Below are 57671 nucleotides of genomic sequence, written 5' to 3'. Positions count from 1 at the left end.
GGCTGCCGCGCGAAGGCCTGGCGCAGGCGCTGGTGGAAGCGCGCAACCGCACCCTGGCCTGGCTGGCCGCTTTTGGCCAGACCCGGCGTGGCTGGGAGGTGCCTCGCCAGGATTTTGCCGACCCGCCGTTGTGGACGCTCGGGCATGTGGCCTGGCACGCCGAATGGTGGTGCCTGCGCGACGTGCGCACGCTCGAGCGCGATGGCGCCTGGCTGCAGGTGGCCAGTGTGCCGTCGCTGCTGCCCGGCGCCGACGAGTGGTTCGATCCCGATCGCATCGATCCCGATGCCCGCTGGGAGGTCACGCTGCCCGACGTGGCCGTGGTCAAGCGCTACGCCGCCGACGTGCTCGATGCCGTCCTGCGCCGGCTGGCGGCGCAACCCGACGATGGCGATGCCACGCTCTATGCCTGGCGCCGCGCGCTGTTTCACGAGGACCGCCAGGGCGAGGCCATCGCCGCTCTGCTGCAGGCGCTGGGCGTTGCCCCGGTGGAGCCTGCGGTCGTCCTGCCGTCGGTATCGGTGCCGCACGGCGGTACCTTGCAGTTTCCCGGCGGGCGTTTCATCCAGGGCTGGAACACGCCGGATGGTTTCGCGCTGCCCGACGAGTTGCCGCCGCAGCCTACCTATGTGCCAGCTTTCGAGATGGATGCCGCGCCGGTCAGCAATGCGCAGTTCCTCGATTTCGTAGAGGACGGCGGCTACGAGCGCGCGTCGTGGTGGTCGGCGGCGGGGCGCCAGTGGCTGATGATGCAGGATCGCTCGGCGCCACGTTACTGGGCCCGCCATTCTGAGTCGCGGGCCTGGATGGCCTTGCGCTTCGGCAGTCTGCGCACGTTGAACCCTGACGAGGCGGTACGTCACGTCAGCCTGTTCGAGGCGCAAGCCTGGTGCGCCTGGGCAGGCCGGCGCCTGCCCACGGAAACGGAATGGGAGCTGGCGGCGGTCCAGGATCGGGGCGGCCTGCGCTGGGGCATGGTGCGCGAGTGGACGGCGACGCCGTACGAGCCCTACGCGGGATTCGAGGCGGACCCCACCGATATGGAATACGTGTACTGCTTTGCCAGCCACCAGGCGGTACGGAGCACGTCTTTCGCCAGCCCGGCGCGCCAGCGTCATGCGCGCGCGCGCATGGCGCTGCTGCCCGAGGACGATTTCGCGTTCGTCGGTTTTCGCAGTTGTTCGATGTAGCGGGGCGCTGGTTGCCCGTGGCGAGCGCCGTTGGTTGAGGCGGCCAAAGCCAAAGAAAAAGGCACCCGAAGGTGCCTTTTTCTTTGGCTTTGCGAGAGATCACCGCCTAAGCGGTGAACCTGTTCAGCCTGCCGAATTAACGCTCGAAACGCGAGCGGCCGCCGGTGTTGCCGTTGCCGTTGCGCTGACCGCCGCCGAAGCTGCGGGGGGCGCCATCACGGTTGCCATCGCGGTTGCCGAAGCTGCGGCCTTCGCCGCCACGGTAGCCACCGTTGCCGCCATTGCCGGCTGCACCGCCGCCAAAGCCGCCACGATTGCCGTCGCCGAAGCTGCGGGGAGCCGCGCCGTCACGATTGCCGAAGCCACGATTGTCGCCGCCACGGTAGCCGCCGCCTTCGTTGTTGAAGCTGCGCTGGCCGCCGGCTGCGCCCTGGCCGCCCTGGCCACGATAGCCGGTGCTGTTGCCATTGGGGTTGCCCAGGCCGCTACGGTCGCCGAAGCCACGGTTGCCGTCACGGTCGCCGAACGGGCGATCGCCTGCGGGACGCGGGGCGCCGTCACGGCTGCCGAAGCCGCGGCTTTCGCCGCCGCCGAACTTGCGGTCGCCAAAGCTGCGGTTTTCACCACCGCGATAGCCGCCGCCATTGCTGTTGCCACGGTAGCCACCGCGGTCACCACCCGGCTTGCCGGCGAAGCCCGAACGCGGCTTCGGCGAGCGACGCGGCTCCAGGCCTTCGATCACCGATGCGTCGACACGGTTGTTGGTGAAGCGCTCGATGCGCTTCCACTGGAACATGTCGCCGTGGTTCACCAGGTTGATGGCGACGCCCGAGCGGCCAGCACGGCCGGTACGGCCGATACGGTGGACGTAGTCTTCCGCTTGCTTGGGCAGGTCGAAGTTGACCACGTGGGTGATGTCGGGCACATCGATGCCGCGTGCGGCCACGTCGGTTGCCACCAGGATGCGCAGGTTGCCGCGGCGCAGCGAGGTCAGCGTGCGGTTACGCGCGCCCTGGGTCATGTCGCCGTGCAGCGCGCCGGCTGCGAAGCCGGTGTCCGACAGGCGCTCGGCCAGCGAATCGGCATCACGCTTGGTCGCGGTGAAGACGATGGCTTGCTTGAGCGTGGTGTCGCGCAGCAGGTGGTCCAGCAGCTTTTCCTTGTGCGACATGTCGTCGGTGAAGTGCAGGCGCTGTTCGATATTGCTTTGGTCGGCGCGGGTCGCGGCGATTTCGATGCGTTGCGGATCGCGCAGCTGACGCGAAGCCAGCTGGGCGATGCGGCCGTCCAGCGTGGCCGAGAACATCAGCGTCTGGCGGGTGGCCGGGGTAGCGGCAACGATGGCGTCGATGTCGTCGGCGAAGCCCATGTCGAGCATGCGGTCGGCCTCGTCGAACACCAGCATGTCCAGCTGCGACAGGTCGATACGGCCGGCTTCAACGTGGTCCAGCAGGCGGCCCGGGGTAGCGACCAGGATGTCAGGCATCTTGGACAGCGCGGCGAGCTGCTTCGGGTAAGGCATGCCGCCCAGGATGCTGGCGCAGACGATGCGGCGCAGGTGGCGGCCGTACTTGGCGGTGGCTTCGGTAACCTGCAGGGCCAGTTCGCGGGTCGGGGTCAGCACCAGCAGCGCGGGTTGCGCCGGCGACGGACGGGGGCGCTTGCCCTTCATGCGCTTGACCGGATCGTCCGAACGCGGGCGATTCGGCGAAGCCTTCTCGCTGATGCGCTGGATCGCCGGCAGGATAAAGGCGCCGGTCTTGCCCGAGCCGGTCTGGCTCGACACCAGCAGGTCGCGGCCAGCCAGGAAGGCGGGGATCGCTTGTGCCTGCACCGGGGTCGGGGTGGTGTAGTTCAGTTCAACCAGGGCGCGAAGAATGGCTTCTTCGAGGCCGAGCTTGGCGAAGCCGTTTTCGGCATCGATGGCAACAGCGGCAGGCGCCGCCACGGCGGCTTCCGGGCTGAGGATGGCGTCGAGCTTGTCGAGCGGGCTCGGTTCCTGGATAGCGGGGGTGGCGATGGCTGCGGCTTCGATCGATGCGTCGGCGGCGGAGGCAAAATCTTGCTCCGCACGAATGTCGTGCTGGGTCATGTCGTAATTTTCTTTAAATGCATGGCACCCCATGCCGAACTAGCGAACAGGGGCGGGCGCAGTGCAAAGTCTTAAAAAGGCTTCGGCGCCAATCGGTGAGGCCGTTACGACAGACACAGCTGGCAGTACGGCGGCAGGCAGGGTGACACCGGGCACAAGGCCGGGCGGCAGTCCCTGGCAGGCAAACAGCTCTATAGAGCTATTCAACAGGATCGGAGACGAGGCGACGTCGGTGAGAAATGCGTTCTGTCGGGTATCACCACTTGGCCTTGATGCAGCAAACAGCGCGGCAACATAAAGCAGGCCAGTCGGCGGGACCGGGGAGCAGAGCTTGAGAGCGGGGGCGGTATCGCCTGCCGGAAGAACCCGGCTGGCGTGTTGCACAACTCACAGTGCGAACTCACGGCGCGAATTATAGCAGAAACAAAAGTAAGTTTGTTGCACTGCGATAGGAATTCCTTTCTGAGGCCGATATGCGGCTGAAGCACGAGATTTTGCGTGCTATCGCGCACTTTTCGAGGCATTTACCCCTGCCGCATTCAAAGTTGCATCCGTAGGCTGCCTGCCTATACTGAAGCCGTCGGGCACACGGTTGCCCGGCAAGGTGGCGGACCTGGAATACCCGCTGACCTTCCTCGGCGCTTTGCTTTAAGTGCTGCTAGCCGCTGATATCGCGGCAGTCGGCGTCAGTGCCAGCTTTCCTTCGACTCTCCGGGTGGTCCGGAGGGACGTCCGCGTCATGGGCGGAATCATGGGAAACGCTGCTTGCAACGACTGTTGCCGCGATAGCGCCGGCGTTGACCTGGAAGGTCCGGACCGTCCGCAACCAGCCCGCCAGTTTCCTGGCGGGCTTCTCGTTTGTGGGGCTGGCGGTTCTGCTAACCGCGCCTCGCCTCGCCACGCCGCTGCGTTTCCTTCGCGCGACAAAAGTCATCCATGGATACCTTTGCTAACAGCCAGAAGTTCCGGGTCAGGCTATTCTCGCTCCTGAACAACACAGGCAAGCGAGAGAACAATATGCGAAAGATTCTGTTGTGCGCGGCAGCAGTAGCGGGCTTTGCGGGTGGATTGGGCGTGGCGCCGGCGGCGCTGGCCCAGGTGTCAATCAATGTGGCGATTGGTGTTCCGCCGCCCGCCCCCGTCTATGAAGCCGTCCCGGTTGCGCGTCCCGGCTACGTCTGGGCCCCCGGCTACTGGGATTGGGACGATCGCGGCCACAAGCACAAATGGAAAAAGGGCAAATGGGAGCGCGAGCGCGCCGGCTACGTCTACGAGGCGCCGCGCTGGGTGCAGGCCAGCGGTGGCTGGGTGTTGATGCCCGAGCGCTGGGACGGACGCGGCGACGGTGGGTATGGCAAGAAAGACAAGGGCTATCACTGTCCCCCGGGGCACGCCAAGAAAGGCGAGTGCTGAATAGGGAGTGGCGCGTTTCTTGGGCGGTGAGGATTTTGATATACTCCGGCCTGCTCCGGGATCCGCGCCGCCAAGGCGCACTCACCGATCCGGGAGTGTCTATCGTCTCGCCGTAGTTCAATGGATAGAACACGCGCCTCCTAAGCGTGAAATGCAGGTTCGATTCCTGCCGGCGGGACCACCCCACAGGTCTCAGCGGTCCATCAAAGCTCCCCCGGTTGAAATGCAGAGGCTTGCCGCCGCGCGGCGCATGCGTCTCAATGCGTCCCCATCTTCGAAAACAGCTGAATCACCGCCACTCCCGCAATAATCAGCCCGATCCCCACCCAGGCCGCCAGATCCGGCACTTGCCGGTACAGCAAGCTGGCAATCAGCGTCACGAGCACGATCCCCGCGCCGCACCAGATCGCGTAGGCGATGCCCACGGGCACGGTCTTCATGACCTGCATCAGCAGGAAGAAGGCGCTGACATAGCCGGCCACGACCAGCACGCTTGGCCATAGGCGCGTGAAATTCTCGGCGGCCTTGAGGCTGCTGGTGGCAATGACTTCGGCCGCGATGGCGAGGGCCAGTAGTACATAGGCATTCATGGATGGGTTCTTCACGTTGGCTGTCGCTGGGGCCACATTTTCCCATAGCTGCCCGGCGGGCCTTTCCGGGTGTACAGTGCAAAGCATGCTCGAGGCCGCTTTGCGGGCTGGTGATCCCTCCTTTCGGGTGGTTGTTCCTTGCGGGGATGCCATCTTCAATCGAGGTAGAAGCGCGCCGTCCAGGCGCCGGCAGTCCGGAGTCGTGTCGTGGGGTGGTCGCGGTAGCCCCGACCAGCTGGCAGTCGTGATAAAGCCAGCGGCGGGTGAGTCAGGTTTGCAGGGGAGCGTCATGAAAGGCGAGGATGAGGTTCAGACCGTGTGGCCGCAGGTGGATGGCCAGACGACGGGTCAGGGGCTCTGGCAGAACACGATTGCCGCAGCGGATGTGGCACTGGAAGAGGCGTCGCGCATACAGCGAGGCGTGCAGCACAACCTGAAGCTCCAGCAGGAAGTGAGGGCGCTGCGCGAGGAGTTGTGCAAGGCGCACGGCGAGCTGGATCGCTACCGTGGCATGCATGCGCGCGTGGTGGTCGGCATGCGGCAGCTGGAGGAGGGTAACGCTGGCGAGATTAGCCGCCTGCGCGCCGAGAGCGAGATGCTGATGGTGCGCCACCGGGTCTACAAGCTGCTCTCCGAGCACTATGCGCTCACCGCGCTGCGCTTTGATCCCGCCACGTTTGCCGAGCACCGCGACCGGGTGCTGCAGCACATCCTGTTCCAGCGGCGCAAGGGCACACCGGTCTCCGGGATCGGCGCCGCGGACATTGCTTTCCTGCTGCTGTAAGCGCTCGCGCTTACCCAGCCTTGGCGGCAGTACGCGGTCGCAAGACGATCAGCGCCAGCATGCCGCCCACCACACCCCAGAAGGCCGACCCCACGCCGGCCAGCGTCATGCCTGAGGCGGTGATCATGAATGTCAGCAGGGCGGATTCGCGCTCGGCCGGCGTTTGCATGGCCGTGGTCAGGCCGCTGGCGATGGAGCCGAGCAAGGCAAACGCGGCCACCGCAACGACCAGCGCTTTGGGGAACGCCGCGAACAGCGCGGCGATGCTGGCTGCCAGCGCGCCCGCAACCAGATAGCCGATGCCACAAACCACCGCTGCTGTATAGCGCCGGTTGCGGTCGGGATCCGCTTGCGCGCCGGTGCAGATGGCCGCGGTAATGGCCGCCAGGTTGATGCCGTGCGAGCCGAACGGGGCGAGCAGGGCGGAGGCGACACCAGTGACGGTGATCAGCGGCGAGGCCTGTACGTGATAGCCGTCGGCGCGCAGCACCGCCAGCCCGGGAATATTCTGTGACGCCAGCGCCACGATGAACAACGGTACCGCGATGCTGACGAAGGCTCGCAGCGAGAACGCCGGCGTGGTCCACACCGGCTTGGCCAGCGCGAAATGGAACGATTCGAAATGCAGCTGGCCAAGCGCGCCGGCCAGCGCCACGCCCGCCAGCAGCACGCCCGGCACCGCGTAGCGCGGCCAGAAGCGCTTGCCCAGCAGGTACAGCGCGAACATCACCAGCAGCAGGGTCTGATGCTGGGCTTGCACGAACACGTCGACGCTGATGCGGAACAGGATGCCGGCGAGCAGCGCTGAGGCAATGCTGGCCGGCAGCGCGCGCATCAGTTTGTCGAACCAGCCGGTCATGCCGGCGGCGGTCATCAGCACCGCCGCCATGACGAAGGCGCCGATGGCTTGCGCGTAGGGAACGCCGGGAAGGCTGGCGATCAGCAGGGCGGCGCCAGGGGTGGACCAGGCAACGACGATGGGCGCCCGCGTCAACAGGGACAGCCCGATGGTGGTCACGCCCATGCCGATGGACAACGCCCAGATCCACGAAGCGACTTGCGCGTCCGACAAGTGGGCGGCCTGGCCGGCCTGGATCATCAGCACCAGCGAACTGGTGTAGCCGGTCAGCATGGCGATCAGCCCGGCGACCAGGGCGGAGACAGAGAGATCGGTCAGCTTCAGGGGCGTGATGGACATGGGGCGGGACATGGTGCGGCACCCGACGCAAAGCGTGCGGAAAAAGCGGCTGGGCCGCCATCTTCGCACGAGTTGCGCCGTTGCGGACGCGCGCTCAGTCGGCGACCTTGTCGCTGGGGAACTTGAAGGAATCGCGCAGCAGGTAGCTCATCGGGATGTCGAGGTTGACCCCTTGCGGCGGGATCGGCGACTGGAACCATTTCTTGTAGAGCTTCTGGGTATCGAGCGAATAGATGGAGGCGACCAGGATCTTGTCCACCAGCCGCTTGAACTCGGCGTCCTGTTTCGACAGCATGATGGCGTAGGGCTCGATCGTCAGCAGCTCGTTGGTGACGGTGTAGCGGGCCGGGTCGCGCGCATTGGCGCGCAGGCCGTAGAGCAGCACGTCGTCCATCACGAAGGCGTCGGCCTTGCCTTGCTCGACCATGGCGAACGCCTCGGCGTGGTCCTTGGCTTCCACCACGTGGATCTGCATGGCGCCGGAGCCGTTGATCTGGCGCACTACCGCGAGCGACGTGGTGCCCACCGTGGAGACGACCGTCTTGCCGCGCAGGTCGCCCAGCTTGCGGATGCCGGAGTCGGTCTTGACCAGCATGCGGCTGCCGGCGATGTAGTGTGCAATGGTGAAAGCAACCTGCGCGCGCCGCTCGCGGTTGTTGGTGGTGGAGCCGCATTCGAGATCGGCCTTGCCGTCGACGATGGCGGCGATGCGGCTGGCCGGCGTGACAGGAACGAATTCCACTTTGAGGCCTGGGAGCCGGAGCGCGCCGCGCAGGGCGTCGGCCACCCGCAGGCACAGGTCGATGGCATAGCCGTAGGGCTTGCCGTCGGCCACGAAGGAGAACGGCACCGAGCTCTCGCGGTGGGCGATGCGCAGAACGCCGGTCTGTTCGATGCGCTGCAGCACTGGCGTGCTGCCGGACTGCGCGGCGGCGGGCATGGCGACAACGGCGAGTGAAAGCGAAAGCAGGGTCGATAGCACAAGCAGCAGCGGCAAGCGCTGCGCACGCGGATGGATCATGGAGTTCCCCGTACAAAGAAAAAGGCATCAAGCGGAATTGGCGTTGGGTCGCCTCTCACCGGTTCGGACCGGTTCTTGTATTGCTGCCGTTGTGCTGCGGCCTGCCGGCCGCCGGCCATTGTTCCATGGGGGAAAGCGGCCCGGCAATCGTCACGCCGGGGGGTGTTGCGCGGCGCGCAACAGGCGCGTGGCAGACGTGCAAGAGCCGCGCCGCAGGGGGCGTTGACGGGGCTTTCCCTTACGGACTTGTACGACTAGAGGCAGCCCGGGGCGCTTGCTATGCTCCTTTCCGTGCCTTGCGAGCAGGGCACCGAGGAGAGACTCTTGGGCCCGCGCGAGCGCGGGCCCTTCTTTTTTTGTGGCGGCCGCAGGCCAGGGGTTTGCGCCGCCTCCGGCGAGGGCGGGCGCCGGTGGTCTACAATGCCGGCTACCTGGCACCCCGCCGCCCGGTTGCTGTCCGACGCCGGCGCGCGGCCGCAGGTTCAAGCCGCTTGAACTGCCCCCTTGAACTGCCTCCTTTTCGCTGTCTCCTTTCGTATTGCTCCCATGGCCCTGTTTTCGATTTCCGACGCCCAGCTTGCCTTCGGGCATGTGGCCTTGCTCGACCATGCCGACTTCTCGCTGGAAGCCGGCGAGCGCGTCGGCCTGATTGGCCGCAACGGCACCGGCAAGTCGTCGCTGCTCAAGATCGTGGCCGGCCTGTCCGCGCCGGACGATGGCCTGATCGCGCGCCAGAGCGGCGTGACCTCGGCGTATGTGCCGCAAGAGCCGCAGTTCGAGGCGGGTGTGACCGTGTTCGACGCCGTGTCCCAGGGCCTGGGCAAGATCCACGACCTGCTGGTCGCCTACGAGGCAGCACTGGCGGGGCTGGACGACAACCACGACGAGGATTCGCTGGCCGAGCTGCACCGCCTGCAGTCGGAAGTCGACGCCGCCGGTGCCTGGGGTTTGCGCACGCGGGTCGAGACCACTCTGGCGCAACTCAGCCTGAGCGCCGATGTGCGCGTGGATGCGCTATCTGGCGGCATGCAAAAGCGCGTGGCGCTGGCGCAGGCCCTGGTGGCCGAGCCCGACATCCTGCTGCTGGACGAACCGACCAACCACCTGGACGTGGAAGCGATCCGCTGGCTGGAAGACCTGCTGCTGGCCTTCCGTGGCAGCGTGCTGCTGATCACCCACGATCGCGCCTTCCTGGACCGCGTGGCCACCCGCATCATCGAACTCGACCGTGGCCGGCTGATTTCCTTTCCTGGCAACTTCGCCGCCTATCAGGCGCGCAAGGCCGAGCTGCTGGCCGCCGAGCAGGTCGAGCAGGCCAAGTTCGACAAGCTGCTGGCGCAGGAAGAAGTCTGGATCCGCAAGGGCGTGGAAGCGCGCCGCACGCGTAGCGTGGCGCGTATCCAGCGCCTGGAGACGATGCGAACGGACCGCGCGGCGCGCCGCGACGTGCAGGGCAACGTCAAGCTGGAAGTGTCGCAAGGCGAGCGCTCCGGCAAGATCGTTTCCGAGTTGACGGATGTCAGCAAAGCCTTTGGCAACAAGATGGTGGTGCGCGACTTCACCGGCACCATCATGCGCGGCGACAAGGTCGGCCTGATCGGCGCCAACGGCGCGGGCAAGACCACGCTGCTGCGCCTGATCCTGGGCGAGCTGGCGCCGGATGCCGGTACGGTCAAGAACGGCAGCAACATGCAGGTGGCGTATTTCGACCAGATGCGCACGCAGCTGGACCTGGAGCGCTCGCTGGCCGATACCATCAGCCCTGGCAGTGACTGGGTCGAGATCAACGGCCAGCGCAAGCACGTCATGAGCTACCTCAGCGATTTCCTGTTCGCGCCGGAACGCGCGCGCTCGCCGGTCAAGTCGCTGTCCGGCGGCGAGCGCAACCGCCTGCTGCTGGCGCGCCTGTTCGCGCGCCCGGCCAATGTGCTGGTGCTGGACGAGCCGACCAACGACCTCGACATCGACACGCTGGAACTGCTTGAAGAACTGCTGCAGGACTACAGCGGCACTGTGTTCCTGGTGTCCCACGACCGGGCCTTCCTGGACAACGTGGTGACCTCCACCATCGCCGCCGAAGGCGACGGGCGCTGGCGCGAGTACGTGGGCGGCTACTCCGACTGGCAGGTCCAGTCGGCGCGCAGCGCGGCCATGCAGGACGCGCGCGGTGGCGAGGGCAAGGCCGCCGCGGAAAGCACGAAGCCGCGCGAAGCCCGCGCGGCCAACCGCCTGGTCAAGCTGTCGTACAAGGAACAGCGCGAGCTGGACACGCTGCCGGAGCGTATCGCTTCGCTGGAAAGCGAGCAAAAGGCTGTTGGCGCACAGCTGGCGGACGGCTCGCTGTATGTGAGCGACGCGGGCAAGGCCGCGCAGCTGGCGGCCCGCCACGATGAGATCGACCTGGAACTGCTGGAGGCGCTGGAGCGCTGGGAAGTGCTGGAAGCCAAGACCAAGGCCGAGGCGCCGTAAGGCCAGCACCGCTTGCCATGACGACGGCTGTCTCTCCCTCTCCCCTCAGGGGGAGAGGGCCGGGCAGTGGGGTGGCTTAGCTAGGAGCCACTAGAAGCGGAGCTACGGTTTTTTCCAGCACGCGGGGGGAGGAACAACGGGCGATTGTTAGTCCTCGCGTCCCTTCACCCGCACCAGGCGAGCACCATGTTCGTCAGATCCACCATGAAAGCCGGCCGCAGGTAGGCCATGAAGGCCAGCGCCAGCACCCCGGCCAGCGCCGCGAAGCCTGCTGCCCGAAGCGCAATGCCGGCGGGGCGTGCCGTGATCATGCCGCGGCCCCTTGCGGCCGCGCGATCGCATGCTCGCGGATCGGCAGGTTGACCAGGGCGGCCACTACGCCCAGCCCGATCGCGATCATCCAGACCGTGCTGTAGGTGCCGGTCCGGTCATACAGGAAGCCACCCAGCCACGCACCTAGGAAGCTGCCGATCTGGTGCGAGAAAAACACCACGCCCGACAGCATCGACAGGTACTGCACGCCAAACACCTGCGCGATGATGCCGTTGGTCAGCGGCACCGTGGACAGCCACAGGAAACCCATCATCGCGGCGAACACCCAGGTGCTGGTAGCCGTGAGCGGCAGCAGCAGGTAGCCGGCAATCACCACGGACCGGGTGATGTAGATCAGTGAAAGCAGGAAGCGCTTGGGCACGCGCTGCCCCAGCGCGCCCGCGCTATAGGTCCCGAACACATTGAACAGCCCGATCAGCGCCAGCGCCACGGTCGCGATCTTCGGGTCGGTCAGGCCCCGGTCCTTGAGATAGGGCGCCAGATGCACGCCGATGAACACCACCTGGAAGCCGCAGACGAAGTAGCCCAGCGTGAGCAACTGGAAGTTGCGGTTGCCGAACGCTTCGCGCACGGCCTGGCCGATGGTCTGCTGGAAGCCGGGCGCGTGCGTCGCGCCCGGCGGCTCGCGCAGGCTGAAGGCCAGCGGCAGCATCAGGCAAGCCAGCACCGCCAGGATGAACAACGCGTTCTGCCAGCCGGCAGTCGAGATCAGCGTCTGCTCCACCGGGATCATCAGGAACTGCCCGAACGAGCCCGCGGCCGCCGCGATGCCCATGGCCCACACGCGCTTCTCGGGGCTGGCCACGCGGCCAATCACGCCGTACACCACGCTGTAGGTGGTGCCGGACTGCGCAATGCCGATCAGGATGCCGGCGCCAGAGGCGAAGGCGGTGCCGGAGGTGGCCATGGCCATCACGACCAGGCCCGCCACGTATAGCGCAATGCCGACCAGCATGATGCGCAAGCCGCCGAACTTGTCGGCCAGCGCGCCCGTGAACGGCTGGGTCACGCCCCACATCAGGTTTTGCAGCGCCAGCGCGAAGGCAAAGGTCTCGCGGCTCCAGCCGTGGGTCTGCGTGATCGGCAGGTTGAACAGGCCGAAGCCGTGCCGGATGCCCATCGACAAGGTGACGAGCAGGCCACCGCAAATCAATACGGTTGTGAGGGAGAGTGGTTTTCTTGGTGTGTGTTGAATCGTGTTCTGCATGGCGTCCTGCATCCTGGCTCGGTGTGCGTAGTGCTGTTTTAGTTTTGTCGGCGCGGTCCGGAACCGCCTTGGCCACGCCGGTGCGAGCGAGTGTACCCCGCATCCCGGGAGGACGTCGGGCGTCACTCCGATGCCGCCCGCGACACCGGATGTGCCGAATCGCGCACGGCAATTGCTGGTGACGATTGGCATCAAGACGGCTACCCGCTTCCATTACAATGCAGGCTGCCCGGCCCCCCTGGCTGGCGTGCGGCAACCGCGCCCCCGCCAAGGCTGGCCGAGAATCCCACTAAGCAAGCGACTCCATGGCGAGCAAAATCAGTCAGTACAGCGAATCCTCCATCCGGGTCCTGAAGGGCCTGGAGCCGGTCAAGCAACGACCCGGCATGTACACCCGTACCGACAATCCCCTGCACATCGTGCAGGAGGTGATCGACAATGCCTCCGACGAGGCCCTGGGCGGCCACGGCTCCGAGATCATGGTCACCCTGCATCGCGACGGCAGCATCAGCGTCGAGGACGATGGCCGCGGCATCCCGGTCGGCATCCATCCCGAAGAGCAGGTCCCGGTGGTGGAAATCGTGTTCACGCGCCTGCACGCGGGCGGCAAGTTCGACAAGGGCAAGGGCGGTGCCTATGCCTTCTCGGGTGGCCTGCACGGTGTGGGCGTCTCCGTTACCAATGCGCTGTCGACCCGCCTCGACGTGACCGTATGGCGTGACGGCAACTGCTCCACGCTGACCTTCTCCGGCGGCGATGTCACCGTGCCGCTGGCCACGCGCAAGCTCGAGCGCGGCGAGAAGAAGGGCGGCACGCGGGTGCAGGTCTGGCCCGATGCGAAGTACTTCGATTCGGCCGCGATCCCGATGGCCGAGCTGCAGCGGCTGCTGCGCAGCAAGGCGGTGCTGTTGCCCGGCGTCAAGGTCACGCTGCTGCAAGAGAAAAACGGCGAGCGCCAGACTTGGCAGTACGAGCAGGGCCTCAAGGGCTACCTGGTGGAAGCGCTGGCGCAGGGCAGCGGCGCCGAGCTGGTGGTGCCGATGTTCGAAGGCGAGCACTTCGCCGACCCGGACGCCAACGCGGCGGAAGATGGCTTCGCCGAGGGCGAGGGCGCTTCCTGGGTGGTGGCGTGGACCGAAGATGGCGCGCCGGTGCGCGAGTCCTATGTCAACCTGATTCCCACGCCGGCTGGCGGCACGCACGAGTCCGGCCTGCGCGAAGGCCTGTTCCAGGCAGTCAAGAGCTTTATCGAGATGCACGCGCTGCAGCCCAAGGGCGTGAAGCTGATGAGCGAGGACGTGTTCGCCCGTGCCTCGTTCGTGCTGTCCGCCAAGGTGCTGGACCCGCAGTTCCAGGGCCAGATCAAGGAGCGCCTGAACAGCCGCGACGCGGTGAAGCTGGTGTCCACCTTCAGCCGTCCCGCGCTGGAGCTGTGGCTCAACCATCACGTCGAGTACGGCAAGAAGCTCGCCGAGCTGGTGATCCGCCAGGCGCAGGCGCGCACGCGCGCGGCGCAGAAGGTGGAAAAGAAGAAGGGTTCCGGCGTAGCCGTGCTGCCGGGCAAGCTGACCGACTGCGAATCCACCGACGTCACCCGCAATGAACTCTTCCTGGTCGAGGGCGACTCCGCCGGCGGCTCGGCCAAGATGGGGCGCGACAAGGAGTTCCAGGCCATCCTGCCGCTGCGCGGCAAGGTGCTCAACACCTGGGAGACCGAGCGCGACCGCCTGTTCGCCAATAACGAGGTGCACGACATCGCGGTGGCAATCGGCGTGGACCCGCACGGCCCCAACGATGAGCCCGACCTGTCCAACCTGCGCTACGGAAAGATCTGTATCTTGTCCGACGCTGACGTGGACGGTGCGCACATCCAGGTGCTATTACTGACCTTGTTCTTCAAGCATTTCCCCAGGCTGATCGACAACGGCAACGTGTGCGTGGCCCGCCCGCCGCTTTTCCGGGTGGATGCGCCGGCGCGCGGCAAGAAGCCGGCCCAGAAGCTCTATGCGCTGGACGACGGTGAGCTGGTGGCCATCCAGGACAAGCTGATGAAGGATGGCATCAAGGAAGGCGGCTGGCAGATCTCGCGCTTCAAGGGCCTAGGCGAGATGAATGCCGAGCAGCTGTGGGAAACCACCATGAATCCCGACACGCGCCGCCTGTTGCCGGTGGCGCTCGGCCATTTCGACCTGCCGCAGACCGTGGGCGTGATGAATATGCTGATGGGCAAGGGCGAGGCCGCGCAGCGGCGCACCTGGCTCGAGGAGCGCGGCAACGAGGTGATCGCCGATATCTAGGCGGCACGAATCGAACCGTTCGATACCCGCATGACGCAAGGAGTCCCGATGGCTAAGACCAGACCTGGCAGCAACCGCGCGCGGCAATGGATTGCCGCCGGCATGCTGCTGGCCGGCTTGGCCGGCCTGGGCTTCATGCCAGCGGCCCACGCTGCGCTGTACGGCTATATCGACGACGACGGCGTGGCGCATTTCTCGGACGAGAAGCTGGACGAGCGCTACACGCTGTTCATGAAGAATGGTGGCGAGCTCAAGAGCCCGCTGCCGTACCGCGCCGGAGCCGGTGCCGGCAGCCAGATCGACCTGGAGACGCACAAGCTTTACCGCTATGTCGTCAACCATCCCAATATCGCCACGGTCGAGCCCATGATCCGCCAGATCGCGGCGGCGCAGAATGTCGACCCGGCGCTGGTCAAGGCAGTGATGGCGGTAGAGTCCGGCTTCAACGCAGGCGCGGTCTCGCCCAAGGGCGCGATCGGGCTGATGCAGGTGATTCCCGACACCGGCGCGCGCTTTGGCGTGAGCGCCGATGCCCGGCGCACGGTCGAGCAGAAACTGGCTGACCCGCGCACCAATATCTCGGCCGGCGTGCGCTACCTGCGCTGGCTGATGGAGCTGTTCCCCAACGACCTCGAGCTGGTGCTGGCCGCGTACAACGCGGGCGAGGGCGCGGTGCAACGCTACAACAACAAGATTCCGCCTTTCCCCGAGACCCAGCAATATGTCAGCACGGTGCTGCAGTTCTATCGCTTCTACCGTCCGGGCGGCGCGCCCGCGGGGTTGGGCGGGGCGGGAGTCAATCGCGTCAAGATGGTGATCGGCGGCCGCCGCAACATGCCCTGATCCCATACCGAACCCTAAGACGAACCGCATAACGAACAACATGCAACCGGCGCACCGGCCAACGATGCGGTGCGCCGTCTTCTTGCCAATCCATGGAACAACAAGACATTCCGCTTGACCCAGGTTCGCCCGACAACGGAGCGGACTCGCTGACCCTGGCGCACTATGCCGAGCGCGCCTATCTCGACTACGCCATCAGCGTGGTCAAAGGCCGCGCGCTGCCGGAAGTGGCCGATGGCCAGAAGCCGGTGCAGCGCCGCATCCTGTACGCCATGCACGAGATGGGGCTGCGCTCCGACGCCAAGCCGGTCAAGTCGGCGCGCGTGGTGGGCGATGTGCTGGGTAAATTCCACCCGCACGGCGACCAGTCCGCCTATGACGCGCTGGTGCGCCTGGCGCAGGACTTCTCGCTGCGCTACCCGCTGATCGACGGCCAGGGCAACTTCGGCTCGCGCGACGGCGACGGCGCAGCGGCCATGCGCTACACCGAAGCCCGGCTCACGCCGATCGCGCGCCTGCTGCTCGACGAGATCGACCAGGGCACGGTGGACTTCATCCCCAACTACGACGGCTCGATGGAAGAGCCCAGGCTGATGCCGGCGCGCCTGCCCTTTGTGCTGCTCAACGGCGCATCGGGCATTGCCGTGGGCATGGCCACCGAGGTGCCGCCGCACAACCTGCGCGAAGTGGCGGCAGCCACGGTGGCGATGATCCGCAACCCCAACATCACGCTGGCCGAGCTGCTGGCGCTGATGCCGGGGCCGGACTATCCGGGCGGCGGCCAGATCATTTCGCCCGCGGCCGACATTGCGCAGATCTACGAGAACGGCCGCGGCAGCCTGAAGGTGCGCGCGCGCTGGATCATCGAGGAAATGGCGCGCGGCCAGTGGCAACTGGTGGTGACCGAGCTGCCGCCGAGCACCTCGTCGCAGAAGGTGCTCGAAGAGATCGAGGAAATCACCAACCCGAAGGTCCGCGCGGGCAAGAAGTCGCTGACGCCCGAGCAGTTGCAGCTCAAGCAAGGCATGCTGGCGGTGCTCGACGCGGTGCGCGATGAATCCGGCAAGAACGCGCCGGTGCGGCTGGTGTTCGAGCCCAAGAGCAAGAACATCGAGCAGCAGGAATTCATCCAGACGCTGCTGGCGCACACCAGCCTGGAGTCCGGCGCCTCGATCAACCTGGTGATGATCGGTACCGATGGCCGCCCACGCCAGAAGGGCCTGGCCGACATCCTGCGCGAGTGGATCGCCTTCCGCTTCGCCACCGTCACCCGCCGCACGCGCCATCGCCTGGGCAAGGTCGAAGATCGCATTCACATCCTCGAAGGCCGGATGCTGGTGCTGCTCAATATCGACGAGGTGATCCGCATCATCCGCGAGAGCGATGAGCCCAAGCCGGCGCTGATGCAGGCCTTCGGCCTGTCGGACCGCCAGGCCGAAGACATCCTGGAAATCCGCCTGCGCCAGCTGGCCAGGCTGGAAGCGCTGCGCATCGAGCAGGAGTTGAAGAGCCTGCGCGACGAGCAGGCCGAGCTGGATGTGCTGCTCAAGTCCGAGACCATGATGCGCCGGCGCATCATCAAGGAGATCGAGACCGACGCCAAGCAATACAGCCCGGAAGACAAGGATCCGCGCCGCACGCTGATCCAGGAAGAGCGCCGCGCCAACGCCGAGGTGCGCGTGGTCGACGAGCCCGTCACCGTGGTGGTCTCCCAGAAGGGCTGGGTGCGCACGCGCCAGGGCCACGGCCATGACGCGCAGCAGTTCACCTTCAAGGCGGGCGATGCGCTCTATGGCACCTTCGAGTGCCGCAGCGTGGACGTGATGCTGGTGTTCGGCACCAATGGCCGCGCCTACACGGTGCCGGTGGCCGGCTTGCCGGGCGGGCGCGGCGACGGCGTGCCCGTGACCACGCTGATCGAGCTGCAGCCCGGCAGCCAGATCGCCCACACCTTTGCCGGCAGCGTCGACCAGCGCTTGCTGATCGCCACGCGCGGCGGCAATGGCTTCCAGACCAAGGTCGGAGACATGGTCAGCCGGCAGAAGGGCGGCCGCGCCTACCTGACGCTGGACGAGGGCGACGCGCCGCTGTTGCCCGCGCCGATCGGCGAGGAGGCCACGCACGTGGCCTGCCTGTCGGCCAACGGCCGCATGCTGCTGGTTGCGCTCGACGAGATCAAGTCGCTCTCGGCCGGTGGCCGCGGCGTGATCCTGATGGAGCTGGAACCCAAGGAGACGCTGCAGCAGGCGATTGCCGTCGGCGCCCCGGGGCTGGTGGTGTCCGGTGCCGGGCGCGGCGGCAAGCCGAGTTCGCAGAAGCTCTACGGCCAGCTGCTGCTGCCTTACGTGGGCAAGCGCGCCCGCAAGGGCCGCGCCCTGGATCTCAAGCTCAAGGAGCCGAGCATCGAGCCGGTACGGATCGTGCCTCCGGCGAGCGGCAACTAAGCCGCGCCAACCCGAACTGGCCCTGCGCGACAATGCGCGGGGCTTTTTTCTTTCCCGGCATGCCGGACCGCCCCGGCGGCCATGCCTCTCCCGTGACAAGCGATGCCAGTTACTCCCTCTCCCGCCGGCGACGATCCGATGGTAGCGCTAGCACCCCCACCTACGCCGCGGCGCCTGTTTATCGAATTCGCCCGCATGGGGCTGTCCGGCTTCGGCGGTGTGCTGCCCTTCGTGCGGCGCGCCGTGGTCGACCGCAACCGCTGGCTGGGCGACCGCGATTTTGTCGAGCTGCTCAGCCTTGGGCAGGTGCTGCCCGGCCCCAACGTGATCAACCTCGCGCTGATGCTGGGCTTGCGCTTTGCCGGACTGCGCGGCGCGCTGGCGGCCTTTGCGGGGCTGGTGATGGTGCCGATGGTGGGCGTGCTGGCGCTGATGCTGCTGTACGAGCACTACCGCGACGTGGCGGCGGTGCAGCGCATGCTCACGGGCATGACGGCGGTGTCGGCCGGGCTGGTGCTGTCGACCGGCTTCAAGCTCGCACAGAGCCAGCCGCGCACCGTGCGCGGACTGATGATCGGCGGCGCGGCGTTTGTCGGCATCGGGCTGTTGCGCTGGCCGCTGGTGCCGGTGATGGCGGTGCTGGTGCCGATGGGGCTGGTGCTGGAGTGGCGCAGCGAGCAGCTTGCGCGGCGCGCGCAGGCGGCGGCTATCGAGGTGTCGTCCATGCCGCCCGCGCCGCCCGTGCCAGCGGTACCCGGGGAGCCACGGCAATGAGTTCACCGAACGTGCTTTCCAGCCTGCTCACGCATTTCCTGATGCTGTCGTTCCTCGCCATCGGCGGGGCCAGTACCACGATCCCCGACATGCATCGCTTCCTGGTGGAGTCGAACGCCTGGATGAGCGACGCGCAGTTCTCCGCCATGTACGCCATCTCGCAGGCCGCGCCCGGGCCGAACATCTTGTTCGTTGCCTTGTTCGGCTGGCAGGTGGCGGGCCTGGCCGGCGCCATTGTCGGCATGATCGGCATCTGCGGGCCGTCCAGCGTGATCGCGCTCGGCTTCGAGTATTTCGCCGGCCGCTCGCCGCAAGCGCGGTGGCCCGGCCTGATCCGGCGCGGCCTTGCCACGCTGACCATCGGGCTGCTGTTTTCCACTGGCTGGATCCTTGCCGCGAGCGTGGATCACCGCTGGACCGCCGTGGCGGTGACGGTGGTCACGATCGTGCTGATGCTCAAGACGAAGGTGCATCCGCTGGTGCTGGTGGCGTTGGGGGCTGGGGCGGGGGTGATGGGGTTGGTTTGAGCCTGATAGTGGATGGATGATGCTGTGTCGGCTGTTGGGGCCAAGAGCCTCCATGCTCGGTCTTTCGCTGCTTCTTTTTGCGGCGATGGTTTTTGCACCCAAGGGCCATACGACATCCCCCTGCGGGGTTGGTCGTTGTTTCTTTTAGCGGCGATGGTTTTTGCACCCAAAGGCCATACGACATCCCCCTGCGGGGGCTGCCGGTCACTCTTCTTTGCGTCGGCAAAGAAGACTAACGAGAAGAAAGCCGACCCTGCCGGGGGCAGAGCAATCAGGCTTGCGGGCGTCGGTGGTTGCGTCGTACGGCCCGGAGTGTTGGCTGGCCTTTGCCATACCGGCCTGGAGGACATCGAAAATGCATGACCTAATGGTCACGTTGTGGTGCCCCTGATCGCGTTGCTCGGTGAGCATTCCACCATCTGCCGTTACCGGCGCGCGCCATCACGACACATCGCCCATCAGTGGTTTCGTGGTGGGGCGGGCGCGGTGGTCAGGGCCTTGGGCATAGCAAGCCGGTGCCACCGCGCCCACGACGGAACCGGTGCGCCCGCAACTTCGTGGCCGGCCACTGCGCGAGCGACAGACGGCTTGAAGCAAGTGATGTCAGCTACCGGGGGCCTCACCACGAATCCCGGAAGCTGGCAGGTTCGTGGTCAGTCAAGCCGGTACCGGCAGAAGCCCGCCGACACTCTGGGCCGTACGACGAAACCACAGTCCCACATAAGCCTGATTGCTCTGCCCCCGGCAGGGTCGGCTTTCTTCTCGTTAGTCTTCTTTGCCGACGCAAAGAAGAGTGACCGGCAGCCCCCGCAGGGGGATGTCGTACGGCTGTTGGGTTCAATAACCATCGCCGTACAAAGAAACAGCGACCAACCCCGCAGGGGGATGTCGTATGGCCCTTGGGTGCAAAAACCATCGCCGCAAAAAGAAACCCCCCTACATCAAACCTCTAATCCACCCCCACAAACCCCCCAGTCTGATGCGCCCACAACCGCGCATAAAGCCCCCCACGCGCCAGCAACTCCGCATGCGTGCCGCTCTCGGCGATCCGCCCATCCTCCAGTACCACCAGCCGGTCCATGCGCGCGATGGTGGACAGGCGGTGCGCGATGGCGATCACGGTCTTGCCCTGCATCAGCGTCTCCAGGTTCTCCTGGATGGCGGCTTCCACTTCGGAGTCCAGCGCCGAGGTGGCTTCGTCCAGGATCAGGATCGGTGCGTTTTTCAGCAGCACTCGTGCCACGGCAATGCGCTGGCGCTGGCCGCCCGACAGCTTCACGCCACGCTCGCCCACCTGCGCATCCAGCCCCGTCGCCCCATGCGCATCGCGCAGGCGCGGAATGAACTCGCCGGCATGGGCGTCGTTGGCCGCGCTGAGCAGCTCGGCCTCGCTGGCGCCGGGGCGGCCATAGCGCAGGTTGTCGCGGATCGAGCGGTGCAGCAGCGACGTATCCTGCGTCACCATGCCGATCTGCGCACGCAGGCTTTCCTGCGTGACGCCGGCGATGTCCTGGCCGTCGATCAGGATGCGTCCTTGCTCCACGTCGTACAGCCGCAGGAGCAGGTTGACCAGCGTCGACTTGCCGGCACCGGAGGGGCCGACCAGGCCGATCTTCTCGCCCGGGCGCACCACCAGGTCGATGTTCTCGATCACGCCCGAGCCCTTGCCGTAGTGAAAGCCCACGCCGTCGAAGCGCACCTCTGCGCGCGTGACGCGCAGCGCTTGCGCGTTGTCGCGATCGCCGACCGTGCGCGGCACGGCGATGGTCTGCAGGCCATCCTGCACCTGGCCGATGTTCTCGAAGATGCCGCTGATCACCCACATGATCCAGCCCGACATGCTGACGATGCGGATCACCAGCCCGCTCGACAGCGCAATCGCGCCGACGCTGACATGGCCCTGGCTCCATAGCCACAGCGCCAGCCCGGTGGTGCCGGCGATCAGCAGGCCATTGAGCGAGGTCACGGTGAAATCCATGGCGCTGACCATGCGCCCGGACAGGCGTGCCTTGTCGGTCAGGTCGGCCATGGCTTCGCGCGCGTAGTCCTCTTCATGGCGCGTGTGGGCGAACAGCTTGAGCGTGGTGATGTTGGTATAGCCGTCGACGATGCGCCCCATCAGCCGCGAGCGCGCGCCGGTGGCGGCAACCGAGCGCGCCTTCACGCGTGGCGTGAAGTACAGCATGGCGGCCACGTAGCAGGCGATCCACGCCACGAGGGGAAGCATCAGGCGCCAGTCGGCTTGCGCGAACAGGTAGAGGGAGCTGGCCGCGTAGATCAACACATGCCAGATGGCATCCACGGCCTGCACCGCTGAATCGCGCAGCGAGAAGCCGGTCTGCATGATGCGCTGCGCGATGCGCCCGGCAAAGTCGTTCTGAAAAAACGACAGGCTCTGCTTGAGGACGTAGCGGTGGTTCTGCCAGCGCACCAGGTTGCCCAGGCTCGGGTTGATGACCTGGTGCACGAGGATGTCGTGCAGGCCGTTGAAGAACGGACGCAGCAGCAGCGCCACCACCGCCATCCACATGAGCTCGACGCGGTGGCGCGCGAAGAACTCGGCGGGCGGTGTTGCTTGCGCCAGGTCGACCAAGCGACCGAGAAAGCCGAACAGCGAGACTTCGATCAGCGCGCCAGCCAGCCCCACGCCCAGCAGCAGCGCGAAGACCGGCCACACCTCTCGCAGGAAGTAGGCATAAAAGCGCCAGATCTGGCTGGGTGGCTGGGTGTCGGGGAGGGCGCGGAACGGGTCAATCAGCCGTTCCAGGAAACGCATCAGCATGGGAGTCCAGGGGTGTTCCGCGGCGACCGCCTCGTTCGGGTCGCAGGCGTGCTTGCAAGGGCCGTATCGATGCCATGGGCATGCGGCGGATCAGGAGCATCATACCGCGCTTGCGCATCGCCGATGTCCGTACTCGCGGGAGGGGCGTCCGTGTCGCGGTGCTTGAGTGCGCGCTCGGAACGGCGCGCACTTTCCGTCGCCTTCATCATTTAAGTATTCATAAGCGCACTTTTTCGTCCATGCCTGCGGCTTATCCTCGGGAATACCCCAATTTATCCGAGCTTGTCTATACAACACTATACATACCTAGCATGGCTGAACAGACCGGTTCGAGCCGGCCTTATTGACCCAAGGAGTTCCCGTGAGCAACACCGACCGCTTTCGCGATGTAGAGATCCGCGCCCCGCGCGGCAACCAACTGAACGCCAAGAGCTGGCAGACCGAAGCGCCGCTGCGCATGTTGATGAACAACCTCGACCCGGAAGTGGCGGAGAACCCCAAGGAGCTGGTGGTGTACGGCGGCATCGGCCGCGCCGCGCGCAACTGGGCGTGCTACGACAAGATCGTCGAGACGCTCAAGACGCTGAACGACGATGAGACCCTGCTGGTGCAGTCCGGCAAGCCGGTTGGCGTGTTCAAGACCCATAGCAACGCGCCGCGCGTGCTGATCGCCAATTCCAACCTGGTGCCGCATTGGGCTACGTGGGAACACTTCAACGAGCTCGACGCCAAAGGCCTGGCCATGTACGGCCAGATGACAGCCGGCAGCTGGATCTATATCGGCAGCCAGGGCATCGTGCAGGGCACCTACGAGACCTTCGTGGAAGCCGGGCGCCAGCACTACAACGGCAACCTCAAGGGCCGCTGGGTGCTGACCGCCGGGCTGGGCGGCATGGGTGGCGCGCAACCGCTGGCCGCCACGCTGGCCGGCGCCTGCTCGCTGAACATCGAGTGCCAGCAGGCCAGCATCGATTTCCGCCTGCGCACCCGCTATGTCGACGAACAGGCCACCGACCTCGATGACGCGCTGGCGCGCATCGCCAGGTACACCGCCGAAGGCCGCGCCGTTTCCATCGCGCTGTGCGCCAACGCCGCCGAAGTGTTGCCCGAACTGGTGCGCCGCGGCGTGCGCCCGGACATGGTCACCGACCAGACCAGCGCGCACGATCCGCTCAACGGCTACCTCCCGGTGGGCTGGACCTGGGGCCAGTACCGCGACCGCGCGCAGACCGAGCCGGCTCGTGTGGTCAAGGCCGCCAAGCAGTCGATGGCGCTGCATGTGCAGGCCATGCTGGACTTCCAGAAGATGGGCGTGCCCACCTTCGACTACGGCAACAACATCCGCCAGATGGCCAAGGAAGAGGGCGTGGCGAATGCCTTCGATTTCCCCGGCTTCGTGCCGGCCTACATCCGCCCGCTGTTCTGCCGCGGTGTCGGCCCGTTCCGCTGGGCCGCGCTGTCGGGCGATCCGCAGGACATCTACAAGACCGACGCCAAGGTCAAGGAGCTGATCCCCGACGATGCGCACCTGCACCGCTGGCTGGACATGGCGCGCGAGCGCATCAGCTTCCAGGGCCTGCCGGCGCGTATCTGCTGGGTCGGCCTGGGCCTGCGTGCCAAGCTTGGCCTGGCGTTCAACGAGATGGTGCGCAGTGGCGAGTTGTCGGCACCGGTGGTGATCGGCCGCGACCACCTCGACTCCGGCTCGGTGGCCAGCCCCAACCGTGAAACCGAAAGCATGAAGGATGGCTCCGACGCCGTGTCCGACTGGCCGCTGCTGAACGCGCTGCTCAATACCGCCAGCGGCGCGACCTGGGTCTCGCTGCATCACGGCGGCGGCGTGGGCATGGGCTTCTCGCAGCATTCGGGCGTGGTGATCGTGTGCGACGGCACCGACGAAGCCGCCGCCCGCATCGCCCGCGTGCTGCACAACGATCCCGCGACCGGCGTGATGCGCCATGCGGATGCCGGCTACGACATCGCCATCGACTGTGCACGAGAGCAGGGCCTGAACCTGCCGATGCTCAACCACAAGAAGGAAGCCTGAACGTGAACGCGCTGAACCTCAAACCTGGTCAACTGACCCTGGCGCAGCTGCGCCAGGCCTATCTGCAGCCGCTGCGCGTGAGCCTGGACAGCGAGGCCGCCGAGGCCATCGCCGCCAGCGTGGCCTGCGTTGAGAACATCGTTGCCGAAGGCCGGACCGCCTACGGCATCAACACCGGCTTCGGCCTGCTGGCGCAGACCCGCATCGCCCGCGAGGACCTGGAGAACCTGCAGCGCTCGCTGGTGCTGTCGCATGCCGCCGGTGTGGGCGAACCGCTGGACGACGCCATGGTCCGGCTGATCATGCTGCTCAAGATCAATAGCCTGGCGCGCGGCTTTTCCGGCATCCGCCGCAAGGTGATCGACGCGCTGATCGCCCTGGTCAATGCCGAGGTCTATCCGCATATCCCGCTCAAGGGCTCGGTGGGCGCCTCTGGCGACCTGGCGCCGCTGGCGCATATGTCGCTGGTGCTGCTGGGCGAAAGCCGTGCCCGCTACCAGGGCGAATGGCTGCCGGCGCGCCAGGCGCTGGCACGTGCCGGCCTGGAGCCGCTGACCCTGGCCGCCAAGGAAGGCCTGGCCCTGCTCAACGGCACCCAGGTATCCACCGCATACGCGCTGCGCGGCCTGTTCGAGGCCGAGGATCTGTTTGCCGCGGCCACGGTCTGCGGCAGCCTCAGCGTCGAGGCCATGCTCGGCTCGCGCGCGCCTTTCGACGCGCGCATTCATGCGGTGCGCGGCCAGCGCGGCCAGATCGATGCGGCCGCCACCTATCGCGATCTGCTGACCGATACCAGCGAGCTGGCGCGTTCGCATGCGCAGTGCGACAAGGTGCAGGATCCCTACTCGCTGCGCTGCCAGCCGCAGGTGATGGGTGCCTGCCTGACGCAATTGCGGCAGGCGGCCGAGGTCCTGGAAGTGGAGGCCAACGCGGTCTCGGACAACCCCTTGGTGTTTGCCGCCGAAGGCGACGTGATCTCGGGCGGCAACTTCCATGCCGAACCGGTGGCGATGGCCGCCGACAACCTGGCGCTGGCCATCGCCGAGATCGGCTCGCTGTCTGAGCGCCGCATCTCGCTGATGATGGATCGCCATATGTCGCAGCTGCCGCCTTTCCTGGTGGCCAACGGGGGCGTCAACTCGGGCTTCATGATCGCCCAGGTCACCGCCGCCGCGCTGGCCAGCGACAACAAGGCACTGGCCCATCCGCACAGCGTCGACAGCCTGCCGACCTCGGCCAACCAGGAGGACCACGTGTCGATGGCGCCGAATGGCGGCAAGCGCCTGTGGGCGATGGCCGAGAACGTGCGCGGCATCCTTGCCGTGGAGTGGCTGGGCGCCTGCCAGGGCCTGGACTTCCGCGAAGGCCTGAAGAGCTCGCCCAAGCTGGAGCAGGCACGCAGCCTGCTGCGCGCCGAAGTGCCCTACTACGAGAAGGACCGCTTCTTCGCGCCGGATATCGAGACCGCGAGCCGGTTGCTGGCGGCCGGCACCCTGAACGCGCTGCTGCCCGCGCGGTTGCTGCCCAGCCTCTGAGGCTTGGGCATGACGCCCGGGGGCGGGACGCCTGCCACGCAGCAGGCCGCAGCCCGCGCCCCGGGCGGACAGAAGACAGAATAATGATTCGGAGACAAATAGATGCAAGAGCAGTCGCAAGGCCTGCAGCGTGGCCTCAGCGCCCGTCATATCCGCTTCATGGCGCTCGGATCGGCCATCGGCACGGGACTTTTCTACGGCTCGGCCTCGGCCATCCAGGCCGCGGGACCGGCGGTGCTGCTGGCCTACGTGATCGGTGGCGCCGCGGTCTACATGGTGATGCGTGCGCTGGGCGAGATGGCGGTGCGCAATCCGGTGGCGGGTTCGTTCGGCCAGTACGCCAGCACCGGCCTGGGACCGCTGGCGGGCTTCCTGCTCGGCTGGACCTATGCCTTCGAGATGATCGTCGTTTGCCTGGCGGACGTGACTGCCTTCGGCATTTACATGGGCTTCTGGTTCCCGGACGTGCCGCGCTGGATCTGGGTGCTCGGCATCGTGTTCCTGATCGGCGGCCTCAACCTGCTCAGCGTCAAGGTGTTCGGTGAGCTGGAGTTCTGGCTTTCGCTGCTGAAGGTCGGCGCCATCGTCGCGATGATCGGCGGCGGTGTTGCCATCATGCTGTTCGGCTTCGGCATGGCCGACGGCGGCGTTGCCACCGGCATCCACAACCTCTGGGCGCACGGCGGCTTCATGCCCAACGGCATTGCCGGCGTGATCGCCTCGTTCGCCGTGGTGATGTTCGCCTTTGGCGGCATCGAGATCATCGGCATCACGGCCGGCGAGGCGCGCGACCCGCAGCGCGTGATTCCGCGTGCGATCAACGCGGTGCCCCTGCGCATCCTGCTGTTCTATGTGCTGACGCTGGCGGTGCTGATGTCTCTCTATCCTTGGCACCGCATCGGCAGCGAGGGCAGCCCCTTTGTGCAGATCTTCAGCCGGCTGGGCATTGGCTCGGCCGCCGCATTGCTCAATGTCGTGGTCATCTCCGCCGCGGTATCCGCCATCAATAGCGACATCTTCGGCGCTGGCCGCATGCTGTATGGCATGGCGGTGCAACGGCAGGCGCCACGCATCTTTGCCAGCGTGTCGCGCAAGGGCGTGCCCTGGATGACGGTGGTGGTGATGGCTTTCGCGCTGCTGGCCGGCGTGGTGCTCAACTACGTAATGCCCGAGGACGTGTTCACGCTGATCGCTTCCATCGCCACCTTTGCCACGGTCTGGGTGTGGCTGATGATCTTGCTGTCGCAGGTCGCCTTGCGCAGGCGCATGAGCCGCGCCGAGGTGGCGGCGCTGAAGTTCCCCGTGCCGTTCTGGCCGGTAGCGCCGCTCGCGGCCATCGCCTTCATGCTGTTCATCTTCGGCGTGCTTGGCTGGTTCCCGCAGACCCGCGCAGCGCTGCTGGTGGGCGCGGCGTGGCTGCTGCTGCTGGTGGTGGCGTGGTGGTGCTGGGGACGGCCGCGCGGCCAGCGGGGGGCGCCTGCTTCCTCCTTTGCGGCGGACTGATACATGCGCGGACCCTGCCTCGGCAGGGTCCGCGTTGCCTGGCATCTGCCTAGCCGGATGCCAGGGTAACCGGCAGCGCGCGCCAGCCCGGCGCGCTGTCGTAGTGGCGCGAAGAACACCCTGTCTGGGTTGCGCTCACCGCCCGCTTGCGGGCGGCCAGGATTATTTTGCTTCGGAGTTACATCATGTCCATTGACAACACCATTCCCGGTATCGCAGCCCAGCATGCCGCCACGGCCCAGCCGCTGTCCAGGTTCAAGTCCATCGCTGCCATTACTATCGGCAATGGCCTGGAGTTCTACGACTTCGTGGTCTACAGCTTCTTCGCCACGCTGATCGGCCGCCTGTATTTCCCGGTATCCGATCCCACCGGGCAGTTGCTGTTGTCTTTCGCCACCTTCGGCGTAGGCTTCCTGATGCGCCCGCTGGGCGGCCTGCTGATCGGCATGTATGCCGACCGCGTCGGGCGCAAGCCGGCGGTGGCGCTGACGCTCTGGCTGATGGGCTTGAGCTCGGTGATCTTCGTGGTGACGCCGACGTATGCGCAGATCGGCATGCTCGCGCCGATCATGATCCTGCTCGCGCGCCTGGTGCAAGGCTTTGCCATCGGCGGGGAGATGGGTGCCTCCACGGCACTGCTGCTGGAATATGCCGACGACCGCTCGCGCGGCTTCTACACCAGCTGGCAGCCGTTTAGCCAGGGCCTGGCGGCGCTGTTCGGCGCGCTGGTTGGCTTGCTGCTCAGCAATGTGCTGGAGCAGCAAGCGCTGGAGGCATGGGGCTGGCGCCTGGCCTTCGTGATTGGCATCCTGGTGATCCCGGTGGGCCTGGTGATTCGCCGCCGCCTGGAAGAGACGGCGCCGGCCGCCGGCGAGTCGGAGCGCGGTTCCACGCTGCAGCTGTTGCGCGAGCACGGGCGTGCGCTGGTGGCCAGCATCCTGCTGATGATCGGCGTGGCTTCGTCGACCTATATCGTGGTGTATTACCTGAGCAACTATGCCGTTAGCCAGCTGCACATGCCGCTGTCGCTGGGCATCTGGGCCGCTTGCGTGGCCGCTGCCGTGCAGGTCGTGCTGTCGCCGTTCGCGGGCTGGCTGAGCGACCGGGTGGGGCGGCGCCCGGTGGTGCTGTGGTCGCGCGTGGCCTTGCTGCTGATGATCTATCCCGCTTTCGTGCTGATCAACGCCGAGCCCAGCCTGACGCGCCTGCTGCTGGTGGTGGGCTGCCTTTCGGTACCGATGTCGATGACGTCGCCCGCGTCGATGGTGCTGGTCAGCGAGGTGCTGCCGCAGCGCATGCGCGCCACCGGCCTGTCGATTGCCTACTGCGTGGCGATTGCCATCTTCGGTGGTTTCGCGCAGTTCTTCTCGACCGAGCTGATCCATCTCACCGCCAATCCCAACGCGCCCGCGTTCTACGTGATCGGCTGCGGCCTGGTCTCGCTGATCGGCCTGGCGATGGTGCCGGAAACCCTGGGCCGCCGCCTGTCATGAGCGAAAGGGATCCGATGGCTGCAGCGCCGGGCAGCATCTGGCGCGGCCGCAGCGATGCGGGCGAGCTGGGCGACACGCGCCGGCTATTCAATGTCGTGCGCGTGCAAGGCGCCGAACGCGTGCCTGGCGCGCCCGTGCTGCTGGGCTTTTGCTGCGACGCCGGCGTGCTGCGCAACCAGGGCCGTCCCGGCGCGGCGGGTGGCCCGCGCGAGATCCGCCGCGCGCTGGCCGGCATCCCGGCCCATGGCCTGGAAGTGTTCCACGATGCGGGCGACGTCGTCTGCCACGATGGCGATCTCGAGACGGCGCAGCAAGCGTTGGCAACAGCGGTCGCGGCCGAACTGGCGCAGGGCGCATTCCCGCTGGTGCTCGGTGGTGGCCACGAGATCGCCTGGGGCACCTGGCAGGGGCTGCGCGCGCATCTCGATGCGCGTGGCGACCACGGCCGCGTGCTGGTGATCAACCTCGATGCGCACTTCGACCTGCGCACCGGTCGTCCCGGCAGTTCGGGCACGCCCTTCGACCAGATCGCGCAGGCCTGCCACGAGCGCGGACAGCGTTTCGAATACGCTTGCCTGGGCGTGAGCCGGCTCGGCAATACCGCCGCGCTGTTCGCGCATGCCAAGGCGCTTGGCGTGCACTACGTCGAGGACGTGCAGATGCAGGAACGGCACCTGGACGCGCGGATTGCCGAGTTGCAGGGGCTGATGGATGCGGTCGATCACGTCTACCTCACGATCGACCTGGACGTGCTGCCGGCGGCAGTGATGCCGGCGGTCTCGGCGCCAGCCCCTTATGGCGTGCCCCTTCCCGTGGTGGAGGAGGTGGTGGCGCAGGTGCGCGCCAGCGGCAAGCTGCGCGTGGCGGACCTGGCGGAGTTCAATCCGCTCTATGACCGTGACACCTGCGGCGCTCGGGCCGCGGCGCGGCTGGCTTACCGGTTGATGGCCTGAGGGCCGTGGTCATCGCCATTGCCATCGCCATTGCCGCAAGGAAAACCCCCGCCGACACTCGGCGGCTCATTCTTGTACAATTGAGTTGTACATTTCGAGCAGGGGGCACGCTATGCAAACCATCCCATTCTCGGAGGCAAGAGCGCATCTCGCTGATGTGCTTCGGGACGCGGAAAGAGGGCAGGAACCGCTGCTGATCTCCCGGCGCGGTGAGCCGGCTGCAGTGCTGATGTCCTGGTCGCAATACCGGCTGCTTGTCGGTTCCACGTCTGGCTTCTTTGGGCGTTTGAGCGAATGGCGCAGCGAGCACGTGCAAGCGGAAGATGAGGTCGACCCTTTCGAGCATGTGCGTCAACCCGGCGACGGGCGTGACTTCACATGGTGAGCGCTGCGAGTTGGCTGCTGGACACCAACATTGTCTCGGAGGCAATGCGGCCAAAGCCGGATGCAGGGGTCATGGCGAATCTGGCCCGATTCGATGGCGAACTGGTTATTCCGGCGCCGGTCTGGCATGAATTACGTTTTGGCTGGCTGCGCATGCCGGATGGCCAGCGCAAGGACGCGGTTGGCCGTTTCGTGCAGGAAGTGGCGGGTAGCCTGCCGGTCTTGCCCTATGACAGCGCCGCGGCACGGATCCATGCCGAGCTACGCAATTCGCGGGAGCGGGCTGGGCTGAGCCTGCCCTTTGTGGATGGACAGATCGCATCCGTCGCGATGGCGCACGGCCTGACCTTGGTGACGCGCAATGTCAGGGATTTTGCCGGGCTGCCGGGCTTGCGGCTGGTCAACTGGTTCGGGGGCTGAGTTCGGGGGCTGAGCGCGGGCTCCGGCGCCCAGCTCCCTTTTCGGCTTCCGTCTGGCCCCGCCCATGCACGAGCGGGGATTTATTCATGGCTGCTGGTTCGCCAGCTCAGTGAATCACCATCTGCGTGAACGGATGCACATAAGCCTGCAGCGTAATGAACAGCCCGACCAAGATCGCCAGCGCGATCGAGTGGAAAAACACATAGCGCAGGATATCGCCTTCGTGCCCGTACCACTTGGTGGCGGTGGACGCCACCACGATGGACTGCGCATCGATCATCTTGCCCATCACGCCGCCCGAGCTGTTGGCCGAGGCCATCAGGATCGGCGATAGGCCCAGCTGCTCGGCCGTGGTTTTCTGCAGGCCGCCAAAAAGCACGTTGGAGGCGGTGTCGGACCCGGTCAGCGCCACGCCCAGCCAGCCCAGCATGGTGCCAAACAGCGGGTAGAGCACGCCGGTGTGAGCAAAGGCCAGGCCCAGCGTGGCATCCAGGCCCGAGTAACGGGTCAGGTAGCCCACGCCGAACATCGCGCAGATGGTCAGCAGCGAATATTTCACCAGCTTGATGGTCTCCCAGTATTCCTTGATGAGGCGCGGCACCGAGTAGCCCATCAGCAGGCCGCCGAGAATGCCGGAGACCAGGATGCCGGTGCCGGCCATCGACAACACGTTGAACGTGAAGACCGCGCCTTCGGCAGTGGCCTTCGGCACCACCGGCGGCACCTTTAACACGGCTTTGTCCAGGCCGGGGATGGGGAATTTCCATTGCCACAGGCCGTCCATCAGCTTCTTGAATTCCGGCACGCCCCAGACAAAGACGAACACGGTCAGGATCACCCAGGGCATCCAGGCCTTGACCACCGAGATGCCGGCGGAGGCGGCGCTGGCGCGGGCTTCGGCGGCTACCGCTTCGGGGTCGTCGACCTTGGAGTCGTCCCTGCGGCCGAGGATGCGCGTGGAGGTCCAGATTTCCTTGGGCTTCCAGACCTTCAGGAACAGCGTCAGGCAGCCCATCGACACCAGCGCGGCAATCACGTCCACCAGCCAGGGGCCGTGGTAATTCGACACCAGGAACTGCGGCACGGCAAAGGTGACGCCGGCCACCAGGATCGCCGGCCAGATCGCCAGCATGCCGCGGAAGCCGGCAAAGGCCCAGATCAGCCAGAACGGCACGAGTACCGAGAAGAAGGGCAGCTGCCGGCCGACCATGGCCGAGAGGTGCAGCAGGTCCAGGCCCGTCACCGCGGACAGGCCGATCAACGGCGCGCCCAGCGCGCCGAAGGCCACCGGCGCGGTATTGGCGATCAGCGCCAGGCCGGATGCCGCCAGTGGCGAAAAACCGAGGCCGATCAGGATGGCGCCGGTGACCGCCACCGGCGTGCCGAAGCCGGCGGCGCCTTCGAAGAAAGCGCCAAAGCTGAAGGCCACCAGCAGCAGTTGCAGGCGCCGGTCTTCGGTGATGCCGGAGATCGAGTTCTGCAGCACCTTGAAGGAGCCGTTGATGGTGGTCAGCCGGTGCAGGAAGATGATGTTCAGCACGATCCAGCCGATCGGGAACAGGCCCGATACGATGCCCAGGCCGGCGGCCTTGCCAGCCATGTCGGCGGGCATGCCGAACACCGCGGAAGCGATGACCACGCCGACCACGAGCGCCAGCCCGGCGGCCAGGTGGGCCTGCAGGTGAAAGAAGGCTAGCGCCGCCAGCAGTACGGCGACGGGAATCCCCGCTGCCAGCGTGGACAATGCCAGGCTGCCTAGCGGGTCATAGACTTGGGTCCACACGATGAGTCCTCCTCGGGTTGGGGCGACAGGTTGCTTTTGTATTAGAGGCCATTTCAAAAAGATTCTGGCGTCGTTGCGCGGCCTTGCCGTACCCCTTGTACTGTCTGCGGCCGCGCGCCTAGCCAGAACCGCTTCGCTTCATTTTGAAACGGCCTCTTAGGCCCAGGCTGCCGCGTCGTCTTCTTGTCCGGGCGCGCATTGCGAACCTGCCAAGCTGTCAACCGCGCGACCAGCAAACTTCGGATTTTATGGATGGGTTCCTGCCGCGCTGCCCTAAATCCAGTCACCGTCATCGTGAGCAGGATTCATGGGTCAGGGTTTGCCTGGGGGCAGGTTGGCGCACTCGCTGCCTTATTGGCAGAGTACTCCAAACCACTCGATACGCAAATGTATGCTGGCCAGGCCCGTGGTGGCAGAATGTGCCGGTCGTCCTTTTACGCCTTGGCGCTGTCGATAAGCCGGCCGACCGGGCATGAAAGGTGGCGTTCCTGTTTCTGGAGGAGCATTGCCATGCTGCACATCCTTCCCGGCGGTCACGTGCTTGCCGCTTTCCTGCTGTCCAGCCTGTTGCTTGCGGTGACGCCGGGGCCGGCGGTGATCTACATCGTTGCGCGCACGCTGTCGCTAGGCCGGCTTGCGGGCCTGGCTTCGGTGACGGCCGTGGTGTTGGGCAACCTGGTCAATGTGCTGGCGGCCGCGCTGGGGCTGGCGGCGCTGTTCGCGGTATCGTCTCTGGCCTTTGCCGTGATGAAGTACGCCGGCGCGGCCTACCTGGTCTACCTGGGGGTGCGGGCGCTGCGCGCGCGACCGGCCGCTGCTGCGCAGGCGGACCCGGCTGCTGGCAGCGCCGGGCTGCGGCGGGTGTTTCGCGATGGCTTCGTGGTGGCCTTGTTCAACCCCAAGACCACATTGTTCTTCGCGGCCTTCCTGCCGCAGTTCATGGATCCCGCCATCGCGGCGCTGCCGCAGAGCGTGGCCCTGGGCGGCACCTTCGTCCTGATCGCCGCCACCACCGATTGCTGCTATGTGCTGGCCGCGGCGGCGTTGTTGCCGCTGCTCGCGCGCGCCAGGGGCGCGCAGGCCGTGGGCCGCTACCTGACGGGCGGCGCGCTGATCGGGCTGGGGGTGCTGGCCGCGGTGTCGGGCGGGCGCAACAGCAAGTAAATCAGCCAGTAAATCGGCCAGTAAATCAGCCAGTAAATCAGCAAATAAGGGGGCGGCTCAGACAAGCGGCAACGTCAGGATGGTGCGGGCGGCAGGCCGTGCACGCATGGCCGCTGCCCAGCGCTCAAGGTGCGGGCGGGGCTGGTGTGTGACCGGCAGGCCCAGCCAGCGGTGGGCGGCGCAGGCAACCGGGATGTCGGCCATGGTGAAGCGGTCGCCGCAGATGAACTCACGCTGCGCCAGGGCTTCGTCGAGCCGGGCCGCGAGCGGTTCGGTGCGTTCCAGGGAGCGGGCGATCAGGTCGGGGTCGCGCTGCTCGGCGGGCAGCCGCACCAGGTGGCGGAATGCGTCGACCATGGCCGGGCTGAAGGCGTTGGTCTGCCAGTCCATCCAGCGGTCGGCCAGCGCGCGCGCCTTGACGTTGCCGGGCCACAGGGTGTCCTCGCCGTCGTGCGCGCACAGGTAGCGCACGATGGCGTTGGATTCCCACAGCACAAAAGGCTCGCCGCCCACGTCGGTGCCGCGGAAATCCTCGATCACCGGGATGCTGCGGTCGGGGTTGAGCCGGACATAGGCCTCGGTGTCGAGGTCGCCCTCGCTGACGCCAATGTCGATGCGTTCGTGGTCCAGGTGCAGCTCGCGCGCGCACCAGACCACTTTTTGCACGTTGATCGATGAGAGTCGACCCCAGATACGCAGCACGAAACCCTTCTCCTCAAGGCGTGGGCCGCGCATGCGCAATGCCTGCGCGTTCGCGGCCCGGACTGACAGGCGATGGCCATTATCTTGCCATGAAGCCCGCCAGCCCGGTATCAGTCAGGAGACGTATCCGTGCCACGCGTGTCGCTCAAGCGACGCTCAGGCGGCCTTGGCTTGCGGCGCGTGCTTGGCGATGGCTTCGCGGAACAGCGTGCCGAGGATGGCCACGCCTTGCTCGATGCGCTCCGGCGCCACCGTGACAAAGGCCAGGCGCAGCGCATTGCGGCGCGGGTTGCTGGCGTAGAACGGCGCGCCCGGCACATAGGCCACATTGCGCTTGACCGCTTCTTGCAGGATCTCCATGCTGTCCAGGCCCTCGGGCAGCTCCATCCAGATGAACATGCCGCCTTCCGGCGCGTTCCAGGTCACGCCTTCCGGCATGTGGCGCGCGAGCGAATCCAGCATGGCCTGGCACTGCGCCGCGTAGAGCGTGCGGATGGTGGGGATATGCGAGTCCAGCAAGCCATCGCGCACCACTTCATAGGCAAGGCGCTGGGTGAAGCTGGGCGTATGCAGGTCCGACGCCTGCTTGGCCTGGCACAGCTTGAAGTGCAGCTCGGGCGGGGCGATCACAAAGCCCAGGCGCAGGCCGGGGGCCAGGATCTTGGAGAACGAGCCCATGTAGATCACGCCGTCGGGGTTCATCGACAGCAGGCTCGGCAACTGGTCGCCGCGATAGCTCAGTTCGCCGTAGGGATCATCCTCGACCAGCAGCACGCCGAGCTCGCGGGCGCGGGCCACCAGGGCCTGGCGGCGCTCCAGCGGCATGCGCCGCCCGGTGGGGTTCTGGAAGTTGGGCAGGGCGTAGAGGAAGCGCGCGCCAGCGGTCAGCTCGGGCGTGAGCGATTCCGGCAGCAGGCTCTTGTCGTCGCCCGGCACCGAGACGAACTCGGGCTCGAACAGCGAGAAGGCTTGCAGCGCGCCAAGGTAGCTGGGCGTTTCCACCAGCACCGGGCTGCCCGGGTCGATCAACACCTTGGCGATCAGGTCCAGCGCCTGCTGCGAGCCGGTGGTGATCAGCACGCGCTCCACGTCCACGTGATGGCGCTTGGCGATGAATTCGCGCAGCGGCATGTAGCCTTCGGTGGCGGCGTACTGCAGGGCGGCTTGCGGGTTGTCGGCGAAGATCCGGGCCACCGCCTGTTCCATGGCCGCTACCGGGAAGGTGGCCGGCGACGGCAGGCCGCCCGCGAAGGAAATAACTTCCGGACGCTCGGTCACTTTCAGGATTTCGCGGATAGCCGAGCTGGTCAGCTGTTGCGCCCGGCGGGAAATGGCCCAGTTCATGATGTTCTCTTGGTGTGTGGGGAGTCGGGTTGGCTCGACTCAGTCAACGATAAAAAGCCGCGCCCCGGTCGGGGTGGACGAACGGTGCGGCTCGGCCTGGTCGGCGACCTGGTAGCTCGTGCCCGCGCGGAGCACGAAATGCCGGCCGTCTTCCAGCTCGGTATGCAACTCGCCTTCCAGCACAAAAAGGATGTGCCCTTTGGTGCACCAGTGATCGGCGAGATACCCGGCAGAATACTCCACCATGCGAACGCGGATGTCGCCGAACTGGCGGGTGCGCCAGAGGGCTTCCCCGGTGTCGCCGGGGTGGCGGGTCGGGGTGATGTCGGACCAGTCGGTGGTGCCGAAAGGCAGGTTGTCGATGCGCATGGGTGGGCGGTGCCTTCAGTTGGTTGGGCGCAGGGCGGGGGTATCCCCCGGTCCCTGGCCTGACTTCCATTCACTTGGTTCTGCTTTCTTGCTTCACGCCGGCTTACTTCACTTCGACGATCATCTCGATCTCGACGCAGGCGCCCAGCGGGACCTGCGCTACGCCAAAGGCGCTGCGGGCATGCTTGCCGGCTTCGCCGAAGACTTCCGCCAGCAACTCCGAGGCGCCGTTGGTCACCAGGTGCTGCTCGGTGAAGTCTTCCGTGGAGTTGACCAGGCTCATCACCTTGACGATGCGGGTGACGCGGTCCAGATCGCCGCCCAGGTGGGTGTTCAGCGTGGCCAGCAGGTCCACGGCGATGGCGCGAGCGGCAACCTTGCCGTCTTCGGTGCCAAGGTCCTTGCCCAGCTTGCCTACCCAGGGTTTGCCATCCTTGCGGGCAATGTGGCCCGAAAGGAACACGGTGTTGCCGGTTTGCGCGGCCATGACGTAGGCGGCGGCCGGTGCGCCAGCGGTCGGCAGTGCGATGCCGAGGCGGGCAAGGGTGTCGTGAACGGACATAGGGTCTCCAGTCAGAGGGATCGTGCCGTAGGGGCAGGGTGGGGTTCTTCGGCGGCGGGCGCGGGCATGGGACTCGCGGGGGCGCTGCGCACGGCGGTCCGGCGGCCCAGGGCTACCACGCCGATCACCGCCACCGCAAACGCCAGGGTGACGGCATCAAGCGGTTCGGCCAGCAGCAGGGCGCCGCCCGCCAGCGTGAGGAACGGCTGCAGCAATTGTATCTGCCCGACGCGCGCCACGCCGCCTTTTGCGAGCCCGGCGTACCAGAACAGGAAGCCGATGAACATCGAGAATACGGAAACATAGCCCATGCCGAGCCAGGCGCGCGGCGAGGCGGCTGCGATCTGGCCGGCATGCGCAAGCCCCAGCCAGGCCACCACCGGCAGCAGCAGCGGCAGTGCCACGGCCAGCGCCCAGCTGATGGTTTCCAGCCCGCCAAGCTCGCGCGACAGCTTGCCGCCCTCGGCATAGCCCAGCGCACCCAGCACCATCGCCGCGAACAGCAGCCAGTCGGCATGCTGCAGCCCGCCGGCGCCTTGCCACAGGGCAAAGGCGACCACCAGCGCACTGCCGGCGGCGGCCGACAGCCAGAACGCCGGCGATGGCCGCTCGCGGCCGAACCAGGCGGCGAAGACCGCCGTGGCCAGCGGCAGCAGGCCGGTAATGATGGCGCCGTGGCCGGCCGGCACTTCACGCATGGCCAGTGAGGAAAACAGCGGAAAGCCCACCACCACGCCCAGCGAGGTGACCCCCAGGCGCCACCACTGGCCGCCCCGGGGACGGCGCGCGCGGGCGAACGCGCCGCGCTGCCACAGCAGCACCAGCGCCAGCAGCGCCGCCACCACCGCACGGCCGAGCGCGACGAAGGTGGCGTCCAGCTCGGCCACCGCCATGCGCGTGAAGGGCAAGGTCTGGCTGAACACGGCCACGCCGACTAAGCCGAGCAGCATGCCGCCGCCGTGGGTGTCGGCAGGGGCGCTAGCGATGGGTTGGACAGAGGTGGTTTTGGCAGCCATGGCGTTTGAGTTTGAATTAGTGCAGGGTGGGCCGGCCAGCCAGCGCAATCCACAGCGCCGTGAGTGCCAGCGCCAGGCCCATTGCGCGGTTGAACCAGCGGATGCGGTGGCCAACCTGCAGCCATTGCCGCAGCGTGGCGCCAATCACGCCGTACACGCCATTGCTGACAAAGCCGAACACGCCGAACACCGCGCACACCAGCACGGCCCGATGCACCGGCGACTGCGCGCCTGCCATATACGAGGCGGCTGTAGCCAGCGCCAGCATCCACGCCTTGATATTGGCGTACTGCAGCACGGCCGACTGCCACACCGACAGCGGGCGCAGCACCTGCTTGTCCGACAGCACGGTACTGCGCGCCAGTTTGAGCGCCAGCCACAGCAGGTAGAGCACGCCGGCGGCATGCACCAGCAGCGCTAGCGCCGGGCTGGCCAGGATCAGCGCGCCCACGCCCGCCGCGCACAGCGCCAGGATGCTGGCAAAGCCGAACGCGACGCCCACGCAGTGCGGCAGCGTGGCGCGCAGGCCAAAGTTGGCGCCGGTGACCGCGGCAATCGTCGTGTTGGGGCCGGGCGTGAAGGCGCCGACTGCCATGAGCGACAGCAGCGCGGCGAACTGGGCGGCCGACAGCCCGGTGAGCAGAGCGGGATCCATCTATCGTCCTGCCGCTCTCACGCTGCGAACTGCACGACCACGCGGCGGTTGGTGCGGCTCTTCTTCTCGATCTTGGTCACCAGCACGGCGCCGATCTCGCCGGTGGCCGCGACATGGGTGCCGCCGCAAGGCTGGCGGTCCACGCCGGGGATGTCGATGATGCGGATGACGCCGCTGCCCGCGGGCGGCGCCGCGCCCACCGTGCGCACCAGCTCGGGCTGCTCGGCGAGTTGCTCGGACGTGATGCGCTCCACCTGCACCCGGCTGTCGGCGCCGATCAGCGCATTGAGCTGCTCGGTGAGCACGGCCTTGTCGAGCGTGGATTCCGGCAGGTCGAAGTCGATGCGCGCCGAGTCGGGCGAGATGCCGCAGCCGGTCACTGGCACCGGGATCAGCGAGCCCAGCAGGTGCAGGCAGGTATGCAGCCGCATCAGCCGGTGGCGGCGCTCCCAGTCGATCGTGACGGCCACGATGTCGCCCGCCTCCGGCAGCGCCGTACCCGGCGCCGGGACGTGCAGGATATGGCTGCGGTCCGGGGCGTACACGGTTTCCAGCAGTGCGATGGTCGCGCCGTTGGCCAGCTTGAGCGTGCCGGTATCGCCCGCCTGGCCGCCGCTGCGCGCGTAGCACACGGTCTGGTCGAGCTCGATGCCGTCAGCGTGCACGGCTACCACGGTGGCGGTGCAGCTGCCGAGATAGGCGTCGTCGTCGAAGCGTTTGCGGGTGGCGGACATCAGAGGGGCTCCTTGGCGGTTGTTCTTGTTGCGACAGTATTTCTTGTGTCTTGCTGCGTGCGTCTTGCGGCGTGCGGCTCAGCGCAGCGTGCGCACGCCATCGGGCGTTTCTATCTCCGCGCTCAGTTCCGCGAGCGTGGATGCTTCCGGGACGAACCGGGTGCCGCCCAGCCATTGCAAGGCCTCCGCGAGCCGCGCGGCCTGTGGATGGCGTGCCCGCAGCGAGCGCAGCGCCAGGCCCTGGTTCGGCAGCCGGGACGACGGATGGGTCGAGACATCCCACTGGATCAGCGTGGGGAGGATGCCGTCGCCCGGCGTCGCCGGGCCGTCCGTGCCATCCGCATCGTCAGCCGGCCACGCGGGCAGGCTGCCGTCTTGCGGCACGGTGATGCGCCAGCGCAGGTCGCCACGGGTCATCGGGATGACCGGCGGGATGCGCGTGGGGTACTGCGCCTGCCACAGGGACAGGTCGGTGGGGCGTTCCACCCGCGCAACCCAGTGCATCAGGAAGGGACCATGGCGCAGCCGGGCCTGCACGGCCTCGGTGTCCAGGCCAAACCAGCGCGGCCGCGTGGGGGCCGGTGCCTCGGGGTCGATGGCGATGACTTCCAGGTAGATGCCGCCGAACAGGCCGAGCAGGCAATTGTGGGTGCCCATGCCAGGGTGCGCGCCGCCCGGCTGGGGCGTCACGCCGAGCGCGTCGGCGACATGCTGCGCCCCCGCTTCAAGCGTGAGGGCGGCGATCACGAGATGGTCGAGGGCAATTGTCATTGTGTGTTGATGGTAGACAAGGTTGTCGGTACAGTACCGATACAGTTATGCAGAACATTCTCAGTACAGTGGCGGGAGCAAGGCATGAACAGCAGGGAACCGGTTGCGCCAGGGCTCAAGGATAAAGGAGCCGGGGCAGGCAAGCAGGAGGGCGCGGCTTTCCACGCTGGCGAAGAGGCTGGCGAGCAGGTGCGCTCATTGCGCCTGGTCATGCCGCCCCCCACCGAGCGCATGCCCGACCCTGTGCCCTCGGCGCAGATGACGCTGGTGGAGCAGTTGACCGAGTGGGCGCGGCTGCGCATCGACGAGCGGGTCTTTCGCGCCGGCATGCGCATGCCCTCGATTCGCCAGCTTGCGCAGGAAAAGGGCATCTCGCGCTTCACCGTGGTCGAGGCCTATGAGCGGCTGGTGGCGCTGGGCTACCTCGAATCCCGCCGCGGCTCGGGCTTCTACGTGCGCGAGCGCACGCCGCAAGTGGTGCCGGTGGCCCCGGTCTCGACCGGCGCGCGCAACATCGACGTAACCTGGCTGCTGCGCAGCATGTTCCACTCGACCGAGCCGCATAAGTCTCCGGGGATGGGCTTCCTGCCCAACGACTGGCTCGACGGCGACCTGATCGCCAGCGCGCTGCGCGGGCTGGGCCGCCAGCCGGGCAGCCATTTCCTGGCCAGTGGCACGCCGCAGGGCTTCCTGCCTTTGCGCCAGCAACTGCGCAACCGCCTGGCCGAACTGGAGATCGGCGCCACCCCCGAGCAGATCGTGCTTACCTCCGGCATCACCCAGGCGCTCGACCTGATCGCGCGGCTCTACCTGCGCCCCGGCGACGCCGTGCTGGTGGGCGACCCGGCGTGGTTCGTCATGTTCGGCCGCTTCGCCGCCCAGGGCGCGCAGCTGATCGGCATGCCTTACACCGCCGAGGGCCCGGACCTGGAGGCGCTGGAGCGCATCCTGCAGGCGCGCCGCCCGCGCCTGATGGTGATCAACTCGGTGCTGCACAACCCCACCGGCACCTCGCTGTCGGCCGCCAAGGCCTTCCAGCTGCTGCGCCTCGCCGAGCAGTACGACCTGCTGATCGTCGAGGACGACATCTATTGCGACCTGTGCCCGCCAGGTCACTCCGCCACCCGGCTGGCCAGCCTGGACCAGCTGCGCCGGGTGATCTACCTGGGCAGCTTTTCCAAGACGCTGGCCGCCAATCTGCGCGTGGGCTTTATCGCCGCCCATCCGGAGCTGGTCGCCAGCCTGACCGACAGCAAGCTGCTGGCGGGCCTGGCCTCGCCGGAGATCAACGAGCGCGTGCTGTACAAGGTGTTGACCGAAGGCCATTACCGCAAGCACGTGGAGCGCGTGCGCAACCGGCTTGACCGGGCGCGCGACGAGACCCGGCGCACCATTGAGCGGATGGGCCTGTCGCTCTTTGCAGGCCAGCACGCCGGCATGTACCTGTGGGCGGACACCGGGCGCGATACCAACGCCATCGCCGTCGCCGGGCATGAGGAGGGCTACCTGTTCGCCCCCGGCAGCTTGTTCTCGCCGTCGCAGATGCCGTCCGGCTGGATGCGCTTCAATGTGGCTAGCAGCCAGGACCCTGCCATGCTGGCCTTCCTGGCGCGCCAGCTGGAGCGGCGCTAACCGGGGCCTAACCTGGTCCTAGCCGGGCCATGTCTTGAAAACCGGTCGGATGCCCTTATGTCTCGGGTCACCGGCCTGACGCCGGCCCGCAGCCCCCGGCTGCCGGCCCGTCACATTGCCTAGATTCCCAAATCAGCCAAGTTTGCCAAGATTGTTAAGAGGAGAACCATGACCGCACCGCACGAGACGATGAGCTTCCAGGCGGAAGTGAAGCAACTGCTGCACCTGATGATCCACTCGCTGTACAGCAACAAGGAAATTTTCCTGCGCGAGCTGGTTTCGAATGCTTCCGACGCCACTGACAAGCTGCGCTTCGAGGCGATTGCCAACCCGGCCCTGCTCGAGAACGACGCCGACCTGGCGATCCGCATCGAGGCCGACGCCAAGGCCCGCACGCTGAAGATCACCGACAACGGCATCGGCATGAGCCGCGACGAGGCGATCCGCAACCTTGGCACCATCGCCCGCTCGGGCACCAAGGAATTCTTCCAGCAGCTCTCCGGCGACCAGCAGAAGGACGCCGCCCTGATCGGCCAGTTCGGCGTGGGCTTCTATTCGGCGTTCATCGTGGCTGACAAGGTCACCGTGGAAACGCGGCGCGCCGGCCTGCCCGCCAGCGAAGCCGTGCGCTGGGAAAGCGCAGGCGATGGCGAGTTCACCGTCGATGCCATCGATCGTGCCGAGCGCGGTTCCACCATCACGCTGCACCTGCGCGAAGGCGAGGACGATTTCCTCTCCGCCTGGAAGATCAAGGGCATCATCCAGAAATATTCCGACCACATCTCGCTGCCGATACGCATGCCCAAGGAAGTCTGGGATGCCGAGGCCAGCGCCTACAAGGACACGGGCGAGTGGGAGAGCGTGAACCAGGCCAGCGCCCTGTGGACCCGCTCCAAATCGGACATCACCGAAGCGCAGTACACCGCTTTCTACCAGCACATCGCGCACGACAACGAAGCGCCGCTGGCCTACACCCATAACCGCGTCGAAGGCCGCAGCGAATACACGCAGCTGCTGTACGTGCCGGCGCGTGCGCCGTTCGATATGTGGGACCGCAACCACAAGGCCGGCCTCAAGCTCTATGTGAAGCGCGTCTTCATCATGGACGATGCCGAGCAGTTGCTGCCGGCATACCTGCGCTTCGTCAAGGGCGTGGTGGATTCGGCCGACCTGCCGCTCAACGTCTCGCGCGAACTGCTGCAGGAAAGCCGCGACGTGAAGGCCATCCGCGAAGGCTGCACCAAGCGCGTGCTGTCGATGCTGGAAACGCTGGCGGACAGCGAGGACGAAGCCGAACGCGCCAAGTACACCACCTTCTGGCAGCAGTTCGGCCAGGTGCTCAAGGAAGGCCTGGGCGAAGACGCCGCCAACCTGGAGCGCATCGCCAAGCTGGTGCGCTTTGCCTCCACGCATCAGGACAGCGCCGAGCAGAGCGTGGCGCTGGCTGCCTACGTGGGCCGCATGAAGGAAGGCCAGGACAAGATCTACTACGTCACGGCCGATAGCTGGGCCGCGGCCAAGTCGAGCCCGCACCTGGAAGTGTTCCGCAAGAAGGGCATCGAAGTCCTGCTGCTGACGGACCGCGTGGACGAATGGATGCTGTCCTTCCTGCGCGAGTTCGATGGCAAGGAACTGGTCTCGGTGGCACGCGGCGACCTGGAGCTTGGCGCGCTGGCCGACGCCGACGAGAAGGCCGAGCAGGAAAAGGCCGAAGGCGACTGGAAGGACGTGCTGGAACGCGCCAAGGCTGTGCTGGATGGCAAGGCCAAGGACGTGCGCGTCACGCTGCGCCTGACCGAGTCGGCATCCTGCCTGGTGTCGGACGAAGGCGACATGAGCGGCTACCTGCAACGCCTGCTGAAGCAGGCCGGCCAGAAGGCGCCCGACGCCCAGCCCATCCTGGAGCTGAACCCCGACCACGCGCTGGTGAAAAAGCTGCGCGCGCTGGTAGAGGCCGGTCCCACGGACGACGCCTTCGGCGACCGCGTGCACGTACTGTTCGACCAGGCCCTGCTGGCCGAGGGCGGCACGCTCGAAGACCCCTCGATCTACGTGCAGCGCGTCAACAAGCTGCTGGCGTAAGCGTAGCGGGTTTGCTCCCTCTCCCGCCTGCGGGAGAGGGACCGGGAGAGGGCGGGCGCCGGCAGCAAGCATGATGCATGCAAGCCGCGCAGGCGCCCGTCCTCCCCCGGGGCCAAGTACACTCACCCCATGCCCGTCCCATCTCCCGCATCCCCTCTGGTTCTCCCCCCCGATCTACAGCAAGGCCTTGCACCGGTCATCGATCGGCACATCCGCGTACTGGTGCTGGGCAGCTTTCCCGGCGCGGCGTCGCTGGCGGCGCAGCAGTATTACGCGCATCCACGCAACCAGTTCTGGCCGCTGCTGGGCGCGCTGACCGGCGAGCCCCTGCCTGCTTTGCCTTACGCCGATCGTTTGGCGCGGTTGCTGTTCCACGGCATCGGCGTGTGGGATGTGCTCGGCGCCTGCGTGCGCGAGGGCAGCCTGGACAGCAATATCCGCCATCCGCAGGCCAACGACTTCGTGCGGCTCAAGGCGCTGGCGCCTGCGTTGCGCCGCGTCGGCTTTAACGGCGGTACGTCGGGTCGTTTCGCCGCGCAGTTTGAGGCGGCAGGCTATGAGACTGTGGTGCTGCCCTCATCGAGCCCGGCACATGCGGCGCGCAATTTTGAGCAGAAGCTGGCGTTGTGGCGTGCGCTGCTGAACTAAGCGCTGATATTCGTGCCGGCGGGCAAGCCGTCGGCTGCCGCAGAGGGGCAAATTACCGCAGAGTCGCTCGGGCGTCTATGATCGAAATCTCGATATGCCAACCGGCGCGAAGCCGCGCCGGGCGCCCAAGGCTGTTGTTTTGTTCGCAGTCATTTCAGTGAAGGTTCCCATGCCACGCTCTGACTGGACCCGCGAAGCGATTCGCAAGATCGAAGCCGACTTCAACCGCTGCGCCGATACGCACCTGATTCCGCTGGACCTGCCGGGATATCCGCAAATCCGCTTCTATTTCAAGGATGAATCCAGCCATCCGACCGGCAGCCTGAAACATCGCCTGGCGAGATCGCTGTTTCTCTACGCGCTTTGCAATGGCTGGCTGAACGAAAAAAGCACCGTCGTGGAGGCGTCCAGCGGCTCGACGGCCATCTCCGAAGCCTACTTTGCCAGGCTGCTCGGCTTGCCCTTCGTGGCGGTGATTCCGGCGGGTACCTCAAGGGCGAAAATCGAGGCGATCGAATTCTATGGCGGGCGCTGCCAACTGGTTGCCAATCCGGCGGACATCTATACGGAATCGCACTGCATAGCGGTGGAAACCGGTGGCCATTTCATGGACCAGTTCACCTATGCGGAGCGTGCTACCGACTGGCGCGCCAACAACAATATCGCCGAGTCGATTTTCAAGCAGATGGCTGACGAGGAATACCCGGTTCCGACGTGGCTCGTGGCCAGTGGAGGCACCGGTGGCACCGTCGCAACATTGGGCCGCTACGTTGCCTACAGTCGGCATAGAACCCGCATTCTTTGCGCCGACCCGGAGAACTCCGTATTTTTTGACTATTTCAAAAGCATGCTGGCGGGCCAGCCGGACAGCAGCCTGAGCCTGGACGTCGGCTCGCGGATCGAGGGCATCGGCCGCCCGCGTGTCGAGCGCTCCTTTATTCCGACGTGCATCGATGCGATGCTCAAGGTACCCGATGCCTTGTCCTTTGCCGCGATGCGCTATCTGGCCGCGCGCTTCGGCCGTCGCGTGGGCGGCTCGACAGGCACCAACTTCGTCGGTGTGCTGTACCTGGCCGAGCGGATGGCGGCGGCGGGCGAGCAGGGCGCCATCGTCGGCTTGCTGTGTGATAGCGGTGAACGCTATGGCAATACTTACTATGATGATGCATGGTACCGGGCGCAGGGAATTCCCGTCGCGCAGCCCGATGCCCTGATCGCTCGCGCAGTCAACGGCGAACCGCTGCTGACACGGCAGGCTCATGCGGGGATCGAGGCTGCGGGGCTTGGGGTTCAGGACGCATCCTAGCTGCCGAGATCAACTGCCAGCGATTCCACTCACAACGCCAGCGCAGCCATCTCCCCATAGGCCCGGTTCAGCCAGACCTTGACGCGCTGGCGCTCCAGCATGCCGAGCCCGGTGGCGGCGCGCTCCGGATGATTGACCGCGGCCCAGAAGCTGGTGCTTTGCTGATCGATCTTCTGCATGGTCGTATCGGGCAGGTGGCGTAGCGTCATCACGCTGGCGCCCAGCGCTTCGGCGCGGGCGCGTTCGCCCGAGGCTTCCAGGATCTCGAAGCGATCGCCGCGGACTTCATTGAGGACCAGCACCAGCTTGATGCGGCCGCCGAACTGGTCAAGCCACTGGCGCAGCAGGTCGACCGAGTCGCGGCCCGCATCCATCACGTGCCACCAGGTGAGCGTCAGGCCATGCGCTTCGGCCAGCGCCAGCACGTCGGCGTCGTCCATCCATTTTGCTAGTGCGTGCTGCGTCTGGGCCGCGAGGTCGACCAGGATGCGCCGCTGCGGGTCTTCCACGGCGTGCTCGATAATGGGGTCCAGGCTGTCGTGCTTGTCCAGCACGGCGGGCGCGGCAAAGTCGGCATAGAAGCGCAGCAGGGCGCCGTGCGACTTGTCGGTGTCGAAGCCCAGGAACGGCATGCTCCGGTCGATAAAATGCTGGGCTAGCAGGCGGGCGACGAGCGATTTGCCGACGCCGCCTTTTTCACCACCGATGAAGTGGATGTAGCTCATATCTGCGGATCCTTTGTCGTGGGGGCCAGGTTTGGGGGGAGCGTCTCGGGCCTTGGTAAGGCAAGCCAGGCAGGTATGCCAGGAAGCCAAGCGCAGAACGTAAGCGCAGAACGTAGACGCAAGACAGCCTTACCGTAAAAGGCATTTGTGACAGTAGCAAGTAGCATGCCGCATCGGGCACCCCGGCCGCATCTGTCACAATCACGGCTGTGCATGCCGGTGGGAAGGCCGCCGGCCAACGCTTTGCAGGATAGATAGACAATGCCGTATCTAGGAATTGGTTTTCACGTCATCATCGCCGTGTTCTTCGCCGTGCACGCGGTGCGCACCCAGCAGAACATGTACTGGCTGCTGATCCTGTTTGCCTTCCCGGGCCTGGGCAGCGTGGTGTATTTCTTCGCCATCTACCTGCCCGGGCTGCGCCAGACGCGGGGTGCGCGGGCCGCCAAGCGCGCCATTGGCCAGTTGGTCGACCCCAACCGCGCGGTGCGCGAGGCGCGCGACGCGTTCGACCGCGCGCCCACCGTCGATCACCGCATGCGCCTGGGCGCCGCCTTGCTCGAGGCCGGCGAGTCCAAGGCTGCGCTGGAACACTATGAGGCCGCCGCCAGCGGGCCGTTCGCCACCGACCCGGCGCTGCTGCTGGGGTTGGCGCGCGCGCAGTTCGCCACCGGTGGCCATGCCGCTGCCGTGGCGGCGCTGGAGCGCTTGTTCGCCTCCCAGCCCCAGGCCCGCCAGCAAGCGGACCCTGCATTGCTGTACGCTCGCGCGCTGGCCGCGTCGGACGCGCCCGGCACGCGGGCTGCATTCGAGCAGGCGCTGACTTGCGCCAGCGATGCCGCCGCGCGCTGCCTGTTTGCCGACTGGCTGACGGCCCGCGGGGAACCGGCCGACCGCGAGCGCGCCCAGGCGCTGTACGCGGAGATCGTGCACGACGGCAAGCACTGGCCGCGCCACGCCCGCGAGCACAACCGGGAGTGGCTGCAGCGTGCCCAGGGCGCGCTCGGCAAAGCCTGATCCCGGGTCGATCCGAACTGACTTACGTGCGGCCCCGCTGGGCGGCACGCTTACACGCATTCTTCCTGACCACCATGACTCTTCTCAAACGCAAATCGATTGAAGCCGTGGCCTCGCGCCGTCCCGCGCGCGGCGCGCGCAGCCCTGAGGACGGACGCGGCGCACGCAGCGCGCAAGCTGCGCAGCGCGAGGAAAAGCGCATGACCCTGCGCTTCGCGCCGGTGACCTTCTCCGAGATGGACGGTGTGCGCTACCTGCATTTCGGCACCGAATGGGTGCAAGGCGCCATGCGCCTGCGCAAGCCCGATGCCATCGAGCTGGAGTACGCGCAGCAGATGATGGCGTGGCTGTTGTTCCTGTCGCCCTCGGCGCCGGAGTTTCACGTGACGCAGCTGGGCCTGGGCGCGGCTGCGCTCACCAAGTTCTGCCATCGCCAGTTCAGCCGCGCGCGGGTGACGGCGGTGGAGCTCAACCCGGCCGTGATCATTGCGGGCCGCAGCATGTTCGGCCTGCGTGAAGACGACGAGCGCCTTACCGTGCGGGAGCAGGATGCGTGGGATTACGTGATGGATGGCGCGCACACCGGCGCGCTGGATGTGCTGCAGGTGGACCTGTATGACGCCACCGCGCGCGGGCCGGTGCTTGACACCACGGCGTTCTACAAGGCGTGCCGCCGTGTGCTCAAGGCGCCGGGCGTGATGACGATCAACCTGTTCGGCGATCACGACAGTTTCCCGAAGAACATCGTGCGGATCTGCGAAGCGTTTGATAACCGCGTGCTGGTGTTCCCCGAAGTGCACGACGGCAATGTCATTGCGCTTGCCTTCAATGGGCCGGCAATCGATGTGTCGTGGGACGTGCTGGAGATTCGCGCGAAGGTGCTGGAGGATACGACCGGGTTGCCGGCGCGCGAATGGGTGAAGGGTTTGCGCGCGGCGAACGCAAACCAGGAAGACGGCCTGCGGATCTGATTCAAGCTGCCAGGTAGGTGGCGGCGCCGGGTTCAACGCCCAACGCCGCCTCGCGAAACGCCTCTCTGCCTCTCTCTTACTGCTTGTGGAAGAACTGCGCCAGCGACCACTCGTCGGTGCGCGCTTCGTACTTCAGGTCCTTGCGCATGGCCCACATCGCCAGCTGGCTGTGCGAGGGGATGATGGCGTGGTCGGCCAGGGCGAACCTGGCTGCGGCGCGGGCGTTTTCCTCGCGGGCCTTGTCGCTGGTCACCGTGGTCAGCGATTTCTCGATCAGCTGGTCGAGCTGGGTATTGCTGTATTTGCCCCAGTTCCACGTGCCGTATCCCGTCTTGGGGTTCGGCGTGCCGGTGATCGATCGCAGCGCCACGTCGGCCGCTGCCGAGCCCCAGCCCAGCATCTCGAACGCAAAGTCGCCCTGGCGCGCACGGGTGAAGTACGCGGCTACCGGTAGCGTTTCCACCTTGGTCTGGATGCCGATGCGCGTGAGCATGCTGGCGGTGGCCTGTGCCACGGCAGCATCGTTCAGGTAGCGGTTGTTGGTGGCGTGCAGCGTCAGGCCGAACCCATCCGGATAGCCCGCCGCGGCCAGCAGCTTCTTGGCGCCTTCGGGGTCATAGGCCTCTGGCTTGGTGCCGGGGTGGCCGAAGATCTGCGGCGAGACGATCGACGAGGCCGGCACGGCCAGGCCTTCCATGATGCGGCTGACGATGGCGTCGCGGTTCAGCGCGCGGCTGATGGCGGCACGCACGCGTGCGTCCTTGAAGGGGTTCTTGCCCAGCGGCTTGCCGGCCTTGTCGGTGACGTAGGGCGGGTTGTCGCGCGACTGGTCCATCTGCCAGAAGATGGTGCGCCACGAGACCTGCTGCTCGATGCGGAACTTGGGGTTCTGCCTGAGCTTGGCCACGTCCGCGGACGGCACGCTTTCGATCACGTCGACGTCGCCGGACAGCAGCGCCGCGCTGCGCGCGCCGTTGTCCGTGATGATGCGAAAGATCGCGCGATCCCATTCCGTCTTCGGGCCCCAGTAGTCGGGGTTCTTCGCCATCACGATTTCCTGCCCGCGCGCGAAGCGCACGAACTTGAATGGGCCGGTGCCGATCATCGCCTTGCCGGAGTCGAAATCCGCCTGGCTCAGTGTGGCAGCTACCTTCTTCGGCATGATCGGCACGCTGTTCAGGTCGTTGGCCAGGTTGGCGTAGTTCGGCACGCTCATGGTCAGGCGCACGGTCAACGGGTCGGGCGTGTCGATGCGCGCGATCGGCTTGGTGTAGCTGGTGAAGGAACCCGGGCTGTTGGTGAGCTTGTCGGGGCGCTCGAGCGAGGCCTTGACGTCTTCGCTGGTAAACGGCGTGCCGTCATGCCATTTCACGTTGGGGCGCAGCTTGATTTCCCAGGTGATGGCGTTGACCGGTTTCCACGACAGCGCCAGGCCGGGGATGTAGCGGGCATTCTTGTCGAGGAACACCAGCGACTCGAAGATATGCAGCGCGATGGCGTTGTTGGGGCCGGAGTTGTTCCACTGCGGGTCCATCGAGGTCACGTCGGCGGACAAGCCGATGCGCAGGTCTTCGGCCTGCGCCGCACCGGCGGGCAACAGCATCAGCGCGGCACTGCCGAGCGCGAGCGCGGCACCGGCTTGCAGCAGCGCGCGGCGCGGCATCATGGCGGCGAGGCTGGAGGTGTGGCGTGTGCGGCGTGTGGCGGTCATCGGGATGCGCTCCTCGTACGGGCCGTCGCCAGGATGGGATGGCGGCGGCGGGTTCTCAGATGGGGTGGCGGGTCACGCTTGGGCGGCCCGCTGGTTCACCCCGGTTGCCCGCATTGTGCCGTCAAAACGACATCTGCGTGCGACATCGACGTCATATCCTTATGCTCGCAGCAGTGGATGGCATTTGTCCACGCCCGTCGCCAGCGCCGCATGCCCCGGCGATCCCGCAGCGCTCGGCAGCCGGGTAGAATCCCGCCCATGTTTGCCAACTCCCGCACCATCACCTCGGCCCAGGCCGATGTCCACGACCACCTCGAGGCGCGCCTTGCCCGCCACCTGGCCGAGCCCTTTCGCAAGCCGATCGGCGAGCCGAGCCGGCGCGCGCTGGATCTTGCGTTGCAGCAATGGCAGCAGGCCGGAGCGGCCCCGCTGATCCTGGACGCCGGTTGCGGCGTGGGGGAGAGCACCTTGCGCCTGGCCACGGCGTTCCCCGGGCATTTCGTGATCGGCGTGGATCAGTCGGAGAAACGGCTGACCGGGGGCAAGGACTGGTGGGATGGCCCGATGCCGGCCAATTTTGCCTGGGCGCGCGCGGACCTGGTCGACGTCTGGCGGATGCTGCAGTCGGATCACATCGCGGTGGATCGCCATTACGTGCTGTATCCCAATCCCTGGCCCAAGATCGGCCACCTGGGGCGGCGCTGGCAAGGCCATGCGGTGTTCCCGGCGCTGGCTGCGTGCGGCACGTACCTGGAGTGCCGCAGCAACTGGCAGGTCTACATCGACGAGTTTGCCCAGGCCCTGGCGCTGGTCGGCCGGCCAGCGCAGGTCGAGCTGTGGCAGCCGGCCGAGGCCATCACGCCGTTCGAGCGCAAGTACGCGGCCTCCGGTCATGCGCTGTGGCGCTGCGTCAGCCCGGCGGCCGCCGGCTGAAGGAAAAACGGCCCGCGCAAGGCGGGCCGTTGGTCGGGCAGGGCGAAGCGACGCAGCTCAGTGGAACAGCGGCTGCTGGGTGGGCGCGTCTTCCGGCAACTCGGCGTGGACGATCTCGCCAGAGCGGTCGGCGTAAAGCGGCGTGCCGCAGTCTTCGCAATACTCGGGGTCGAACAGCGCGGCGTGGCGGAAGATGTCTTCCACCCCGGCGTTGCGCAGTTCCTCGCAGATCTGCTCCAGCGGGTTGTCCTTCTCGCTGGCATCGATCTCGCCGGACTCGCGGCCATACACCGGCCAGACGATGCCGTAGATCACATCCTTCTCGCCGCGCATGGTGAAGCCCACGCGGTATTCCTCGACTTCTTCCTCGCCGAATGCCGCCACCACGGCCGCCATCTGGCCGGCCGGCACGTCCAGCGTGCCGCACAGGTAGTTGACGGCAGCGCGCACGGTCAGCGGGCGGATGCTCTTGTCGGATTCGCGGCAGGACAGGAAGAAGGCGTCGGGTAGCAGCAGGTCGAACTCACAGCCGGGCATTAGCAGCGCGATCGACGGCTGCACCTGGGTGCGCCATTGCTCCAGGCAGACGCTGCGCTCGGCATGGTGCTCCTTGGCGTCTTCCTGCCAGCGGAACAGGGCCTGCTCGTGCGGTGCCACCACCACGGCCAGCAGGTAGCGCGGATCGGCCAGGATCGGCGCGGTTTCCGGCAGGTCGCGCAGGTCGACCTTGGGCGTGGTACCGGCCATGGCGGCCGATACCAGCTTGTAGGTCAGGGCAAAGGTGTCGCTGTGCGTGCGCGGCAGCTGGTCGATGCTGTACAGGTAGGGCGACAGCGCCATCTTGGTGTTGGCCGCCAGCACATGCGCCTGCATGTGCACAGCCAGCGTCTGCGACAGCTCGGGCTTGAGCGCGCCGGACGGGATGGCGTAGCGGGTGTGGGCCAGGATGGGCGCGGCGATCAGCAGGGCGTCGTAGCTGACGCCGTCGATTTCGACGGTAGCCGATTCGGCGAGGGTCTCGGCTTGCTCGGCGAGCACGTCGGAGGCGTCGGCGTTGTGCTTGAACAGGTGTTCGAGCGCTGCGTCGAGCGCGGATTGGCTGCCGTTCTTCAGGAGCCGGCCCAGGCGTTGCGAAAGACGCCGCTCCCAGTAGCCATCCTCCATGCGGCTGCCCGAGGCATCGAGCGCAAGCGCATCGGCCACCAGACGCTCGGCGTCAGGCGAAAGACGTTGGGAAGCCTTGGGGCGAAAACCTGCCATAAGTCGAAATCATCCGTTTTTCGGTAAAACGGTATTCTACTCGCTGCGTTGACAAAAAAAGCCGCCTGGGGGCCGGGCGGCTGTATTGCATTGCGTCAGGCAGCGCCGCGCAGCGGCGGAACCGACCGGGTTTCACTTCTGCGCGGGCGCTTGCGCAGCCTCCGGCGCGTGGGTTTCCACGCCGTGCTGCTCGCCGCCCATCGAGATGTCGCCGCCCTTTGACAGCATATACAGTGCCGCGCCGGCAATGACGACGAATGCGATGAAAATCTTTGCCATGATGTCTCCTGTGCGTTTCAGGCGGGGTTGGCCGGCATGGCTGTCCCGCGCAAGGCGTTTTCTTTGTGGATGACGGGCAGTTTGGCAGGGCAGCCTTGCGTGGAACTTACACCGGCCAACACTTGGGGTAAGCCCGGTACAAGCGACGGCTGATGCGCTTTAGGGCCAGCGCGGATGGCGCCCCAAAGAAAAACGCCACTGGCCATGGCCTCCGAAAGAGGCGCAGAGCCAGCGGCGTCACCCCTTGGCCCCGAAGGGCCAGGGTTGCTCCGGTCAGGCAGCCAGCAGCTGACGCAGCACGAACGGCAGGATGCCGCCGTGGTTGTAGTAGTCGACCTCGATCGGGGTGTCGATGCGCAGCAGCACCGGCACGCGCTGCACGTCGCCATTGGCGCGCTTGATCACCAGCGTCACGTCCTGCTGCGGCTTCAGTTCGCCTTCGATGCCTTCGATGTCGAAGGTCTCGTCGCCGATGATGCCGAGCGTCTGCACGCTGTCGCTGCCCTTGAACTGCAGGGGCAGCACACCCATGCCGACCAGGTTGGAGCGGTGGATGCGCTCGAAGCTGCGCGTGATCACGGCCTTCACGCCGAGCAGCTGGGTGCCCTTGGCCGCCCAGTCGCGCGACGAGCCCGTGCCGTACTCTTCGCCGCCGAACACCACGGTGGGCGTGTCCTCGGCGATGTACTTCATGGCGGCGTCGTAGATCGACAGTTCTTCGCCGGACGGCTGGTGCAGCGTCACGCCGCCTTCCACGCGGGAGCCGTCGGCCTTGACGGGCAGCATCAGGTTCTTGATGCGCACATTGGCAAAGGTGCCGCGCATCATGACCTCATGGTTGCCGCGGCGCGAGCCGTAGCTGTTGAAGTCCGCCTTGAGCACGCCGTTGGCCAGCAGGTACTTGCCCGCGGGCGACGATTCCTTGATGGAGCCGGCCGGCGAGATGTGGTCGGTGGTCACGGAGTCGCCGAAGACGCCCAGCGCGCGCGCATTGCGCACGCTCGACTGCGTGGCGGCCGGCTCCATGCCGAAGCCGTCGAAGAAGGGTGGCTCGGCGATATAGGTGGACTTCGGCCAGTCGTAGACCTGGCCCTTGGTGCCCTTGACCTTGGCCCACAGCTTGCTCGGCTTCTTGACCTGCTCGTAGTTGATCTTGAACACCTTCGAGTCCATCGCGAACTTCATCAGCGCGTGGATTTCTTCCGAGGTCGGCCAGATGTCGCCCAGGTAGATCTCGCGGCCGCCCTTGCCCGTGCCCACCGGCTCGGTCATCAGGTCGCGCGTGACGTTGCCGGCGATGGCGTAGGCCACCACCAGCGGCGGCGAGGCCAGGAAGTTGGCGCGGATGTTCGGGTGGATGCGTGCTTCGAAGTTGCGGTTGCCCGACAGCACGGCGGCGGCCACCAGGTCGTTCTTGGTGATGACCTCGTTCAGTTCCGGCGTCAGGTCGCCGGCGTTGCCGATGCAGGTGGTGCAGCCGTAGGCGGTCACGCCGAAGCCCAGCTTTTCCAGGTACGGCAGCAGGCCGGCGGCTTGCAGGTATTCCGTTACCACGCGGCTGCCAGGGGCCAGCGACGTCTTGATGTGCGGCGCCACCTTGAGGCCGGCTTCCACCGCCTTCTTGGCCAGCAGGCCGGCGGCCAGCAGCACGCTCGGGTTGGAGGTGTTGGTGCAGGACGTGATGGCGGCGATCAGCACGTCGCCGCTCTTCACATCGAGGCCGTCGGTCGTGGTGTAGGTCCGGTCCAGGTCGGCGATGTCCTTGTTGAAGCCGTTCTCGGCGGTCGGCTTGGCGAACAGCGAGGCAAAGGTGGACTTGACGTTGCCGATCTCGATACGGTCCTGCGGGCGCTTGGGGCCGGCCAGCGAGGGGGCCACGGTGCCCAGGTCCAGCGTGACCACATTGGTGTAGTCGATTTCGCCGGCCTTGGGCACGCCGAACATCTTCTGGGCACGGAAATAGCCCTCGAAGGCGGCAATTTCTTCTTCGGTGCGGCCGGTGCCCTTGAAGTAGTCAATGGTTTTCTCGTCGACCGGGAAGAAGCCCATGGTGGCGCCGTACTCCGGTGCCATGTTGCCGATGGTGGCGCGGTCCGGCAGTGCCAGGCTGGCCGTGCCTTCGCCGAAGAACTCGACGAACTTGCCGACGACCTTCTCGCGGCGCAGCATTTCGGTGATGGTGAGCACCAGGTCGGTTGCCGTCACGCCTTCGCGCAGGCGGCCCTTCAGTTCCACGCCGACCACGTCGGGCGTCAGGAAATAGACCGGCTGGCCCAGCATGCCGGCTTCCGCCTCGATGCCGCCCACGCCCCAGCCCACCACGCCGATGCCGTTGATCATGGTGGTGTGGCTGTCGGTGCCGACCAGGGTGTCGGGGTAGTACACGCCGTCCTTCTTGTGCACGCCGCGGGCCAGGTACTCCAGGTTCACCTGGTGCACAATGCCGAAGCCCGGCTGCACCACGCCAAAGGTATCGAAGGCCTGCATGCCCCATTTCATGAACTGGTAGCGCTCGTTGTTGCGCTGGAACTCCAGTTTCATGTTCAGGTCCAGTGCGTTCTTCTCGCGGAAGTGGTCAATCTGCACCGAGTGGTCGACCACCAGGTCCACGGGAACCAGCGGCTCGATCTTCTTGGGGTTCTTGCCCATCTTCTCGGCCACGTTGCGCATGGCGGCCAGGTCGGCCAGCAAGGGCACACCGGTGAAATCCTGCAGCACCACGCGTGCCACCACGAAGGGGATCTCGTCGACACGCTCGGCGACGGGTTTCCAGTGGGCGAGCTGCCTGACGTGCTCCTCGGTGACCTTCTTGCCGTCGCAGTTGCGCAGCACGGATTCCAGTACGACGCGAATCGATACCGGCAGGCGCTCGACCGCCACGCCTAGTGCCTTGCCCAGTTGCGGCAGGGAGTAGAACTGGCCCTTGCTCGACGGGCCGATCTTGAATTCTTTCAGAGTCTTATTGAGATTGTGGGGCATTGCCTTACTCCAATCGAAGGATGGTGCGGACTTGCTTGGACTCGTAAATCGTAAATCGTAAATCGTCTATTGCCGCCGGCTGCCGGAGAAGCAGGGTTGCCGCGCGGCGCGCGGCGCGGTTTTGCGCGCCGTGTTCATGCCTACTGCCCTTCTTGCTGATTGATCTTGCAGGACTGCTTTGCTGCCCAATCGCTAAACCAAGGTACGTGCCGCGTGGATTTTAGGCCAAGGCGTCTGCCGCCGTCAGCCCCCGTTGGCTTTGGCGCGCGCAAATCGGCCCTGTTTTTTTGCTCAGGCCGCTCAGATCATTCAGATCACGTACAGGTCGACATACTCATTGACCGGCATGGCCTCCAGGCGCGCCTGGTCCAGCGACACCGCCAGGATCGCTTGCTGCTGCCTGGCCGGAAAACGGCGGGCGAGGTTGGTCTTGAACTTCTCCACCAGCAGTGGGATGCCCTCGTCGCGCCGGCGCTTGTGGCCGAGCGGGTAGTCCACCACGACTTCGGGCAGCACCGTGCCGTCGTCCAGCGTCACGGTCAGCGCATTGGCGATGGAGCGCTTCTCCGGGTCGTGGTAGTCGGCGGTGAACTGCGGATCCTCCACGCACACGATCTTGTCGCGCAGGGCGTCGATGCGCGGGTCCGCCGCTATCTTGTCTTCATAGTCCTCGGCGGTCAGCCGGCCGAACAGCAGCGGTACCGCCACCATGTACTGGATGCAGTGGTCGCGGTCGGCGGGGTTGGCCAGCGGGCCTTTTTTGTCGATGATGCGGATGCAGGCTTCGTGGGTGCGGATGGTGACCTGCCTGATCTGCGCTGCCGTCTTGCCCGCGGCGCACAGCTGGCCGTGCAGGGTCATGGCGGCCTCTACCGCGGTTTGCGAGTGGAATTCGGCCGGGAAGGCGATCTTGAACAGCACGTTCTCCATCACGTAGGTGCCATACGGGCGCTGGAACCTGAAGGGCTGGCCCTTGAACAGTACGTCGTAGAAACCCCAGCCCTTGGCGCTCAGCACCGAGGGATAGCCCATCTCGCCGGTCCGGGCGATCAGCGCCAGGCGCACCGCGCGGCTGGTGGCGTCGCCGGCGGCCCAGCTCTTGCGGCTGCCGGTATTGGGGGCGTGGCGGTAGGTGCGCAGCGCTTGCCCGTCGACCCAGGCAAGGGACACCGCGTTGAGGATTTCGTCACGGGCCAGACCGAGCATCTGGGCAACCACGGCGGCGGAAGCCACCTTGACCAGCACCACGTGGTCCAGGCCCACCTTGTTGAAGGCGTTTTCCAGCGCGATGCAGCCCTGGATCTCATGGGCTTTGATCATGCCGGTGAGCACGTCCTTCATGGTCAACGGCTTGCGCCCGGCGGCCACGCTGTTGCGCGAGAGCCAGTCGGCGGTGGCGAGGATGCCGCCGAGGTTGTCGGACGGGTGGCCCCATTCGGCGGCCAGCCAGGTGTCGTTGAAATCGAGCCAGCGGATCATGGTGCCGATATTGAAGGCGGCCTGGATCGGGTCGAGCTGGAATTGGGTGCCGGGCACCTTGGCGCCGTTGGGGACCACCGTGCCGGGCACGATCGGGCCCAGCAGCTTGGTGCAGGCCGGATACGACAGGGCTTCCAGGCCGCAGCCTAGCGTGTCGATCAGGCAGTTGCGGGCCGTGTCGTAGGCAAGCGCGCTCTTGACCTGATACCTGGTGACGTAGTCGACGATGTCGGCCATGACCGGGTCCGGTTCAGGGCGGACGTTCGAAATAGGCGCGGACATGGGATCCCCTCGGATATTTGTGCTTCCTGGTGCCCATGGGGCCGTAGCCGGACGATGCCAGGTTACGGCCCCTTACTACTGATTACCGCTTACTGCTCTTACTGCTCTTATTGCTTATAGGTTGGTGCTTACTGCTTGGGCGCGGCCGGTGCCTGGGAGGCATCGGCTGCCGGTGCCGACGGGGCGATCAGCAACGGGGTGGCTACCGGAGCGCGCAGCGCGCCTGCCTGGGTCGGGGCCGAGCCGCCAGCCTGCATGTCCGCGGTCTGGCACTCGTCGGCCAGGCGCTGGCCGGCGTTCTTGTTGAACAGCATGGCCTTGCTCGGGATCACGACCAGGTCCAGGCCGGAGCGGGCGTCGAAGTAGCGGTCGGCGCCGGTTACGGTGGACAGGCGGGGCAGGCGGTATTCCTTGCCCTCCCAGTTCACGGTGATGACTTCGTCGCGCTGCATGTTGCCACCGATGTACAGGACATGGCCCAGTTCGCACTGCCATTTTTCGCCACTGGGGACGACTGCGGGTGCTGCTGCCGCGGTCTTCTTGGTGTGCTTCGCAGGAGCCTTCTTGGCGGGAGCGGCCTTCTTGGCCGGTTCCTGGGCCATCGCAACACCGGCGGTGGTCAGCGTAAATGCGCCGATGCAGGCGGCGAGGACAAGTTGCTTCATTCTGTGGGTTCCTTCTGGAGTTGGGTCAATGGCGGTGGCTTGCCGGCAAGGCCGGCAGCCATATCCGCCGCTATTCTCTACGATTTGAAAGTCGGGGCGTAGTGCCCCTACCATCCGTTACATAATTCGGTGTAGCCCAGACCGGGCAAGGGGGCGCCTTCGCTACATGGCAAGGCGGTTTGCGGCCCGCCCAGCCTATTTCCGTTTTCCGATCGGCACGAACTTGAGGTTTTCCGGCCCGGTGTAGTTGGCGCTGGGGCGGATGATCTTGTTGTCGATGCGTTGCTCGATGATATGCGCAGC

The 57671-nt window shown here is 66.3% G+C and carries 47 protein-coding genes and 1 tRNA gene (1 of these 48 running past the window's edge); 25 read left to right on the top strand and 23 right to left on the bottom strand.

The genetic code is table 11. The features are described from left to right. Positions 1-1190, top strand: partial view of an SUMF1/EgtB/PvdO family nonheme iron enzyme gene (locus AC1Q7Q_RS19830; protein ID WP_492376084.1) — the 3' portion only. 70 nt of this gene lie to the left of the window's left edge; only the last 1190 of its 1260 coding nucleotides appear in the window; its start codon lies off the left edge, out of view; its stop codon occupies positions 1188-1190. 136 nt (positions 1191-1326) lie between these two features. On the opposite strand, the gene AC1Q7Q_RS19825 is transcribed toward AC1Q7Q_RS19830, so the two are convergent. Then, entirely contained in the window at positions 1327-3282 is a 1956-nt protein-coding gene (locus AC1Q7Q_RS19825) for a DEAD/DEAH box helicase (protein WP_492376085.1), read from the bottom strand. Positions 3283-4299: 1017 nt separating this feature from the next. Here AC1Q7Q_RS19825 and AC1Q7Q_RS19820 point away from each other — a divergent pair. After that, positions 4300-4695: a YXWGXW repeat-containing protein gene (locus AC1Q7Q_RS19820; protein WP_492376095.1), complete on the top strand. Its 396-nt coding sequence runs from the start codon at positions 4300-4302 to the stop codon at positions 4693-4695. A 106-nt stretch (positions 4696-4801) separates the two neighbouring features. Then, positions 4802-4876 (top strand) — tRNA-Arg (locus AC1Q7Q_RS19815). Positions 4877-4952: 76 nt separating this feature from the next. Here AC1Q7Q_RS19815 and AC1Q7Q_RS19810 read toward each other — a convergent pair. Continuing rightward, positions 4953-5285 (bottom strand): DMT family transporter, encoded by a 333-nt coding sequence (locus tag AC1Q7Q_RS19810; protein ID WP_492376096.1) that lies wholly within the window; start codon positions 5283-5285, stop codon positions 4953-4955. A gap of 289 nt (positions 5286-5574) precedes the next feature. Between AC1Q7Q_RS19810 and AC1Q7Q_RS19805 the strand changes: the two genes are divergently transcribed. Beyond that, entirely contained in the window at positions 5575-6069 is a 495-nt protein-coding gene (locus AC1Q7Q_RS19805) for a hypothetical protein (RefSeq protein WP_492376086.1), read from the top strand. A 10-nt stretch (positions 6070-6079) separates the two neighbouring features. Here the strand turns inward: AC1Q7Q_RS19805 and AC1Q7Q_RS19800 are convergent, their stop codons facing one another. Both AC1Q7Q_RS19800 and AC1Q7Q_RS19795 read right to left on the bottom strand, forming a co-directional pair. Continuing rightward, entirely contained in the window at positions 6080-7267 is a 1188-nt protein-coding gene (locus AC1Q7Q_RS19800; RefSeq protein WP_492376097.1) for a benzoate/H(+) symporter BenE family transporter, read from the bottom strand. Positions 7268-7361: 94 nt separating this feature from the next. Then, on the bottom strand, positions 7362-8288 hold the full coding sequence (locus AC1Q7Q_RS19795) for an amino acid ABC transporter substrate-binding protein (RefSeq protein WP_492376087.1): 927 nt from the start codon (positions 8286-8288) through the stop codon (positions 7362-7364). Positions 8289-8834: 546 nt separating this feature from the next. Here AC1Q7Q_RS19795 and AC1Q7Q_RS19790 point away from each other — a divergent pair. After that, positions 8835-10757: an ATP-binding cassette domain-containing protein gene (locus AC1Q7Q_RS19790; protein ID WP_492376088.1), complete on the top strand. Its 1923-nt coding sequence runs from the start codon at positions 8835-8837 to the stop codon at positions 10755-10757. Positions 10758-10921: 164 nt separating this feature from the next. On the opposite strand, the gene AC1Q7Q_RS19785 is transcribed toward AC1Q7Q_RS19790, so the two are convergent. Together AC1Q7Q_RS19785 and AC1Q7Q_RS19780 are read right to left on the bottom strand one after the other, a co-directional pair. Beyond that, positions 10922-11068 carry a hypothetical protein gene (locus tag AC1Q7Q_RS19785; protein ID WP_492376089.1) on the bottom strand — a complete coding sequence of 49 codons (147 nt, stop codon included), beginning with the start codon at positions 11066-11068 and terminating at the stop codon, positions 10922-10924. Beyond that, a complete protein-coding gene (locus tag AC1Q7Q_RS19780) occupies positions 11065-12297 on the bottom strand; it encodes an MFS transporter (RefSeq protein ID WP_492376090.1) in 1233 nt (410 codons plus the stop codon). The genes AC1Q7Q_RS19785 and AC1Q7Q_RS19780 overlap by 4 nt, the downstream gene beginning before the upstream one ends. Before the next feature lie 305 nt (positions 12298-12602). On the opposite strand from AC1Q7Q_RS19780, the gene AC1Q7Q_RS19775 reads away from it, so the two are divergent. From AC1Q7Q_RS19775 to AC1Q7Q_RS19755, 5 genes are all read left to right on the top strand, one after another. Then, a complete protein-coding gene (locus AC1Q7Q_RS19775) occupies positions 12603-14594 on the top strand; it encodes a DNA topoisomerase IV subunit B (RefSeq protein WP_492376091.1) in 1992 nt (663 codons plus the stop codon). Between the two features lie 48 nt (positions 14595-14642). Continuing rightward, on the top strand, positions 14643-15437 hold the full coding sequence (locus AC1Q7Q_RS19770) for a lytic transglycosylase domain-containing protein (protein WP_492376092.1): 795 nt from the start codon (positions 14643-14645) through the stop codon (positions 15435-15437). Between the two features lie 92 nt (positions 15438-15529). Beyond that, entirely contained in the window at positions 15530-17881 is a 2352-nt protein-coding gene (gene parC, locus AC1Q7Q_RS19765) for a DNA topoisomerase IV subunit A (RefSeq protein WP_043348134.1), read from the top strand. A gap of 102 nt (positions 17882-17983) precedes the next feature. Next, the gene (locus AC1Q7Q_RS19760) at positions 17984-18655 is read left to right on the top strand and encodes a chromate transporter (protein ID WP_492376093.1); all 672 of its coding nucleotides are present in this window, start codon (positions 17984-17986) and stop codon (positions 18653-18655) included. Further along, a complete protein-coding gene (locus AC1Q7Q_RS19755; protein ID WP_183036321.1) occupies positions 18652-19182 on the top strand; it encodes a chromate transporter in 531 nt (176 codons plus the stop codon). The genes AC1Q7Q_RS19760 and AC1Q7Q_RS19755 overlap by 4 nt, the downstream gene beginning before the upstream one ends. A 949-nt stretch (positions 19183-20131) precedes the next feature. Here the strand turns inward: AC1Q7Q_RS19755 and AC1Q7Q_RS19750 are convergent. After that, entirely contained in the window at positions 20132-21964 is a 1833-nt protein-coding gene (locus AC1Q7Q_RS19750) for an ABC transporter ATP-binding protein (protein ID WP_492387200.1), read from the bottom strand. Positions 21965-22325: 361 nt separating this feature from the next. Here AC1Q7Q_RS19750 and hutU point away from each other — a divergent pair, with 361 nt between their 5' ends. The 7 genes from hutU (at position 22326) to AC1Q7Q_RS19715 (ending at position 30299) form a co-directional block, all read left to right on the top strand. Then, entirely contained in the window at positions 22326-24011 is a 1686-nt protein-coding gene (hutU, locus tag AC1Q7Q_RS19745) for a urocanate hydratase (RefSeq protein ID WP_492375388.1), read from the top strand. A 2-nt stretch (positions 24012-24013) separates the two neighbouring features. Continuing rightward, complete coding sequence (hutH, locus tag AC1Q7Q_RS19740; RefSeq protein ID WP_492375389.1) at positions 24014-25546, top strand: histidine ammonia-lyase; 1533 nt, start codon at positions 24014-24016, stop codon at positions 25544-25546. A gap of 102 nt (positions 25547-25648) precedes the next feature. Further along, positions 25649-27049 carry an amino acid permease gene (locus AC1Q7Q_RS19735; protein ID WP_492375390.1) on the top strand — a complete coding sequence of 467 codons (1401 nt, stop codon included), beginning with the start codon at positions 25649-25651 and terminating at the stop codon, positions 27047-27049. Positions 27050-27234: 185 nt separating this feature from the next. Further along, the gene (locus AC1Q7Q_RS19730; protein ID WP_492375391.1) at positions 27235-28542 is read left to right on the top strand and encodes an MFS transporter; all 1308 of its coding nucleotides are present in this window, start codon (positions 27235-27237) and stop codon (positions 28540-28542) included. After that, a complete protein-coding gene (gene hutG / locus AC1Q7Q_RS19725) occupies positions 28539-29495 on the top strand; it encodes a formimidoylglutamase (RefSeq protein ID WP_492375392.1) in 957 nt (318 codons plus the stop codon). The genes AC1Q7Q_RS19730 and hutG overlap by 4 nt, the downstream gene beginning before the upstream one ends. A gap of 112 nt (positions 29496-29607) precedes the next feature. Further along, positions 29608-29880, top strand: a complete 273-nt coding sequence (locus AC1Q7Q_RS19720; RefSeq protein ID WP_492375393.1) for a type II toxin-antitoxin system Phd/YefM family antitoxin — start codon at positions 29608-29610, stop codon at positions 29878-29880. After that, a complete protein-coding gene (locus AC1Q7Q_RS19715; protein ID WP_492375394.1) occupies positions 29874-30299 on the top strand; it encodes a type II toxin-antitoxin system VapC family toxin in 426 nt (141 codons plus the stop codon). The genes AC1Q7Q_RS19720 and AC1Q7Q_RS19715 overlap by 7 nt, the downstream gene beginning before the upstream one ends. A 106-nt stretch (positions 30300-30405) precedes the next feature. Here the strand turns inward: AC1Q7Q_RS19715 and AC1Q7Q_RS19710 are convergent, their stop codons facing one another. Then, positions 30406-32082 carry an L-lactate permease gene (locus tag AC1Q7Q_RS19710; RefSeq protein WP_492375395.1) on the bottom strand — a complete coding sequence of 559 codons (1677 nt, stop codon included), beginning with the start codon at positions 32080-32082 and terminating at the stop codon, positions 30406-30408. 510 nt (positions 32083-32592) lie between these two features. Between AC1Q7Q_RS19710 and AC1Q7Q_RS19705 the strand changes: the two genes are divergently transcribed. Then, a complete protein-coding gene (locus AC1Q7Q_RS19705; protein ID WP_043348104.1) occupies positions 32593-33246 on the top strand; it encodes a LysE family translocator in 654 nt (217 codons plus the stop codon). A gap of 57 nt (positions 33247-33303) precedes the next feature. Here the strand turns inward: AC1Q7Q_RS19705 and AC1Q7Q_RS19700 are convergent, their stop codons facing one another. The 8 genes from AC1Q7Q_RS19700 to AC1Q7Q_RS19665 form a co-directional block, all read right to left on the bottom strand. Next, positions 33304-33948, bottom strand: coding sequence for a glutathione S-transferase family protein (locus AC1Q7Q_RS19700; protein ID WP_043352127.1), 645 nt, complete (start codon positions 33946-33948; stop codon positions 33304-33306). A gap of 156 nt (positions 33949-34104) precedes the next feature. Beyond that, positions 34105-35292, bottom strand: a complete 1188-nt coding sequence (locus AC1Q7Q_RS19695; RefSeq protein WP_492375396.1) for an aminotransferase-like domain-containing protein — start codon at positions 35290-35292, stop codon at positions 34105-34107. 39 nt (positions 35293-35331) lie between these two features. Continuing rightward, the gene (locus AC1Q7Q_RS19690; RefSeq protein ID WP_043348099.1) at positions 35332-35661 is read right to left on the bottom strand and encodes a DHCW motif cupin fold protein; all 330 of its coding nucleotides are present in this window, start codon (positions 35659-35661) and stop codon (positions 35332-35334) included. 103 nt (positions 35662-35764) lie between these two features. Continuing rightward, positions 35765-36223 (bottom strand): RidA family protein, encoded by a 459-nt coding sequence (locus AC1Q7Q_RS19685; protein ID WP_492375397.1) that lies wholly within the window; start codon positions 36221-36223, stop codon positions 35765-35767. Positions 36224-36234: 11 nt separating this feature from the next. After that, positions 36235-37173, bottom strand: coding sequence for a DMT family transporter (locus AC1Q7Q_RS19680; RefSeq protein ID WP_492375411.1), 939 nt, complete (start codon positions 37171-37173; stop codon positions 36235-36237). Between the two features lie 82 nt (positions 37174-37255). Further along, complete coding sequence (locus AC1Q7Q_RS19675; RefSeq protein ID WP_492375398.1) at positions 37256-37894, bottom strand: LysE family translocator; 639 nt, start codon at positions 37892-37894, stop codon at positions 37256-37258. 17 nt (positions 37895-37911) lie between these two features. Further along, positions 37912-38628 (bottom strand): alanyl-tRNA editing protein, encoded by a 717-nt coding sequence (locus AC1Q7Q_RS19670; RefSeq protein ID WP_492375399.1) that lies wholly within the window; start codon positions 38626-38628, stop codon positions 37912-37914. Between the two features lie 78 nt (positions 38629-38706). Further along, positions 38707-39399 (bottom strand): VOC family protein, encoded by a 693-nt coding sequence (locus tag AC1Q7Q_RS19665; RefSeq protein WP_492375400.1) that lies wholly within the window; start codon positions 39397-39399, stop codon positions 38707-38709. A 210-nt stretch (positions 39400-39609) separates the two neighbouring features. On the opposite strand from AC1Q7Q_RS19665, the gene AC1Q7Q_RS19660 reads away from it, so the two are divergent. The 4 genes from AC1Q7Q_RS19660 (at position 39610) to AC1Q7Q_RS19645 (ending at position 45067) form a co-directional block, all read left to right on the top strand. Continuing rightward, on the top strand, positions 39610-41031 hold the full coding sequence (locus AC1Q7Q_RS19660) for an aminotransferase-like domain-containing protein (RefSeq protein WP_492375412.1): 1422 nt from the start codon (positions 39610-39612) through the stop codon (positions 41029-41031). A 168-nt stretch (positions 41032-41199) separates the two neighbouring features. Then, positions 41200-43113, top strand: coding sequence for a molecular chaperone HtpG (gene htpG / locus AC1Q7Q_RS19655; protein WP_492375401.1), 1914 nt, complete (start codon positions 41200-41202; stop codon positions 43111-43113). A 129-nt stretch (positions 43114-43242) separates the two neighbouring features. Further along, on the top strand, positions 43243-43761 hold the full coding sequence (locus AC1Q7Q_RS19650; RefSeq protein WP_492375402.1) for a DNA-deoxyinosine glycosylase: 519 nt from the start codon (positions 43243-43245) through the stop codon (positions 43759-43761). A gap of 169 nt (positions 43762-43930) precedes the next feature. Continuing rightward, positions 43931-45067, top strand: a complete 1137-nt coding sequence (locus AC1Q7Q_RS19645; RefSeq protein WP_492375413.1) for a PLP-dependent cysteine synthase family protein — start codon at positions 43931-43933, stop codon at positions 45065-45067. Positions 45068-45096: 29 nt separating this feature from the next. On the opposite strand, the gene AC1Q7Q_RS19640 is transcribed toward AC1Q7Q_RS19645, so the two are convergent. Then, positions 45097-45792 (bottom strand): P-loop NTPase family protein, encoded by a 696-nt coding sequence (locus AC1Q7Q_RS19640; protein WP_492375403.1) that lies wholly within the window; start codon positions 45790-45792, stop codon positions 45097-45099. Between the two features lie 261 nt (positions 45793-46053). Between AC1Q7Q_RS19640 and AC1Q7Q_RS19635 the strand changes: the two genes are divergently transcribed. Together AC1Q7Q_RS19635 and AC1Q7Q_RS19630 are read left to right on the top strand one after the other, a co-directional pair. Continuing rightward, positions 46054-46809 (top strand): hypothetical protein, encoded by a 756-nt coding sequence (locus tag AC1Q7Q_RS19635; RefSeq protein WP_492375404.1) that lies wholly within the window; start codon positions 46054-46056, stop codon positions 46807-46809. Positions 46810-46883: 74 nt separating this feature from the next. Further along, positions 46884-47780 (top strand): class I SAM-dependent methyltransferase, encoded by an 897-nt coding sequence (locus tag AC1Q7Q_RS19630; RefSeq protein ID WP_492375405.1) that lies wholly within the window; start codon positions 46884-46886, stop codon positions 47778-47780. 76 nt (positions 47781-47856) lie between these two features. Here the strand turns inward: AC1Q7Q_RS19630 and AC1Q7Q_RS19625 are convergent, their stop codons facing one another. Beyond that, the gene (locus AC1Q7Q_RS19625; RefSeq protein WP_492375406.1) at positions 47857-49491 is read right to left on the bottom strand and encodes an ABC transporter substrate-binding protein; all 1635 of its coding nucleotides are present in this window, start codon (positions 49489-49491) and stop codon (positions 47857-47859) included. A 258-nt stretch (positions 49492-49749) separates the two neighbouring features. On the opposite strand from AC1Q7Q_RS19625, the gene trmB reads away from it, so the two are divergent. Then, a complete protein-coding gene (gene trmB, locus AC1Q7Q_RS19620) occupies positions 49750-50424 on the top strand; it encodes a tRNA (guanine(46)-N(7))-methyltransferase TrmB (RefSeq protein ID WP_492375407.1) in 675 nt (224 codons plus the stop codon). A gap of 57 nt (positions 50425-50481) precedes the next feature. Here trmB and AC1Q7Q_RS19615 read toward each other — a convergent pair whose 3' ends face one another. From AC1Q7Q_RS19615 to AC1Q7Q_RS19595, 5 genes are all read right to left on the bottom strand, one after another. Then, positions 50482-51684, bottom strand: coding sequence for a DUF2863 family protein (locus AC1Q7Q_RS19615; RefSeq protein ID WP_150986348.1), 1203 nt, complete (start codon positions 51682-51684; stop codon positions 50482-50484). A 132-nt stretch (positions 51685-51816) separates the two neighbouring features. Continuing rightward, complete coding sequence (locus AC1Q7Q_RS19610; protein ID WP_170301880.1) at positions 51817-51963, bottom strand: hypothetical protein; 147 nt, start codon at positions 51961-51963, stop codon at positions 51817-51819. A 273-nt stretch (positions 51964-52236) separates the two neighbouring features. Further along, positions 52237-54942: an aconitate hydratase AcnA gene (gene acnA, locus AC1Q7Q_RS19605; RefSeq protein ID WP_492375408.1), complete on the bottom strand. Its 2706-nt coding sequence runs from the start codon at positions 54940-54942 to the stop codon at positions 52237-52239. Positions 54943-55251: 309 nt separating this feature from the next. After that, on the bottom strand, positions 55252-56703 hold the full coding sequence (locus AC1Q7Q_RS19600; RefSeq protein ID WP_492375409.1) for a bifunctional 2-methylcitrate dehydratase/aconitate hydratase: 1452 nt from the start codon (positions 56701-56703) through the stop codon (positions 55252-55254). A gap of 128 nt (positions 56704-56831) precedes the next feature. After that, entirely contained in the window at positions 56832-57368 is a 537-nt protein-coding gene (locus AC1Q7Q_RS19595) for a hypothetical protein (RefSeq protein WP_492375410.1), read from the bottom strand. Positions 57369-57671: the final 303 nt, after the last annotated feature.

This window comes from Cupriavidus sp. GW823-FHT07A04 (assembly GCF_058794615.1).
Note: the sequence above shows the minus strand (reverse complement) of the source record. Positions and strands in the feature narration are given on the sequence as shown.

Coding starts and splice junctions, on each gene's coding strand:
- AC1Q7Q_RS19825 (WP_492376085.1), bottom strand. CDS start 3,282: ATGACCCAGCACGACATTCGTGCGGAGCAAGATTTTGCCTCCGCCGCC.
- AC1Q7Q_RS19820 (WP_492376095.1), top strand. CDS start 4,300: ATGCGAAAGATTCTGTTGTGCGCGGCAGCAGTAGCGGGCTTTGCGGGT.
- AC1Q7Q_RS19810 (WP_492376096.1), bottom strand. CDS start 5,285: ATGAATGCCTATGTACTACTGGCCCTCGCCATCGCGGCCGAAGTCATT.
- AC1Q7Q_RS19805 (WP_492376086.1), top strand. CDS start 5,575: ATGAAAGGCGAGGATGAGGTTCAGACCGTGTGGCCGCAGGTGGATGGC.
- AC1Q7Q_RS19800 (WP_492376097.1), bottom strand. CDS start 7,267: ATGTCCATCACGCCCCTGAAGCTGACCGATCTCTCTGTCTCCGCCCTG.
- AC1Q7Q_RS19795 (WP_492376087.1), bottom strand. CDS start 8,288: ATGATCCATCCGCGTGCGCAGCGCTTGCCGCTGCTGCTTGTGCTATCG.
- AC1Q7Q_RS19790 (WP_492376088.1), top strand. CDS start 8,835: ATGGCCCTGTTTTCGATTTCCGACGCCCAGCTTGCCTTCGGGCATGTG.
- AC1Q7Q_RS19785 (WP_492376089.1), bottom strand. CDS start 11,068: ATGATCACGGCACGCCCCGCCGGCATTGCGCTTCGGGCAGCAGGCTTC.
- AC1Q7Q_RS19780 (WP_492376090.1), bottom strand. CDS start 12,297: ATGCAGAACACGATTCAACACACACCAAGAAAACCACTCTCCCTCACA.
- AC1Q7Q_RS19775 (WP_492376091.1), top strand. CDS start 12,603: ATGGCGAGCAAAATCAGTCAGTACAGCGAATCCTCCATCCGGGTCCTG.
- AC1Q7Q_RS19770 (WP_492376092.1), top strand. CDS start 14,643: ATGGCTAAGACCAGACCTGGCAGCAACCGCGCGCGGCAATGGATTGCC.
- parC (WP_043348134.1), top strand. CDS start 15,530: ATGGAACAACAAGACATTCCGCTTGACCCAGGTTCGCCCGACAACGGA.
- AC1Q7Q_RS19760 (WP_492376093.1), top strand. CDS start 17,984: ATGCCAGTTACTCCCTCTCCCGCCGGCGACGATCCGATGGTAGCGCTA.
- AC1Q7Q_RS19755 (WP_183036321.1), top strand. CDS start 18,652: ATGAGTTCACCGAACGTGCTTTCCAGCCTGCTCACGCATTTCCTGATG.
- AC1Q7Q_RS19750 (WP_492387200.1), bottom strand. CDS start 21,964: ATGCTGATGCGTTTCCTGGAACGGCTGATTGACCCGTTCCGCGCCCTC.
- AC1Q7Q_RS19735 (WP_492375390.1), top strand. CDS start 25,649: ATGCAAGAGCAGTCGCAAGGCCTGCAGCGTGGCCTCAGCGCCCGTCAT.
- AC1Q7Q_RS19730 (WP_492375391.1), top strand. CDS start 27,235: ATGTCCATTGACAACACCATTCCCGGTATCGCAGCCCAGCATGCCGCC.
- hutG (WP_492375392.1), top strand. CDS start 28,539: ATGAGCGAAAGGGATCCGATGGCTGCAGCGCCGGGCAGCATCTGGCGC.
- AC1Q7Q_RS19720 (WP_492375393.1), top strand. CDS start 29,608: ATGCAAACCATCCCATTCTCGGAGGCAAGAGCGCATCTCGCTGATGTG.
- AC1Q7Q_RS19715 (WP_492375394.1), top strand. CDS start 29,874: ATGGTGAGCGCTGCGAGTTGGCTGCTGGACACCAACATTGTCTCGGAG.
- AC1Q7Q_RS19705 (WP_043348104.1), top strand. CDS start 32,593: ATGCTGCACATCCTTCCCGGCGGTCACGTGCTTGCCGCTTTCCTGCTG.
- AC1Q7Q_RS19695 (WP_492375396.1), bottom strand. CDS start 35,292: ATGAACTGGGCCATTTCCCGCCGGGCGCAACAGCTGACCAGCTCGGCT.
- AC1Q7Q_RS19690 (WP_043348099.1), bottom strand. CDS start 35,661: ATGCGCATCGACAACCTGCCTTTCGGCACCACCGACTGGTCCGACATC.
- AC1Q7Q_RS19685 (WP_492375397.1), bottom strand. CDS start 36,223: ATGTCCGTTCACGACACCCTTGCCCGCCTCGGCATCGCACTGCCGACC.
- AC1Q7Q_RS19680 (WP_492375411.1), bottom strand. CDS start 37,173: ATGCTGCTCGGCTTAGTCGGCGTGGCCGTGTTCAGCCAGACCTTGCCC.
- AC1Q7Q_RS19675 (WP_492375398.1), bottom strand. CDS start 37,894: ATGGATCCCGCTCTGCTCACCGGGCTGTCGGCCGCCCAGTTCGCCGCG.
- AC1Q7Q_RS19670 (WP_492375399.1), bottom strand. CDS start 38,628: ATGTCCGCCACCCGCAAACGCTTCGACGACGACGCCTATCTCGGCAGC.
- AC1Q7Q_RS19665 (WP_492375400.1), bottom strand. CDS start 39,399: ATGACAATTGCCCTCGACCATCTCGTGATCGCCGCCCTCACGCTTGAA.
- AC1Q7Q_RS19660 (WP_492375412.1), top strand. CDS start 39,610: ATGCCGCCCCCCACCGAGCGCATGCCCGACCCTGTGCCCTCGGCGCAG.
- htpG (WP_492375401.1), top strand. CDS start 41,200: ATGACCGCACCGCACGAGACGATGAGCTTCCAGGCGGAAGTGAAGCAA.
- AC1Q7Q_RS19650 (WP_492375402.1), top strand. CDS start 43,243: ATGCCCGTCCCATCTCCCGCATCCCCTCTGGTTCTCCCCCCCGATCTA.
- AC1Q7Q_RS19645 (WP_492375413.1), top strand. CDS start 43,931: ATGCCACGCTCTGACTGGACCCGCGAAGCGATTCGCAAGATCGAAGCC.
- AC1Q7Q_RS19640 (WP_492375403.1), bottom strand. CDS start 45,792: ATGAGCTACATCCACTTCATCGGTGGTGAAAAAGGCGGCGTCGGCAAA.
- AC1Q7Q_RS19635 (WP_492375404.1), top strand. CDS start 46,054: ATGCCGTATCTAGGAATTGGTTTTCACGTCATCATCGCCGTGTTCTTC.
- AC1Q7Q_RS19630 (WP_492375405.1), top strand. CDS start 46,884: ATGACTCTTCTCAAACGCAAATCGATTGAAGCCGTGGCCTCGCGCCGT.
- AC1Q7Q_RS19625 (WP_492375406.1), bottom strand. CDS start 49,491: ATGACCGCCACACGCCGCACACGCCACACCTCCAGCCTCGCCGCCATG.
- trmB (WP_492375407.1), top strand. CDS start 49,750: ATGTTTGCCAACTCCCGCACCATCACCTCGGCCCAGGCCGATGTCCAC.
- AC1Q7Q_RS19615 (WP_150986348.1), bottom strand. CDS start 51,684: ATGGCAGGTTTTCGCCCCAAGGCTTCCCAACGTCTTTCGCCTGACGCC.
- AC1Q7Q_RS19610 (WP_170301880.1), bottom strand. CDS start 51,963: ATGGCAAAGATTTTCATCGCATTCGTCGTCATTGCCGGCGCGGCACTG.
- acnA (WP_492375408.1), bottom strand. CDS start 54,942: ATGCCCCACAATCTCAATAAGACTCTGAAAGAATTCAAGATCGGCCCG.
- AC1Q7Q_RS19600 (WP_492375409.1), bottom strand. CDS start 56,703: ATGTCCGCGCCTATTTCGAACGTCCGCCCTGAACCGGACCCGGTCATG.
- AC1Q7Q_RS19595 (WP_492375410.1), bottom strand. CDS start 57,368: ATGAAGCAACTTGTCCTCGCCGCCTGCATCGGCGCATTTACGCTGACC.